Origin of the sequence: Psittacicella hinzii, from assembly GCF_003585935.1 — a bacterium.
In the GTDB taxonomy this organism is placed as follows: Bacteria; Pseudomonadota; Gammaproteobacteria; order Enterobacterales; family Psittacicellaceae; genus Psittacicella; species Psittacicella hinzii.
In genome coordinates this window covers 1-46,068 of the sequence record NZ_NRJG01000005.1, presented here as the reverse complement: position 1 = coordinate 46,068, position 46,068 = coordinate 1, and the positions used below count along the sequence as shown (strand labels likewise).

The window sequence follows — 46,068 nt, the reverse complement described above, 5'->3', positions numbered from 1 at the left end:
ACTGTAAGCACTTAAATATTGCTGTCTAGTTTCATACGCTGGCAATTTTGCTAATGCATTAATTAATGCTAATTCATACTTATGATAATAAGTACTATATTCTTCGACTATAGCTTGGGTTATAAGTTGCCAATCTAATCCTTCTGCTTTATAAACTTCTTGCTCTAAGTTTTTATTAATGTCTATTACTTCTTTAGCATTCTTGCTCTTTAACCAATTATTTAATGGTGTATTTTCTTGAAGATGATTTTGCTCATCGCTTATAGCATATGTACTGAAGTTCTGGTAGAAGCTTGATTTCGACTTTTTACTAACTTTAATAGCTTGTTGTTTAATTAAGTCGAGCATAAAGTCTCTAAAGTTTAACCATTGACTATATATGTTGTCTTGTTCTTGGTTATTAGAGCTTTCAGTTAGTTGGTAAGCAAGAGGAATATATTCACGTTCTTTAGCTAACTCTAAAATGGCATTACTAGTTAAGTAATTTTTCGGATTAGAACTTTGTAAAACAATATCAGCTTCTAAGCCATATTCTTTGGCTAATAATGCTAATTCATTATTAAATACAGTTGCTGATTTTTTCGCTAAAGGTAAAAAATCAACAAGTATTTGTCCTACTAATTTTAATTGCTTAATCGTGTTAAACACTAGAGGCAATGCTAAAAGATTAATTGCTAAACGATAATCCATATTACCGTTTATATATTTACAGATTTCTCGTTTAGAATTTTGCAAATTATATCTTTTATACAATTCATCTTCATTAATTGCATTTAAAAGATCTGATGTTTTAGCTTGTCCAGCATTAATATCTATAGTTACACCTAAATATACATAATCAAGGTCTAAATTAATTCCCCACTTTGAACTAATAGAAGTACCTAAAAATTTATAAGCCGCTTCTTTTTTCTCGAAGTTATTACCGCTGACAAGTAATGAGTCTTTAGTTTTAGTGCCAATACCACTTATAACAAACTTATCTTTTAAGCTCTTTAAACTAATTGGATTACCAGCAAAGTTAATTACTTTATCTAATACACCACTTTGCCATGTAGTCAATGGTGTAAGTAACTCTGCTTGGGCAACTGGAACATTACTCACATTTAAATTGCTTTGTGTTTGCCATAAGTAATAAGTATATGCAGCTTCACCTAATAGGTACTTAAACAAAAATTCTAGATCTAAATTACGACAAACATTAGTTATTTTGTCTAAATTTACAACCTGTTCATCTGAACTATTTTTATCCCAAAGATTATTATTTAAGAGTTCTAATTGGGCTAAGGGACTTTGAGCAAAGTCTTTAGGTTCGGCTAGTGTAACCCGTGCATATTTATCAGCATAGGCTAAAGATTTTAAGCGTACATTTAAATGTTGCTTATTACTAATAAGATCTTTTATAGATTTATACGCTTTTTTATTATTAGCATATGCTTCAAAACAATCACTTAGTTTTAAGATTGCAATTTGGTTAGCTTGAGCTACATTTTCTGCCAGTGCTCCTAGCTGCAATTTGACAAAAGCTAAATTATTTTCTAGATCTAAGTTAATTACTTGGGCTTTATAAATGCGATAAGGATCAAGAATAATCTTAGGTAATAAACTTGTTATCTCTAATTCTTGTTCGCTTTCAATACTACTTAGAAATAAGTTAGTATCCTTATCTCCTACATGCCATGCATAAAACTCTTTTATCCAAGTACTATCTATACCATGTTCCCAGAGTCTTGGTAATAGCGCATTTATATACTTCTCTCTTAAAAATTGTCTCGCTAGAGCTTTAGTCAATGCTTGCTGCTTTACTTCTCCTAGCACTTGTTGCTTAACTACCTCTTCAAGACTGGTTTTTACTTTATGCTCCCAAACATTAACTTGATGAGGCATAAGCACTTTAAATTTGGCATGAGGAATGCTCAGTTGTAAACCTAGGATTGATTTTTCCAGCACCACAAAGTAGTTAACATTTACTACTTGTTGTTTTTTTAGTGTATCTAGATTTTGATATACATGATATTGCCAAAATTTAGTTAGTAACTCAGCATTTAAATTTTTAACTAAATGTTCGTTACCAGCCACTTTAGTTTGTTCTAAAATTTGTTGCCAAAAATCATGATTTAATTGGAGATTAAGCATAAAATTTATTACCAAATTTAAACTTGCGGAAAGTATTTGTTAAGCATTTAATTAAGCATGAGTATTCATCTATATCCTATCTCATAGCCTAAATATAGGTTTGAGCTTTGCTCGTGTTATAATCTAGGAAATCTTCATTATCTTTTTAAAAAGACTGACCTTTATAATTTAGATAATGTTTAGACATTTTATTAAATCTTGCTTAGATATTATGCAAAAATATACAGGTTTTACCCATTTTATTAAAGCAGCTGGTTATTCTTGGAAAGGACTGAAAGCTGCATTTAAAAACGAGGCTGCTTTTCGTCAAGAAGTTGTTCTCTTAATTATTACCACACCTTTAGCTATTATTTTAGGTGATTCTTTTTTAGAAGTAGCTTTATTAATCGCTGCCGTACTTTTAATCATTATGGTTGAGCTAATTAATAGTGCAATTGAAGCCGTAGTAGATCGCTTTGGTGGAGAAATTCACGAATTATCTGGTCGCGCTAAAGATCTAGGTTCAGCAGCCGTATTAATAGCTGCTATTATTGCAGGTCTCATTTGGGCTAGTATTCTTTTACCGAAATTGTTTAGTTAGCAATTACCTAAAAGCTTAGTCCTAGACGAGCAATATTTATAGATCCACCTTTAAATTTAGATGTACTACTTATTTTTGATAAGCTATACATTAATATTTTTACATAATCCCTAAATGATAAATACCAATTCTCAATCCACCTAGCGAAAGCCTCAACTTTAGCTAGGTGGTTTCTTTTATTTGTACTTTTCACAATATGGTGTGTCGTATATAGCGTATCACTACATAGATGCAATATCGCTATATAGATAGATGGAATATCCCTATATAGAGAAATATGGTGAATCCATATTTAATATTTTAACTTTGTTACGTTGTCTAAAAGCCAAAAGTGTGATCTACTTGGCAAATCGCAAGATTTTTCACTTACGCAGAAAAATTTTTGGTTAAGATAATAAAAGACCCTCTATTGCGAGATCAATTTTTCCTTTGTGCAAATTGCTTTCGTAAAACTTTTTCGTCTGTCCCATAACCAAATAATAAGTTTATGCGTAAAATTACATCACAATTAGCAAGAGATCTTGGATTGTCGCTGCAACATCCCGAGGTGACAACTAATCCTGAATTAGATGCTCTGCTCAATAAAATAAAAAGCTTACAAGCTGAAGATCAACCTAAAAATCAAGCTGAAATAACCGCTATTGTAAATTTTTTACAAGCCTCTTTACCACTATATAAATATTGGCAAAAGCACTTTCCCTTTAGTGCGGATACTCCAAGTTATGCTCATGTATTAGGCTACCTTTTTACTTGGGCACAATTACAAGCTCATTATGATGCTAAGACCTTTATAAAAGGACTTAAACTTGAATATAAAGTCTTTTTTACTAAAGAACAGTTAAAAAAGTTAGACACTAAATTCATCAGCCTTACCAAACCTATCATTGAGCATTGGCAACTAATCTTCAAAAACGACTATAGTGTATTAACTACTCTACAAGCGTTATTTGAACCAATGGTGCTTGAATTGCATTATCAAGAAGTATATGCAGCTGAACAAGCCTATCCATTCTTATTGCAACAATTTTGCTATACCGCTCTCTCAAGCGCGCAAGAACATGTAGCTCAATTAAGACTGCTAAGTTGGCAAGCTAATTTAATTTGGCGTAAAGAGTTAACTGCTACTTTTCGTTTATACAATCTGTATAAACTTTTAGCTCTGCCCTTAGGTAATTACCTCTGGCAATGTGATCCTAGTTATTTTGCTATGGAATTTAGCACTATATGGGGTGAATATAACCCAGAAACTTCTTTATATACCATCAAAGATAGCAGTACTCTTGCCTTTGAACTGATTGAAGAAGAAGTGAAGCAATATACATTTAAAGAACGCACAAGCACCTTATATTCACAAGCTCATAAATACAAAGATGTAATGTCAGATATCTCATTATGGAGTAGGCTAAAGCAAGAAGAACTAAATCATAATAAGCAACATAAAGATTTATTCTTTACTCTTGCTAACATACTAATGATTTATCCTGAAATGACACAAGCAACAACTGCTGATTTTGGAGAAATTAATCAGGTCGCAACAGTGTTATCTATGTATAGTTTTCGTTCGAGTTATAAAATGACTGATTTACAAGCGCCTATATTTTGGCATTAATCTGCTAAATCTTGTCAGACAACAGACCAAATCTTTAATAAAACTCCTAAATTAAATAGTCCCCTTACTTAAGTTAGTCTGTAAGTCATTAAGTCGGTAAGTCTGTCAAAAAATTATAAACTTAATCCCCCCAAAAGATTATCTTATGCGATTATCTTTTAGGGGGATTATTGTAATTGGACGTAGAATTGAACGTAGCTTTGTACTATGCTCAAAACGATTTATCTTAGTTTAACTTAGCTGCTCAATATTTTGCAAGTGAGCTGTACCACAAAGATTGTTCAAGATAGACCTATCTTATCTAGCTTATCTAGATTATCTAGATTATCTATTTTTTCTAACTTATCTGTTAGCCTAGGTAACTTCTTATAAGCAAAGACTATCACTACTCAATAACTTCACCATCTTGAGTTTTATTGAGCATGGTTATGATCTTTTTTTGTCTTTTTGGCCAAGTTTTAAAATGTTCATGATAAGTACCTGCAGGAACATTTTCTTGTTGATCCATACGATCTAAAACTTCTTGGACTTTTTCTACCACTTGTAAGCTATTGATTTGTCTCATTAGCTTATCATCGCTATTATGTGGTTTTTTACGCCAATTTACTAAGTCTTGTTCGTATTGTTCTTGCGTAAACTCAATATCATGTCCATACATATTTTTATGGAATACGCTAATTACGTCTCCCACCCCTTGAATTGGACCCGAACGTAAAGGATTAATGTAAGCAAATAAACCAATGGTTGGGATACCAATACATGAAGCTAAATGCATAGGACCTGAATCAGGAGAAATCACTAAGTCAGCAAGACTCATAAATAAATAGAGCTCACTTAAATTAGTTTTACCAGCTAAATTAAAAAATACTTGTTTCCCTGCACGATCTAGACTTTTAGTTGTTAGATTATGATGTGAAGTATAAATTAAATCATCAATACGTTTAGCAACCGCATTAACTAAATTTAATTCTTGGGTATTCTTACCGCCGGTAACTACAACTCGGTGCCCAGCTTCAATTAGATAAATAATTAAATCTACGTACCCTTTTTCCGTCCAGTTTTTCTTCATTGCCGAAGAGGCTGGATTGACAAAAATTAAACGTCCATCACGTTGATTTTTGTCCGGAGCAGCATATTTACTTACACTAACTAGTAAACGATAAAGCGAAATATTATGTTTACTAATATTCTCAATTGCTTGTTCGGAATTAGGTTCACCTAAACCTAAATCAAAAAGCGGTTTTAAATGTTCTTGCGCTAGAAGTCTTTGCGGATAGTTTCCACTATAAAGTAAAGCCGTATCTGTTACTAAGTTCTCAAACTCTTGGATATCAGCTTGACTTAAATAAGGCTTAAATAAGTCAAAATAATCAACCATTACATGCATTGACGTTTGCTTAGGAATGCGATGATTTATAACTAATGAATGCCCTTCAAAACTTCTTTCCCAACTAAAGCCTACTTTTTCTTTGGCACGAATAAAAGAAGCTAAAACATTTGCACGCATTGAAGTTTGCGCGTGAATTAATAAATCAAACGGTGTTGCTTGAATATTGCGTAATAGTTTGAATGCTTGAAAATAAGAAGTTTTCTTCTTATTAAAGACAACAAATTTTAATTGGGGGTATCTATTACTTAAATGTTTAAAAAGATTATACTCGCCACTACCAATGATCCAAGTTACTTCTACATGTGGATAGTTCTTTAAAACTAATTCTAAACTTGGAATTAAATTTAAAATATCTCCAATGGCAGAAAGGCGAAATAAGCATAAGCTTTTTATTTGATTAAAACTCGTAAAATATTGCTTATTACTAAACATGTTTGCGTTAGAAGAGTTAAAGTTTGCAATAGTTAGCTTATTATACGCTTATGCATAAATTTATGCTAAGCAAAATCGACGTATAACCAAACTATAGCTATACAGAATTACCTACTTTTAATAGCATTCTTTACATATAAGAAAACCGAGAAGAAATTATCCTCTCGGTTTTAATTTTACTAATTTTTCTATATTAGTTATTTGCAGGAGCTGTTTGTGGTACTTGAGGTACTTGTGGCACTGTAGCTGGTTGGTTATTGTTTACCTGATTATTATTTGAGTTAACCGGATTACCATTGTTTGGAGCTACAGGAAGCATTAGGTACTGCAGGTGTAGCGTTTGGAGCTGCAGGTGTACCATTATTTGGTGCTACTGGAGCTTGAGAACCACGATTCACAAAAGCATTACCTTGGTTATTGCCATTGTTTTGCGTATTATTTGGCATATTTGGCGCAGGTTGTGCTGGAGCCTGTGCATTATCAGCACGGTTACCTTGGAATGGCATATGTTTAAAGTGAGGTTTAAACGTACGTACTGATTCTAAGAAACCTTCAACTTGAGCGATAGTTTGACGTGATTCTGGTTTATCACCAAAATAGTAATATACAGCAACTAGGTTGTAATCTTTATTGTAATCCATAGTTACAGCATGCACGTATTGATAAGCGTCACGAATGTTACCATTTTGTGAATAAACACGAGCGTCAAAACGAATTGATCCTTTACCATCAGCCATTACAACTTTAGTTTGACCATTAGCAAATTCATTATCTTGTGAAACAGCTAACTTCTCGGTAGTTGCATTTAATACTAAATTAGCTACCGCATTTTGTTGATCAACATTTAAAGTAGCTTGAGCTGGTTGTTGAGCATTAGCATCTTGTGGTAAACGATCTAATAATTTACCATTTAGCATACGACTAGGAGCTAAAGTTAAATCATTAGGACTTGGTTGACCATTCATCATGCCAAATTGCGGCATCATACTAGGTTGTTGACCCATACCAGGTTGTTGACCCATACTAGGTTGTTGACCCATACCAGGTTGTTGACCCATACTAGGTTGTTGATTCATACCTGGTTGTTGATTCATACCTGGTTGTTGATTCATACCTAGTTGTTGATTCATACCTAGTTGTTGATTCATACCTAGTTGTTGATTCATACTAGGTTGTTGATTCATACCAGGTTGTTGATTCATACCAGGTTGTTGGTTCATACCTGGTTGTTGATTTGCACCTGGCTGTTGGTTCGCTCCTGGCTGTTGGTTCACACCTGATTGTTGATTCATACCAGCTGGTTGACCCATTCCAGGTTGTTTAGCAAAACCATTATCATTATTTTGAGGTCTACCTTCAGCTTTCATGTCATCTCTAGCTTCACGACGTTCACCACCTTTCATACCTTTGTGATGATCGTGCATACGTTGCATACGAGATAATTCACCAACAGTTAAACCATATGGCGAAGAACCTTTAAATTGTTGACGATCTGGGTTACCACCTTGCTCTTGGTTAGGTTGTTTACCTTGAGGTGCAAACTGACCTTGTGGTTGATTAGGTTGTTGACCTTGTGGTGCAAATTGACCTTGAGCTTGATTAGGTTGTTGACCTTGTGGTGCAAATTGACCTTGAGCTTGGTTAGGTTGCTGACCTTGTGGTGCAAATTGACCTTGAGCTTGGTTAGGCTGCTGACCTTGCGGAGCGAACTGACCTTGAACTTGGCTAGGTTGTTGACCTTGAGGTGCTAACTGACCTTGTGGTTGATTAGGCTGTTGACCTTGAGGGGCAAATTGACCTTGTGGCTGATTAGGTTGCTGACCTTGAGGTGCGAACTGACCTTGTGGTTGATTCGGTTGTTGACCTTGTGCACCTTGTTGAGCCATATTACGTTGATAATTATTATCTACGTAGAATCTTTGTTGATTATTGTCCGCAGTTCTTTGTGACTGTAATAGTGAACTAAAGTCAGTAGATTGATTTTTTGGTACTAACATTACGTACACTTGTGCGTTAGTACCTACAGCACGTAATAAAGCGTTATCCGTAGGAGTCACCACAAAATTCGCAGGAGCTTTTACTGTTACCCCTTGTGGTAATCGTAGCTTAGCTAGAGAATTATCATTCCTAACATCAAGCTGCATCGGCTGTCCCTGCGGAGGATAAGGCATAGTATTGAACTGCTGAGGAGCTTGGTTGTTTTGATTGTTCGTTGGAACACCAGTAGCTAACGCTGTAGTAGTTACTAAACTTACGAGAGCTGCTACAGCAGCAGTTTTAACTAATTTTGGTGACATTGCCATAATTTTTATCCTTAGTGTGTTGTTTTAAATCTGTTTGTTTTAATCTTGTGTGTTTTGAATTTAGTATTGAGCTATGAGATCCATATGCATAACCATCATTACAACTTTTAAAGTTGGGTATTTGCATACTCCATAAGCTTGTTAAGAATCCTCTTATCAAGAGTTGCGGAGAATAATCATCAGGATCATCAGCTGCTTCTTACAACTAATTTATAGGTATGGATATTTTTTATTTCAACAAAAACACCACCAACAATCATCAATATATCAATAGGCTAAAACTATAGATAAATTTTATATTTTAACCCTAAATAGAGAATTCACCTTAAAACAAATATCCATTTATAGCGATGATAAGATAAACAAGTCCCGAAAAAAATTTGTAAATTTTTGCCTCTTCCTAGCTAGACTTATCCAAAATTAGCATTAAAAATATAAATTTTGCTTCTCTATAGATCTTTTTTTGCCTATATGGAAGCTATGTGCTGCCTCACTTTTTGAAAGTGTTTGTAGAGCTGTGTGCTATGCGGTTACCTTGCACAAAAAAAATCTCATGGGGTTACCATGAGATTTAAAATTATGCTTTGTTTACAAGTAATGACGCATTAGCTGCAATTTCTTTATCATAGTTACGTAGTAACACTACAAAACCATTAGTTCTACCTTTACCGTTATTTTCACGGTTTGGATAGAAAGCAGCTATACGTTCATACTGAATTAAGTAGTTAGGAAGACTTTGTTTAATAACGTCTTTCCCATGTCCTGTAATAAAACGCAGAACAAATTCATTATGTCTCCAACATTGTTTTACGATATTTGGCAGAATGTTTTTTAGTTCTTCTACCGTCACACCATGTAAATCAACTTCACGTTGGATAGGTAATAAATTATTCATAAACGCATGTAATACATCAGGATCTAAGTCTTCGGCCGCAAAACGCGCATGCTCATAATTATGAGCATTAAAACGCATGTGAATATCAGAGAAGACTACATCTGGTGTATTTTGTAAAGCATCATATTTTTCTTGTGCTAACTGTTGCTCGATAATTTCTTTACCAGATTTAATTCCTGCCCGTGCTTTACGTTCAAGTTCAGCTTGTCTTCTTTGTTGCTGTAAAGAAGTTGCACGAGTAGAGTTATTATCGTAAGGATTTATATCCGCAAAAGCTTGAGCAAAAGAATCATCTTTAGCTACAAACTTTGAAGTTTGTTTTTGCTGTGAATTTTTTGCTTCAAAGAGCTGAGCAAAACTATTGCTTTGATTGAAACGTTGTTGCTGTTCATTTGAACGATCTACTTCATAAGCAACTTCTTGAATTTCGCTATCAACTAGATCAGCAAATTTACCAGCTACAACTCTTTTAACAGCTTCTTCATGCTCGTGCGCTAAATCACGTCCATGACTAAAATTAGTTTTTTGTGGACGTAGATTAGATCCACTTCCTGGAGCAAACATTTTAGCTTTTTTGCGTTTCGAAGCTAAATTCTGACGTTCAAGTTGTTGATCCTTGTCATTAAATTGACTTGGATGACGATCTAGTAAACTTGCAAAGTCTTCTTTTTTACTTACAGGTGGTAAGCTATTTTTTACCGCCTGTTTATATTGTGCTAATTTTTCTCGATTTTGCGTATCCATAGTCGCATGCGGAGATTCGATTAGAGCATAGCTACTCACTGGCTGATAATGATCAATGATTTCAGCTTCATGTGCAAATGAAGGTTTAAAGTATTCTTCTTTTTCAAATAAAGCAGCAAACGAATCTTCATTAGCTGTTGATTTTGAGACTGGAGTTTGTTGCTCTTGTGGAGCTGGAGCAGCTAAAGCACGTGTTACTTGAGGAGTAGTTAAAGCTAGTTTAGAAACAGGCTCAACGTCTACATGCTCAACCACACTTGCATTCATATTGCTCGGAGCTCCAATTAGAGCTTGAGTGCTATGCTTAGTTGTTTTATGTTGGGTATTGGTTGTAACGGTTTCTTGTACATTACCATTGTCAAGTAGATTACGCTCAACATCTTCTGAAATATTTTTATCTTCAATAATCTGTTCAACACTACCATCAAGTTTATGGTATTGCGTAATTGTACGCGTATGTGAAGTACGTTGCACAAATGACTTAACAATACCTTGAGGGTTTTGTGCATACTCGGTTACACGAGTTTCTACGTCTGAACTTTCTTGCTGTTCTGTTTTTACATTACCAGGTAAATTACGCGCTTGTAAACTTGTACCATCTAGACGGTTTTGGTGTAATGCCATGAGACCATCATTAGAAGTAGCTCCACGATTAGTAAGCATCGCACGTGATTGTAGTTTACGAGGCGTTGAACCGAGAATTGCATCTGGATTATAGTCAGGAGCAGCTTGATTAGCTTGAGCTGCAAAACTTAAGTTGCCGATAACAGCTCCACGATGATCTTCGTAGTCTTGCTCGTTAAATTCTACGTTTTGATATACCGCAGGACTATCAAGCACTTGGAACTGTCCAGTATTGTAAATACTCTTACCTTTATTCGCTTCTAAATCTTTGCCCGAATCATCGAATAAACTATGTAAGGTTTGATCCATATCTCTTTGTCCGATATCTTCACGATGATCGTCAAAAATATTTTCCTGTAAACCTTTATCGATAACTTGTGACAGGCGTTCTTTTAATGCATCAAGTTCTGTGGTATTTGGTTCAGTTACTTCTGCAAAATCTGGGTCACCGGCTTTACGATTAATAAAAGCTCGAATTATTGCGTCTTTTATTCCCATCCTAACCTCCTGCAATTTTTACTTTAAAGCCTTTTTGCTCTAATAAAGCTTGGATTTGCGGACGTTTGTCACCCCCTTGGATTACTACATCCCAATCCTCAACACTACCACCAACTCCGAGTTTTTTCTTTAAAAAACTACAAAGTTCTTTTAAGCCGTCTTTATCAAGACCTGTACCTGTAACTAGTACTACTCCAGCCCCTTTACGACCTTTAGTTTCTTTATAAAGACGAACAATACCATCACCTTCAGGTGGTAATTCTTGTTCAGGTTCTTCTTTAATGCGACCTACATCAGTGCTATAAACTAATGCCATAATTCTTTCCTTGTTTAAATTTTTCTTAATTAGTTAAAGCAAGATAATAGTGTTCTTCAGACTTTATACAACTTATCTAAGACTTAGATAGTGATAAAACCTTTAACTTAATCTCTAACTATTAGCTTGCTTTAACTCTTAAAAAAGGGATTATTAACTAGACCTCTTCACTTTTATTATACCGGAGTTAGCGATTTTTACCAAATATCTGTAGTTTATGACTATCGCTAGTACCAGAATACAGCTCAACTGATAAGTAACAGAATGCAACGCAACTCATGAAACGAGAAATAAAAAAGAGTACGAAATTAATCGTACTCTTATCATGGATATATCTTAGACATTTATAACCATAAACTTAAGGAATATATCTTTCACTCTTTAAGTTATTGCGGTTAAATATCTCTAGTTAGCTTTTGAAACTTTACCCTTGGCAAATTTTAATTTACTTAAGGTAAAGGTTTCTAGTTTGTGACAAGATGGACAGCTCCAAAATAAATCTGGCTGTTGATAACCACAATTCTTACAAACGTAAGTAGCACTTAAAGCTTTTTTCTCATCTTGTTCTAACATGGCCGCTAGCTTTTGCATAAACAACTGCATTTGTTGCTGTTTAGGTGATAAAACTTGGTCTGAAGTTGCTTCTTCAACTTTACGCTTTTTACGCCCAAACCAAGTACTTACCAGACCTGCATTCTCACTAGTATGTTTAAGCTCTTCTTGATTGTTTTCTAAAAGAAGATTAGAAGTTAAATCAAAAATGCGTTGTAACAGTACATTATGTCCGTGCTCTTGATAAAGATGCATTAAATGTTCTAAACGTTGTTGCATTAGTTCAGCATCACTTAATTGTTCTTTATCTTCAGTTTGCACTAAACCAGCAATATTTTCTAAAATGCTGCCAGCTGTAGTTGATTTACGATAGAGTTTTTCCCGTTGGGCTAACTCTATTTCGAAATCTCGAGCATCAAGTGGACTATTACCTAAAACCAGATCTCTAAATACTTCGGCAGAACTTTTGGCTTTATCTTGAAACTCAAAACTATGCGCATAAGGTAAGAAATCATACTTACTTAAATATAAGTCGTAGTATAGATCTATTACATACTGATAGTTTGCTGGAACTTTTATACTTTGTAAATAAGTCCCTAAATCTTCACCAATCGGCTTAATCGAAGCATAGCAATAAGCAATGTTAGCAATTAAAGCTGGTAAGAGCATAAAGTTTTGCTTAATTGCTTGACGATAATCACTTAAGGCATTGTGATAATCACCTAAGGCAAAATGATAATTACCTCTGGTTACCAATGGTCGTACACTTGAAGCCGCTAGGGCAATAATGCGTTGGAACGAGAACATGGTACGACGGTGTCCGATATCTAGGTAACAATCAAGCAAGCGGAACAGATAAAAGTGACACAATTGATCTAGGTTGGCTTTAGTTTTATTTAAAGCATAGATCTCTTTAGCTACGGCTAGAGCTGGTTGCCAATCTTGATTTAATTGGTAGATATAGAGTAAAAGTTCAATTACTTCACTTTCATAACGCTCATCTCCAATTAAAGGTAAAAGATTTTCTAAAGCCCGTGAGAACATTCCCGCATTAAGATAGCAGCGAGCTAAATTTATTTGTGCCAGTTTATGTCCTTCTTGTTTCCAAGATGGAATAGCAATAATGTGACGGAAGATCTTAATCGCACGTAAATAATCACCTCTTTGCATGCAAAGAACACCACCGAGCATTTGTAATTCTAGTAAATGACCTACGTCACTAGCAATTACTCCGTACGGACGTTGTAAATCTTGTAAAGAACGGGCAGCAAGTAAATCCTGTTGACTTATATTTTGTGGATTAAGAGCAAAATCTAAACGTAAATTTGTCGTAGTCTGCTTAGTCTCTTTTGTACTAGCTTGGGCTTTTTTATCTTGTGCTGCTTGTAAATTAGCGGTAATACGCACAGCTTCATCGTTAGGATTACTAAATAAAGCTTGATCTAAATCATTTACCGCTAAAGAGCTATCCGCATTAAGGTGTTCATTAGCGCTTGGAGATTCACTAGCATTTTTTGAGTTGCTTGAGGCGGCTGCGGCAGAGGTTAAATCGTTTTCGTTACGAGCTAATACTTCATCACTTTTGCTATTTATTTCTGATTTGGCACTATTTTGGCTATTAGTGTTAACCCTATTTTGCAGCTCATCTTTAGTAATATCTGAATCTTGTTCTGAACTAGAATCAGAGCTCTGCATAAAATCTGAATTAGAAGCAGCTTCATTATTAAGAGTTTGTACTTGAGCTGTAGTAGTTGCTTCTTGAGCTTTTATCTTATCTTTTGTCGCTTGCGCCGATTTTTCTGCAACCGTCTGCGAATTTACACTATTTTCAACATGTGCAGTTGTTTCTTTATTCTGACCTGCACTTTGCATTTGTTGATAAAAATCATCTTGCGTTAAATTTATCGTCGGACGTGCAGCATAGTTTTGTTCAAGCTCTTTAGCTTGTTGTGCAAATTCTTGCGTTGATTTTTGTTTTGTTTTACTAATCGTTGTACTTTTAGGAGCTTTATCAAATGCCAAAGGTTTTTTCTCTTGTGGCATTTTATGTACTTGGGGTACTTCAGCAATCAAGTTACCGTCGACAATATATTCGACAGTACTAATTAAGCGTTCAACTACTTCATTAGCTTGGGGGTTATTATCTTTAATCACTATCGGAACTTCGTCGAGATACGAACTTTTAGTGCGACGTTTTAATAACCATGCTGAAAAGCTTCCTTTAAACAGGCATCCCAGTAAAAACGATAAAATCGCAATTAATGGAATAAAAAGAAATAACAATTCAAACATAAAAATTCTGGGAAGTAATAACCAAAAACTAAGTTCTTAGTTCTTAAATAATCGTTTTCTCTTATTATATACGCAATTTTAGCAAAACGCACAAAGCCTAAGACAAATGTCTTAGGCTTTGTAATAATTATTTAACTGGATATTGCGTCATGCTTTTATTTTCAGGCACATGAGTTACCTGTGTTGTTTTACGCTGTTTATTGCTATCGAGAGATTTTACTTCTAGAGCTACACGTAATTTTTTATTTTCGGCTTCTAAACGGCTAACTTTCATGCGTAATAAACCAGTCTTCGATTTATTTACTAACCATAGAAGTAAAAGGACAATTAGCGCACAAATAAAACCAAAAATAAAAGCTACACCTAAAATAAAAGATAAAGCTCCAGTAAATTCACCAGCAAAGTAATTCACTGTTACTTGTGTATCATTTGCAGAAGTAAATAGAAGTGTTACGACTGCAAGCACACAAAGAAATAGTACATAACAAAGATATTTAATAACTTTCATGCTCTAAACTTTCTTTTTGTAGAGCTGGGTCAGCTCTAGACCAATAAACATCTATAAAAATTCTGGCAAAGTATCTAAGATAAACTTAGAAAATGCTACTTTTTCTATAGTATAACACTATAAATCTGTTTTGTGTGGGCTTATGCCCGAATTTAAAGCCAAAAAAAGCAATGAAAACACTCTGTATTTTCATTGCCACAGTCTACTATTTTTGTCAAACGACTATATCCGAATTAATAAATACCCGAAAGCATCTATTAATCCCTCAATATTCATTTATTATGACAAGAAATTTTTCTAAAAGTTTCATTAAAATCCAGAAATTTGCCAAAAATTTTTATTTTTATCCTTAAGTTGTTAATAATTAAGGAATAATTTTTTAGGTTCATTTCCGAAAGTCATAAAAACTTTCACGAGCAAAATCTCATCCTAACAATAATATCTTAGCATTTTCTAGGGATAATTGCTAGCCTTTTTAGCAAGGATTTTGCTCGTGCTTCTAAATAAGTTCTGAATATTTTAAGAGATAACTACAAAATTATTTATCTGTAGTAGCATGACAACCGCAGCCACAACTTGGAGTATCAGCCCAGTTTTTATATTTAGAAAGTTTACCTACACCTGGATTAAATTGGTTAGTTGGATCTAATTCACGGTAGTGTTTTTCTAAAGCTGGTTTAGCGTGATATAAGTGACCTACGTTGTGCTCGGCTGGATATTCTGCTCCACGTGAAGCAAAGTAATCTAAAAGCTCTTGCTTAATTTTTTCTACGTCTTCACCTTTTTTCACTAGATAGTCTAAGTGGAAAACGTGACATAAGAAGTGACCACAAGAATTAATATGCGTACATTTTTCAGCAATGTGAGCTGGAATTGGATCTGCCCAATTGTCATCATTACGTCTTAAAGCTACGTCCAGAGCGATCATACCTGCAGTTTCATTTTTTAACACATGCATTGAACGCGCTAATGAACCACCAACTGAGAAACGTAAAAGTAATGCTTTTTTCGCTTCTTTTGGAGTTGCTGAGAAGTAAGCACCGGTTTTGCTTTCTTTAAAGTACTCTTCTAACCAAGCGTTTAATGGATTAATTAAATCATCAGCTGCGGTTAAGATTAACATGTGCTCAAAACGATCACGGAAATCAGTTATACGCGGTGGTAATAAGTTTGGTAGACAGTCAGCAAAGAATTGCATGAGTGTATCTGAACTTGGTAAATATTTACCTACTGTGCGATCGTATAAATCTTTTAAAGCGTAGAGTTTAGGTAATTTTTTGGTTCCAAAACGATCAAGGACAAAGAAAATATCTTTACCATATTTCACCGCATCATCAAAGCTCGAACGGCTCATATACTCACCTTGCATCGGTAAAGTAGGGAAAGCAGTTAAAGCTGCACGACGAATTTCATTTAAATCTTTTGGATCGTTAGTACCAATGAAGAATAATTGAGTGCGTTTTGGTTTAGCGAACGTATCAACACGTACGGCAAATACCGCTAAGTGACCAGCCGAACCAGAAGCTTCTTTTAAGCGCGATGGATCGGCGTTAAAACGTGATGGAGTATCTGCATCGACCTGTACTACTTTTTCTTTATAGTCACGTGAAGAAGCTAATTTGCCTTCAGGATCTTTAATATCATCTTTGCTATAGGCACTCGCTTCTAATTTAGCTAATTGTTGTTCAGGAGTACCATTTCCTAAATCGATGCCTAAATTATTTACAAACTCAAATTCACCTTGTTCATTTACGCGTGCATAACAAGCTAATTCGGTATATGCCGGACCGCGTTGTACAAGCGTACCACCCGAGTTGTTACAAACTCCACCTACTACCGAAGCACCAATACATGAAGAACCAATTACCGAGTGAGGTTCACGATTAATATCTTGTAATTTTTGTTCAAGATCATATAAGGTTGAACCTGCTAAACATACAGCTTGTGGTTCATCGGTATCAGTTTTAATTAGTTGGATACCATCAATACGTAAGGTATTAATAATTACAATCGGACGATCATAATCATTACCCCAAGGAGTAGAGCCACCAGTTACACCGGTATTTTGTGCTTGGTTTAAAACAATAATGTCGTTTTCTACACAAGTTTTTACTACTTTGTAGTATTCCACTAGTGAACCTGGACGTACTACTGCTAAAGCATCACCATTACCAAAAAAGAAACCTTTACGGTATCTTTGAGTTGCTGCAGGATCGGTTAATACATATTTCTCACCTACAATTTGTGTAAATGTGGCAATTAACTTTTTATATTGCTGTTGTAGGCTTTCTAAATCTGCCATGATAACTAAATCTCCGTATTCAGCTATAGGCAGATTTCTCGCTATAGCCGTTGCTAATAAATACAGGTAAAAGAAAAAATACAAATATTCTGGGATAGTCACTTACTAATCTTTAATCCCAAATCTCACACTACAACACTCGCTTCCATAGAAGAATCAAGAGTAGAGAGAATCAAGAGTATTGAGTATGTAAAAGAATTACCATTAGGTTGTGACTTACTTCTCTGTTATGGACTATTTTAAATAGCGCGAGCAAAGAAGTTGTACATTTTAGGCACTATTTATATGTGCTGATTAATTTAATTTTACTGTATTTAATTACTGATTGCTAGAGAAAAGGCAGCTTTTATGTAATTTATTTCGCTAATGCCATTTCTGCCTTACAGAGTTTTATCTTTAACTTAGAAAATATAGTAGAATTAAGTAATACCTCTTTACTAGTTGCTTAACTGCTAACTACATGTCTGTTGCTTAGCTTCTGTACTAGTTGCTTCATTGCTATTCTTCTTAGTTCTTAGTACTAGCCCAGCTTTTAATACTTTTATTCCCTAATTTATATGCAATTTTTCGCAATTAATCGTTTATCTTCACGTGTGAGCAAAAATAGCTTTCGTTTTTGGCTTGCTTCTCTTGGTGTTTTAAGCCTTTGTGGCATGAATCATGCCCAAGCTAATAATCCTCAAGCACAAACTAATGTTCAAACCCAAACTAATGCTCAAGCACAAACAAATACCCAAGCTCATAGCCTATCAGCAGCTTATTTACAACAGCTAATAGTTACACCTTTTCATCTGCGTCACAATCTAACGTTACTAAATCCCCAAGTGGATAAAGTTGCGCAAGTATTTAAATATAATTTACGTCGTTTTCCAGAATCTTTAGATCCGGCAATCGTCAATGATGTTTACTCGATTAAAGCTATTCGACCTTTATTAGATGGTCTATATCGTTTAGGTGCACATGGAGATTATGTGCCTCTGGCAGCACAATCTTATGAAGTAAGTGAAGATCAACTTACATGGACGTTTCATTTACGTCCAGACGCTAGTTGGTGGGATGACAAAAAAGTAACGGCCGAGGATTTTGTCTATGCATGGCAACGCTTAGTTGATCCGCAAACCTCATCACCTTATGCTGATTTCTTAGATCTGATGCACGTGGTTAATGCTCAAGGTATTCAAGAGGGAGTCTTATCTCCCTCAGAACTAGGAGTTAAAGCTCTTGATGCTTACACTCTTGAAATTAAATTGTATCAACCAACTCCATGGTTAATTCAAATGGTGTCGCATGCAGCTTTATCACCTGTGCGTCAAGATTTAATTGCTAAATATGGTAATAAGTGGACGCAACCTGAACATTTTATTGGCAACGGTTCGTACAAACTTGTAAGCTATAAGCCACAAGAGTTGATCCATTATGTTAAATGGCATGACTATTGGGATGCATTACATATTTCGATCACAGATATTAAGGCTGAATTTGTAGAAGAGAATATTGCCTACTACAAATATTTAACAGGAGAGTATCCGCTCACTCTTATTTACAATGGCATTAAGAAAGGGGTAATGCAAGAGCGTGCGCATGAAGTATTTTCAACACCGTTAAATGCTACCTACTATCTGAATTTACAGCAGAAGAAAGGACCATTTACAAATACCGAGGTACGCCTAGCGCTAAATTTACTAATCGATAACCACTACTTAGCTACTTATATAGTTCCAGCTGGGACTGCTACGAGTATTTTTGCCCCTACTTGGTTACAAGATGGACAAGCGCAAACTCCAGCGGCATATGAAAGCTTAAGTCGCAATGAGCGTAATCAACAAGCTATTACCCTGCTCAAAGCCGCCGGTTATAGTCAAGAAAAACCTTTAACTTTCACCTTAAGTTATTCCAATAGTCGTAATGAACGTGCTTTATTTGTTGCGTTGCAACAAATGTGGCAACGTAATTCTCAAGGCTTAATTCAAGTAACCGGAAAATTAAGTGAGTGGAAAACTTACATTAACGATGTACGCAATGGTAATTTTGAGGCTTCTCTTAATGGTTGGGGCGCTGATTTTAATCAAGTGTCTAATTTCTTAGCTTTACGTACTTGTAACTCGCCGAATAATTATTCGGGTTTTTGTGATCAAAACTACGATGCACTATTAGAACTAGCATCTTTAACCAAAGATCCTGAAATGCGAGCTAATATTTATGCCGACGCTAATAAGCTCTTACAAGAAAAAGCAGCGATCACTCCTTTATATTGGATTACAGCTCTGTATTTAAAATCACCATTCTTAGGGGGCTTTAATTCACAAAATGCTGAACCATATATTCGTGATTTTTATTTTTTACCGCAAGGTAAAAATTTACCAACTTCCTTAGATCCTTTACCTTAAGTCTTTTAATCGAAGTTATACGATTATATATATGAAATCTAGGACGAATGTTCTCTCATTGTCCGTGATTTTAGCTTAAGAATAAACTTTTTTCTTTTATTACTCATGAAAAAAGTGCAACTGGTGACACACTTTTATAAAAATAGTTGTTTTTGTTCTGCAAAATATACTAGAATTAAATTATAGGTGATAAATTTATTTTAAATTTACCTACCCCCTTTTTTTAATAGAAGCCTTAGGCTTCTCTCTGGTTAAGTTATAAAAATGCTCACGTAATTTATATGGATCTTATTTAACTTTAAGCTAAATATAGAACATAAAATTACATCTTGATTAAATATACGAGATTAGGATAGATACATGAAATTACGCAATTATTGCTTCACAGGTTTAACACTAGCAGCTGCCCTAGTATTGGGAGCATGTAATAAAGAATCAGACAACAACGCAAGCGCAGCTAATACTCCTGCTGCAGCTAGCGCTCCGGCTGAAAACACTGCTGTAAAAGAGCGTGACGGTAAAAAATTAGCCGCTGTACAAAAATTAACTATCAACTTAGGTTCGTTCCCTGATACAGTTGACCCTGGTAAATTCTCTGACGCTAGCTCTGGACAAATCGCTAAAGGTGTATTCGAAACTCTATACCGTCAAGGCGTAAGTGGTGAATATGTGCCCCAAGCTGCAGAAAGCTATAGCGTTTCTGAAGATGGTTTAACTTGGACTTTTAAATTACGTCCAAATGCTAAATGGCACGATGGTAAACCAGTTACGGCTCAAGACTTTGTGTACTCATGGCAACGTCTTTCAGATCCTAAAAACGGTTCATCATATGGTGACTACTTAGCAAACAATGCTAATGTAGTTAACGCGCAAGAAGTATATAGTGGTAAATTACCAACTTCAGAATTAGGCGTTAAAGCAGTTGACGATTACACTTTAGAAATTAAATTAACTCGTCCTACCCCTTGGTTAGTACAAGTATTATCTTACGGGGTATTAGCACCTGTACGTCAAGACGTAGTTGAAAAATTTGGTGATGCTTGGACACGTCCTGAAAATATCGTTGGTAATGGTCCATACCGTTTAACTAAATATATAGTTAATGATGAAATCGTGTTAGAGAAATTTAATGACTACTGGAATGCAGATAACATCGCTTTAACTGATGTGCGTTTTGTGTTCATTAAAGATCCGAATACAGCTTACTACAAATACTTAGCAGGTGAGTTAGCCTTTACAGCTATCCCACCTCAATTAAAAGAAAACATCTTAAAAGAGCGTACAGAAGAAGTACGTACTTCACCAGCACTCTTAACAGGTTATATGGATTTCCAACACAAATATGAACCATTCCAAAATCCAAAAGTACGTCGTGCTCTTGCTCTGTTAACCGATAATAAATTTATCGTGAAAAACATTTACGCAGCAGGTCAACCAACTTCGATCTTTACTCCTACTTATGTACAAGACGGTCAATTAGCTACTAAAGCTGATTACTGGGATAAAGATATGACTGAGCGCCGTAAAGAAGCGGTTGAATTATTAAAAGAAGCTGGCTATTCAGCACAAAACCCATTAAAAGTAGAGTTAAAATACTCATCAGGTAAAACTGTACAAAAAGTATTCGTGGCTTTACAACAACAATGGGGTAAAGAGTCTGGCGGCTTAATCCAATTAACTGGTTCTATGTCAGAATGGAAATCATTCCTTGACGAAATCAAGAATGGTAGCTACCAAATCCGTTTTGGTGGTTGGGGTGCTGACTACGACCAAGCTTCAACTTTCTATAACGTATACACTTGTGGTAATGCGGCTAACTACTCGAATTTCTGTGATAAAGAATACGATGATTTAATTAACCGCGCTAATAGTGAACAAGACGCTGAAAAACGTGCTGAACTATACGCGCAAGCTAATAAATTACTGCAAGATAAACAAGCGGTTATCCCATTCAACTGGGCAGAAGTTTTCGCTTTAGTATCACCAGCTTTAGGTGGTTATAATGAGAAAAACGATGAACGTTATTTCCAAGATTACTACTTAATTGATGGTTTAAGCGTGAAAAAATAAATAAGATCTATTAATAACGTAAAAGTTTTAAATTAATTTTTATTTTTAATTTTTAATTTTTAATTTTTGCGAGATTAAAGATTGTGAACGTGATTTTAATGAGCTCAATGTAATTTACATTGAGCTTTTTTATGCCCTAAAAACAACTAAATAGCTTTGATTATCAACATTTTAAAGCAAACACCTGTCTTTTTATAAAAAAGCCTAGCTATAAGATCGGATTTTTTTAGTAAAATATTGACAATTTGCATAGAGGATCTTAGTTCATGTCAAAATCGAAAATTAAATTAGGACAAAACCCTATTTATGACATTAAAGAATTGTCTATAGGTAAAAAATTCTTATTAGGCTTACAACATACTTTTGCCATGTTCGGGGCAACGGTATTAGTTCCAATTCTTACAGGTCTAGATGTTTCAACTACACTTTTAACTGCAGGTCTAGGAACTTTAGCTTTCCATTTAATTACTAAAGGTCAAGTACCTATTTTCTTAGGTTCTTCTTTTGCCTTTTTAGCCGGTTATGCGGCAGTAGCTCCTAATAAAGATCCAGAGCATCTATCTATGGCTCTCGGTGGAGTGTTTGTTGCGGGGATTGTTTATATGATCTTTGCAGCGCTAATTTATGTCTTTGGTGTTAAACGTATTATGCGTTTCTTCCCACCAATTGTTACTGGTCCAATTATTATTTGTATCGGTTTAACCTTAGCTCCATCAGCAATTAATATGGCTTCAAGTCATTGGGGATTAGCTTTACTTGCGATTGCAATTATTATCATCACAAATATTTGGGGTCGTGGCATGATGAAAATTGTGCCGTTATTATTCGGGATTTTTGGTTCATACATTGTAGCTTTATGTTTTGGTTTAGTTGATAAATCACATTTCCACAACTTAACCCTTGTGGCTATGCCATTAAAAACGGAATATTTTGCAACCTTTAATCTTTCGGCTATTATTACAATTGTTCCTATTGTACTAGCGACAACTATGGAGCACATTGGTGACGTATCGGCTGTATCAGCAACAACGCAACGTAACTTTATTGTGAAACCTGGTTTACACCGCACTCTGTTCGGTGATGGGGTTGCAACTATGTTAGGTTCATACTTAGGTGGTCCGGCTTGTACAACCTATGGAGAAAACACAGGTGTACTTGCTCTAACTAAAGTATATGATCCACGTGTAACGCGCTATGCAGCAATGTTCGCGATCTGTTTTGCTTTTGTGCCATTTGTTTCAGATGTAATTAACTCTATTCCAACCGCAATTATTGGTGGAGTATCATTAATTCTTTACGGCATGATTTCAGCTATCGGTATTCGTAACGTAGCAGAAAACCAAGTAGACTTAACTAAATCACGTAATTTAATTATCGGAGCGGTGATCTTAGTTACAGGTTTAGGTTTTGCAACTCGTCCTGTAGAATTTAGTCTGTTCGGAGCGCATGTATCACTTTCGGGCATTGCGATTGCGGCTATTTCAGGAATTGTTTTAAATGCAATTCTTCCTGGTAACGACTACCGCTTTAGTGTACAAGATCCACAAGAATACGGTAAAGCTCTTACTCTTTCGGCTACCGATTCAACATATGAAGGTTTACATCCTAAAGAGGCTACTGAAGATCAGGAAGATGACTTTGGTAATAAAAAAGCTTAAAGCTTGAAGATGTAAAAACATACACACGCAAAAAGCACCTCATTACGAGGTGCTTTTTGCATGTTTGGATTTTACAAGTTTAGTGCTAATACTTCTAAGACTAACAACTAATCTTCTTTTGCCTAAGCGTTGCAAACAATTAGTTTAATTCTTTAATGTTAATATTCGCATTAGCAGCAGCTTTACGACCATGTGGATCTGTAGTGTCTAAGCCGTCTTCTAAATAACGTAACACTAAAGCGTATTCTAGTTCCATTTCCGGATCTACTTCTAACCACACTTTGTGACCGTCACCTGGAGCAACATCTGTTGGTTCCATTTTACGGTTAAACATTTTCTCTAAACGGTAAGACTTATTACCTTTTGGTGTCATGATCTCGATAAAGTCACCAACTTTAAATTTGTTTTTCACCTCTACTAAAGCTAGGTTACCTTGACGCTCACCAGTAAATGCCCCTACAAATTGTTGGAAATCTGAAGTAGAGTTACCAGATACGTAGTGTTGGTATTGATCGTGAGTGTGACGTTGTAAGAAACCATCAGTATAACCACGGTGCGCTAGAGAATCTAGTTGACGAATTAATGACGGATCTAACTCTTTACCCGCAGCTGCGTCATCAATTGCTTGACGGTAGATTTGTGCAGTACGTGCACAGTAGAAGAATGATTTAGTACGACCTTCAATTTTTACTGAATGCACACCCATTTGCGTTAAACGTGGAATGTGTTGGATCGCACGTAAGTCACGGCTATTCATAATATATGTACCGTGTTCATCCTCAAAAGCCGTCATTTTTTCATCTGGGCGACGAGGCTCTGTGATTAAGAAGGTTTTATTGGTTGGTTGCCCAATGCCTAATGTCGGTTCAACATTATTCACGGCAATTTTTAGATCATCGGCACTAGAATTTAATAATTTAGCGTTTGGATCTTCTTCACGACCATCAACTGTTTCACCTGCTGCTACGCGCTCAACGATTTGTCCAAGTTCGTCTTCTTGACCTTCTTGTAAATCATATTGCCAACGACAAGCGTTCGTACAAGTACCTTGGTTCGGGTCACGTTTATTAATGTAACCAGATAATAAGCAACGACCAGAGTAAGCCATACATAAAGCACCATGTACGAATACTTCTAATTCTAACTCAGGTACATGTTGACGAATCTCTTCGATTTCGTCTAAGCTTAACTCACGTGATAAGATTACACGACTTACACCATAGTCGTACCAGAATTTACATGCCGCCCAGTTAACTGCATTTGCTTGTACTGATAAGTGAAGTACTGCTTCTGGGAAGTATTGGTGCATAAGCATAATTAAGCCTGGATCAGAAAGAATAAAAGCATCCGGCTTCATTGCTACTACACGTTCCATATCTTTAATAAACGTTTTTAACTTCGCATTGTGTGGAGCGATGTTAACTACGATATAGAATTTTTTCCCTAGCGCGTGAGCTTCGTTGATCCCTATTTCTAGGTTTTCCCAGTTAAATTCGTTATTACGCACACGTAATGAATAACGAGGTTGTCCTGCATATACAGCATCTGCACCATAAGCAAAAGCATAACGCATGTTCTTTAAAGAACCAGCTGGACTTAGTAATTCCGGTTTAGCAAAAGTTGTCATTGTTACCCCAAAAGATAGTTTAATTATTTGTCTAGCTTACCCTAGCAGTTTACAAGACTAAATTGGATCAAGATAGTAAGGTAGTTTTGCATCCAACCACAAATAATCCCAATTAGGTGTGTGATTACAAAATATAAATAAAAGATGATTTAACTTTACTAGCTTTTAAGCTAACCTTAGGTTAGCTTATCTACTAAAGTTGTTTAATTTTTAGACCTTGGATTTTTAATTCTTCTTTTTCTTGTCCATACTCTTTTTCAAGAGATTTAGCAAGAGCGTCGTAGTTTACACTACCAAACAGTTCTTCTTGCGCCATTTGGTCAAGCTCTTCGTCATTAACTAATAAATTAGCTTCATGCGCAACAGCTGCCGCATTTACAGCTTTGTTAGTAGTTGCTTGAGAACTTGCTTGTTGCGCTTGTACTTCTTGGCTCGTCGTTTTGGCGTTAGCTTCTTCAGTACGTGAAGCAAGTAAGTTTACAGGAGTACCTTGCGCATTATGATGCGGATTGAACTGCTGTTGACTTAAAGAACTTAAGGTTTTAAAATCGTATAAACCATGATCCAGCATATGCGAAGTAGAAATATCTTGCATTGCACGGAAAATAGTTTCAATACGACCTGGATATTGTTTATCCCATGTATTTAACATTTCTTTTACTGCTTTACGCTGTAAATTAGGTTGTGAACCACAAAGGTTACATGGAATAATTGGGAATTCTTTTAATTGTGCGTACTTAGCTAAGTCTTTTTCACGACAATAAGCTAAAGGACGAATCACTGTATGTAAGCCATTATCACTTACAAGTTTTGGTGGCATAGATTTCATTTTGCCGGCAAAGAACATGTTTAAAAATAGCGTTTCCACCATATCATCACGGTGGTGACCTAAAGCTATTTTGGTACATTTTTCTTCTTGCGCTACGCGATATAAAATACCACGACGTAAGCGCGAGCATAATGAACAAGTAGTTTTACCTTCTTCAATAATACGTTTTACCACACTGTAAGTATCTTCGTTGACAATGCGATAAGGTACACCAATCGATTCTAAATAGTTAGGTAATACTTCTTTAGGAAAGCCTGGTTGTTGTTGATCTAAATTTACTGCGAGTAACTCAAAGTTCACTGGTGCGTATTTTTGTAAAGATCTTAAAATATCGAGTAAAGCATAAGAGTCTTTACCACCAGATAAACACACCATAATCTTATCGCCTTCTTCAATCATATTAAAGTCGGCAATAGCTTTACCTACTTCACTACGAAGACGCTTAGCTAGTTTATTAAGGCGATGATCCTGTTTGGCGTCAGATAATAATTTCGTTTCTTGCATAATTTTGAGAAAAAAGAAAAACCATAGCTCGTTAGCTACGGTTTTTATAAATATTTCAAACCTTTGAAGTAACATTAGAGCTATGCTACTAGAGGTATTGCATGCGGCTGTAAACAGACGCTAATACTTGCCAAAAAGTTTGAGGTAATTCCTGTCCACTTTTCAGTTGAATTAAACTTAAAATTACTGAGTTTGTAGTTTGTTCTATCTTGAACGGAAAACGATACGACCTTTAGTAATATCATAAGGCGTAATTTCTACAGTAACTTTATCACCCGTTAAAATGCGGATATAGTTTTTACGCATTTTACCGCTAATGTGAGCGATAATTTTGTGACCGTTTTCTAATTCAACACGGAACATAGTATTAGGTAATGTTTCAATTACAGTACCTTGAAACTCAATTACAGCTTCTTTTGCCATGAGACCTCGTTTGTAATAAAAATAAATAACGCGGCATATTATAACACAAAGAACCAAAGCTAAAGACAATTTTCTTCTTAACTATCAAGCGGCTAGTTTTAATGTAAATTAGCGATATATTTATAACTATCTGTGCTTTAAATTAGACGTAAACCGCAGTTTTTACTTAGTTAGCGTAAACATTTAGGTACAGTTAGTTTCTCAAACTTAAGCGCAAAATTACCTTTAGATAGATAACCAAGCCTAAGTTAAATTTATCTGCTAGTTTTAACACGAAATTACTCGCTATATGCTAAAATGGTTAAACCATAAAGTGACTAAATTTAAGATTAAACCTTAGATCTTTAATCTTAAACTTATTCTCTTATTCTTTACCACTAAAAAATAGCTTAAACCTGTAGATTAATCCTCATTACAGATACTTGTTACGGCTTTTACTTTGTCTTTCTTGGTTTTGTAATTCCAAGTAGGCAAATATTAGTAGACAATTATAAGTAGGTAAATAGTAACTGTAAAAAATTACACTAAGCTTTAAGTTTTTAGTTGAGTTAGAGACTTGTTTAGCGTTAACTTAGCTCTAAAGAAGTCTGCTAACTTTTCCTCTATTCAATTATTATTAATAAATACTTATATTATTAGGAGTTTTGCAATGACAACCATTGCTTCTACCCAAGATATTCTAAGCGGTAAAGTTGCCGTTGGCAGTGAAGTTACCGTACGCGGCTGGGTACGTACACGTCGTGACTCAAAAGCCGGTTTTTCATTCTTAGCTGTATACGACGGTTCTGGCTTTAACGCTGTACAAGCAGTTGTGCCAAATACTTTAGCTAACTATGAAAACGAAGTATTAAGCTTAACAACAGGTAGTTCAGTTATTGTTACTGGTAAACTAGTAGCTTCTGCAGGTCAAGGTCAAGCGGTTGAAATCGCAGCTGAAAACGTAGAAGTTGTTGGTCTAGTAGAAAACCCAGATCAATACCCACTATCAAACAAGCGTGTTTCAATCGAAACTCTACGTGAAATCGCTCACTTACGTCCACGTACTAACCTAATTGGTGCTGTAGCTCGTGTACGTAACACTTTAGCTTTTGCTATTCATGAGTTCTTCCAATCACGTGGTTTCTACTGGGTGGCTACGCCATTAATTACAGCTTCAGACTGTGAAGGTGCTGGTGAAATGTTCCGCGTATCTACGTTAGATATGATGAACCCACCAAAAACCGCTGACGGTAAAATTGACTGGAAACAAGACTTCTTTGGTAAAGAAGCATTCTTAACCGTATCAGGTCAATTAAACGGTGAAACTTACGCAAGTGCTCTTTCTAAAGTGTATACTTTCGGTCCGACTTTCCGAGCGGAAAACTCTAACACCACCCGTCACCTTGCTGAATTCTGGATGGTTGAGCCTGAAGTTGCATTCTACGACTTAGAAGACAACGCAAAACTAGCCGAAGACATGTTACGTTACACTTTCAAAGCTGTGCTTGAAAAAAACCGTGACGATTTAGAGTTCTTTAACCAACACGTACAACCAGGTATTATTGAACGTCTAGAAAACCTAGCAAATTCAGACTTCGTACAAGTTGACTATACTGATGCTATTAAAATCCTTGAAAACTGTGGGAAAAAATTCGAATTCCCTGTTTACTGGGGTATTGACATGTCTTCAGAACACGAACGTTATTTAGCTGAAGAACACTTCAAAGCACCTGTAATCGTGAAAAACTACCCTAAAGAAATCAAAGCATTCTACATGCGTCAAAACCCAGATGGTAAAACTGTAGCTGCAATGGACGTATTAGCTCCAGGAATTGGTGAAATCATCGGTGGTTCACAACGTGAAGAGCGTTTAGATGTGTTAACTGCACGTATGAAAGAAGTTGGTTTAGATCCTGAAGCATACAGCTGGTACTTAGACTTACGTCGTTATGGTTCAGTACCACACTCAGGTTTTGGTTTAGGTTTTGAACGTCTAGTTACTTACGTAACAGGTATTTCAAACGTACGTGATGCAATCCCATTCCCACGTACTCCAAACAACGCCGCATTCTAAGCTTAAAGTAACAACCTAAACTTGTTACCTTGCTTAACCACCCTTAAAGTTTGTTAAGCAATTAACGAACTTTAAGGGTTAATTTTTAGCACTCATCAATTAGTTTTACAATAAACTTTAGGAAGCTCTTCATGGATTTTGCTAGTCCTAGTTTTATTATTGTAGCAGTGCTAGTGTTATTACGCTGTATTTATAACTATCGAGATCCACATTTTGAAGCCTTTGCGTTTAGTTTAACTTTTATTATTCTGCAATTAATCACTTCATTAATTTCACCTAAGTTTTTCTATTCGAGCTTTTTATATCTCGATCCTTATAAGCCTTTATTAGTAGTAACGCTATTTTTCTTGGCTTTTCTGCTCATCTATCGCTTTATTTGTAGCCAATTTTTACATACGCGGATTCGCCGAAATTATCACAACTTTACCATTTTGGCAACCATTTACAGCAAAGAAATCTTAATTTTTACTGAAGTAGTTGCTTCATTCTTAGCTTATATTTCTTTGGCTGATTTTCCGCAATTTAAATCTTGGCTCTTAACCTCAACCATGACGGTTAATTACGATTACTCTCGTACTTGTTTTGGGATAATCGCCGGTCTTATGGTTGTGCGTTTTATTTGGAATATTCTGCTAGGTAGCTATAAAACCCTGTGCTTCTGGTTAATTTTTAGTGCGCTTCTATTTGTGCTGTCAATTGTAGGTCATCGTGAGTACTTTGCTGCAAATATCTTCTTAAGTGTGTACATTATGATGTTTGCCTTCCGTTATGTTTGCACCGAAGAAAACTTTTACTTAATCTTTGCGCGTTCTAAATTATCAGAATCACGCTTTGCCATGTTAGTGCATGGAGCTACAGCCTTAGCCGAACTCATTGGTTCACTAATGGTTATCTGGGCGTTTGTTAACTCATACGCTGATCTAGCTGTCTTAAAATCGGTATTTTATTAGAGCATTAGCCCTAGCAAAATATCCTATATTTTTGACTAGGCAATAGCCTAGTCTTTTTCTTGTTATGTTAGATAATCTTTTACATTATTATCCAGCCACGCTTGCTTTTATTGCGGTTTTGCTTTGGCGTTTTATTAGCAATATTAAGCAAGATAGATATCGCTATGAGCCTTATATGGCAACCTTAACTACAGCACTAGCTTTAATTGGCTGCGGTTTAGCGATTAACGTGTTTCATATGGCTCATGATCCTCTAAGCTATCTCTTAGTAATTGTGGTAAGCGTTACCTTAGCTCATGCGGTTTATCTCTATACGATTAATAGCCAACGTCTAATCGACTACATGGCGAGTAATCAAATCCTAGCAAACAAACGCCAAGTTATTAGCACCGCCGCGCTCGAAGCAATTATTACGTTTTTTGCTTTTGCGACCTATATGAAAATGCCCACGGCAATTTATACCGGTCTCGAGCAATTAGCTAATACTTTTGTTGCAGGTAATGACTCAAGTATGACTTGGTGGATTATTCTAGCTTGTATTGCTGGACGTTTCTTCTCTATTTTTATTCGTGATTCTTATGCCTTAATTATTTTCTGGCTAAGTTTCTTGTTATATTTTGCAGTTTTTAGTGCTTTAACTGGCGGTCTGATTTATAGCTTACAAGAGCAAGTATTAGTTCAACCAACTAACAATACCTATGAAAGTCTAACTATCGCGAATATCGGGTTACCACACTGGTTATTTGCCGCTATACTTCCTTATATACCTGCAATAGCGCTTTTAAGTTTAACCTTAGCTCTCAAAATTAGTCGTAAGTTCTTCTATCGCAATCGTAGTAAAGAAATTAGTTTTAGTACCATTATTCCTTATGTACTACGTACTATTTCTGCGATTGTAGAACCTTTAATTCTTAGTGTGATTGCCGCTCTGATTTTGTTACACTTAGGTGGTCTCTTTCAGACTAACTAGTAACTAATTACAAAGAATCTATAGCGCAATAAAACTAAATCGCTAAAATTAACCAAGGTTAAACTGGGATTTTTGGGTATAATGATAAAACCTAAGGCTAAAACCCTAATAGCCTACAGTAATTTGTGAATAATATATTATGCTTCCTTTAATTGATATTTTCTTAGGCATTATGGCACTAGCTGTTTTTGCTCGCGGGGTATTCCGTGGCTTTATTGGTGCCTTGTTATCTCTTTTCTCAATTGTCGGATCAATTATTATTAGTATGTACTATACCCAAGATTTAGGTGGTCTTTTAAGTAAGATCCCATTTGTGGGTAGCTATCCTTTAATTGGTTTTGCGATTGTTATTATCGTTTCGTTTTTAATTCTTAACTTTGCCGCTGGCTTAATTGGCAGTGCGCTTTCATCTTTACCATTATTTAATAATATTCTTCTACGCCTTCTTGGGGGTGTCTTAATGGTAATGATCTTTGTAGTTGCGGTAACGGCTGTGTACTCGCTTCTTCAAGAGAACAATATTAATATTAGTGAATTAGTACCACGTTACGATGAATCGTACACTAAACAAGTAATCGATTACATAAACAATGGTTTACAATTCCACACTTATTTACATGAATTAGTAGAAAGCTTTAAACAACGAGCAGCTACTATGCAGTAATAGTTTTGCTAAATTTTAGCAACGCAAAAAGCCTTAACTTCTAGCGATCACTAGAAGTTAAGGCTTTTTTAGATGTCAGAAAAATTTAAAACCTAGCTTCTAGGCTAGGTCTGACATGGCGCGCTTGACAGGAGTCGAACCTGCGACCCGTTGCCCCGGAAACAACTGCTCTATCCAACTGAGCTACAAGCGCAAGATTCTTTAGATACAAAAAAATGGCGCACCCAACTGGATTCGAACCAGTGACCGTTCGCTTAGAAGGCGAATGCTCTATCCAACTGAGCTATGGGTGCACGCAAAAAAATCTTCTTAAAAAGAACGGCTATCATTATAGCCAATTTTTTCTTAAAATGCAAGATATTTGTAGCGACTTAACTTTAACCTTGTTAAAAATAATTATATTTTGTTTTACATACTCCCACTTCCCCTACTCCCACGACCATAACCACAACCGCACCAAGTAATACAATTGTAACGAACAATTTCTCCTAGAACTATCTAACCAACTTTACTAGAGCTGACACAATAAGATGTATCTGTTTTTAGATTTCTAGCTGTACTCAAAAATAATCTCCAAAATCCCCGTTCATCTTCACTAAATTTATTTAAATCTCCCCCTCAACTAGTTCAGCTAAACACTTGAATAATAACCACGAAATTTATTGAATAATAATCCCAAAATTTACACCTCGACATATCTCGTTATCTATATGGCAGTATATTGGAAACTTTTTATCTAAAAACGAGGTTTAGCGCTTGCAAAAATTTAAAAAAGCTATATATTAGAAGTGTAAAAAATTTAAAACAACAAACTTTCGCATTTTATATTTCTTTACCAGAATATCGAGCTTGTAAAGATCTAGGCAAATAGATAAGCAAGTTATGTAACTTTCGTTTATTACTTGTTATTGCAAAAGTTCTTTTAGGGAGCTCATTCGCAACTTAAGGTGCAAAGTTCAAGGTGATAAGTCTTTTTTATCGCCAATTAACTTCAACAATTAAGCTTCTTTTAAACTTTAGTTTTTCCTATCAAACGATAGCAAACTAGAGTTTTCATTTAATCAAGCTTTATGATATTCGCCTTAATAGCCTAATTAACCTAGATATTTACTACTTTTCTAAAATCAGCGCTAGCTGCTATTTTGAGACTATGGTAGAATATATCATGTGAAAATTTAACCCTTAACGACTAGTTTAACTTTAGCTCATGACAGCCTCATGAGTAAAGGAGTATAAGTGAAACCTTTTTTAAAAAAGAACGCTTTTTTAGTTTTAATGGTTATTCTAGCTTCAGTTAGTCTATTTAGCTATTTCTCGAGCAGTAGTAGCGATAGAAACAATCAAGCCTATTCGGCATTTGTAGCTGATATTGACCAAAACAAACTAAGTTCGGTACAAATTAATCAAACAGGGCAAATTCGTGTTACACGTACCGATGGTACGGTATATACGACAATTTTACCTCTGCGCGATGATAAACTACTAGATCAATTACTAAGCAAAAACGTAACTGTATACGGTAAATTACCAGAACGTCCAAACGCTTTAGTGGAAATCTTAATTAATATGATTCCACTTTTACTGTTTCTGGGATTATATCTCTGGGCAATGAGACGTATGACTGGTGGTATGGCTACGGCTATGGGTGGCGACAAACAAATCGGTCGCATCTATGAGCCTAAAGACATTCGCACTCGTTTAACAGACGTTGCTGGCTGTGAAGAAGCCAAACGTGAAGTTGCTGAAATCGTTGACTTCTTACGTGATCCACAAAAATTTACCGACATTGGTGCACGTATTCCTAAAGGTGTACTAATGGTAGGTCCTCCAGGTACAGGTAAAACTTTATTAGCGCGTGCTGTTGCTGGTGAAGCTGGTGTACCATTTATTACGATTGCCGGTTCTGATTTCGTAGAAATGTTTGCTGGTGTGGGTGCACAACGTGTACGTACATTATTCAATCAGGCGAAAAAACTAGGTAAAGCGATTATCTTTATCGACGAGATCGATGCTGTAGGTCGTAAACGTGGACAAGGTTTTGGTGGTGGTCACGACGAACGTGAACAAACGCTAAACCAGTTACTAGTTGAAATGGACGGTTTCGATGACAAAACAAGCATTATCGTAATCGCAGCTACTAACCGTGCTGATGTATTAGATAACGCCTTAATTCGTCCAGGTCGTTTTGACCGTCAAGTAACTTTAGATCTTCCAGATCTAAAAGGTCGTTTACAAATCTTAAACGTACACGCGAAAAAAGTACGCTTAGCGCGTGACGTAAACTTAAAAACAGTTGCTCGTGGTACTCCAGGTTTCTCTGGTGCTGAACTTGCTAACCTCATTAACGAAGCGGCACTTATGTCTGCACGTAATGGTAGCAAAGAAATTACCATGAAGTACTTTGAATTAGCTCAAGATAAAATTACTCTGGGTACTGAACGTCCTTCATTAACCATGAAAGAAGCTGATAAATTACGTACTGCTTACCATGAAGCAGGTCATGCAATTGTTGGTTACTTAGTTGAAGGTAATGATCCAGTACACAAAGTTACTATTATCCCACGCGGTCGTGCTTTAGGTGTAACTCACTTCTTACCTACAGAAGACCAAGTGTACTACAGCTATTCAATTTACGAAGCTAAACTACAAATGACTTACGGTGGTCGTTTAGCTGAAGAGTTAATCTTTGGTAAGGATTACATCTCTACAGGTGCTTCATCTGATATCCAAGTAGCTAGCCGCTATGCTCGTGCAATGGTGACTAACTATGGTTTCGATGATGATTTAGGTCCGATTGACTATGCACCTAATGCTAACGATCCATACGGTCGTCCACAAGCTTCAGATGCTTTTGCTGAACGTATCGATAAAGCCGTGCTTGAAATCATTAAACGTAACTACGATAAAGCTCGTTTAGTGTTACAACAAAACCGCGATATTCTTGAAGCAATGAAAGATGCTTTAATGGAATATGAAACTATCGATAAATGGCAAGTTGAACGTATTATGAATCGTCAACCAGCAGGTAAACCACGTGACTGGGACGATGATTCAGATGAACGTAACTTTGAGCATTTAAAAGAAGATAATAACTAATTTTTAGTTAAAATTTTTTAAGGGCAGTTAGAAATCTAACTGCCCTTTTCTTTGTCTTGCTTACTCACTTTATTCTTTGTCGTACTTACTTGTTTGCTTTATTCTTTGTCTTATCAGCTTGTTTGTTTTTTGTCTTACCTGCTTGCTTTATGATGATAATCATCATATTTTAACTGTACCTAAAATTTAGGAACTAGAGCAGATAAGCTTTTGTTGCTTTATAATAAGGTACAAATCATTAGCTATCTTTAGGAATCCTAATGTTTAAACGCAAATTTTCTGCCTATAGTTTGTCAGCTTTAACTCTTAAAGCAACTACCATTCTTTCTTTAGGTTTATGTAGCCTAATCGGACAAGCCCAAGAACCAAGCGAGGACAAAACAACTTTAGTTAGTCCTCCTTCTTACCAACATAATCACTTTATTGGCAATTACAATATCAATCAGCAAGCCGCCGCTTATTTTCGTGGAGATAACCTAGCTATTCAGTGGGCGGGTGTTGGTGATTATCAACAAGTAACACGAGCCCTGTTTATGATTGCTGATAATATGAATGACATGCGTTTAGTTAGTGAAAAAGCGCAAGCTTTTTTAGTAGTAAACACTATGTTTCATTTAATTTCTCGCATTTATCAGAACCGCAGTAAAAACAATCCGCAGTTTTTAAGTGACTTTAATATTGAGTTCGATCCAAGTAAAGCAAAACTCAGCGATATGCTGAAAAACATTAAAAGCGCTTGTGATAAACAACAGTTTTACTTAGAGCCTTATACAGTAGGTGAATTACTTGGTGGTGCATTAAATTATAACCAAACGCAAATTGCTAATGCCTTTAAACGCACTTATAACAATGTATGTGTACTGGCTTGGCAATATATAGGAATGATGCAAGACATAGAATTTCAGAAGTACGTAGATCTATTCCAACGTTATGCTAATCTGTTCTATCAAGTGTACCGCCAAACTGCTGCTAAGTATCCAAGTAGCTACGGCTTAACCTTAGAAACAGTTTTCAATCCTGAAATTAATCGTAAAGTACGTCAACTCTATATTGCACGTGATGCAGCAGGTTGGAAAATGCTTTCTGAATTTGCAACCTATGCTGCAACTACACGTTCGTTATATCAGAACTTAACGCGTCATTATAGTATTCCTAGTAGTGAGTAAACTACTATGCTTCTAGCACTCAAACTAGTACTAAAATTTCTTTTCTTTGCATGCGCTAGGGATTTTTACCTAGCGCTTTCTGTTATAATATAGAAACAATTCAGCTCTAAAAAGTTAGATTTGAAATTTATTAACCGCTTATTTTTCAGAAATAATGACTGTTAATTTTCCAACAATCTTTCCAGACCACCTTTATTAAGCCTCGGTGGCAAATAAAGCTGAATTTTCACTTTTTTGATCGACGAAAAAGCTTAATTATTGCTATAATAGTCCCGAACTTGAGTTAGGATTAACTAGCTCATGTAACCTGTAACAGAATTCCATGAATGTATCTAGAGCCCTATTATATTTTTGCGCTTGTCTAAGTATGGCTCTGGCGTTAGTTAGTTGTGGTAAGTCGACTGAAGAAAACGTCGCCCAAACTAACCCTTATATTGAAAATCTCGATTTACATCACCCCCTATATCCATCGGTGATTTTTAATAATAATTTTAATCAAGGCAATTATTACTTTAGTAATGACTTTAACATTAGTAAAGTAACTATTGAATCTTTATTACGTTTAGCTGCTGATCAACGTTATGGACATGTAAACCGCTTACCAAGCAGTATTCAACTCGATCCAATAACTACCTTATTCCAGCAAGCAGATAAAGGCGAGGATCTTCTAAACGATTCTAATGACCTTGATCCCAATTATGACGATTTTCTCGCCAGTTTACGCCGAGCATCTTATCTATCCCATTACACCCTAATCGGTTTAAGAGATGTCGAAAGCGTATTAATGCGCAACACATACAACTTTTTTCACGGAGATAATGCTCAACGTTTACGTATTTTCCGTGCAATAAATCTTTATTTTGACTATGTAATGGCAGAATATCGCTTTTTACAGTCAAATATAAATTACAATTGGCAAGGTCTTTTTGATCAAAATCGGGTAGAAATTAATTTTACCACTGCCAATTTTCCTGAATATCTTCAACAATATAATACTCTTTGTCAAGTTGGCGCGTTTAACCTTGATGTAGGCTTTGTACAACGTGGTGTTGGATCTTTAAATGACTACTACCAAGGTGAACTGGCTAAATTTAATACTAATTTACGCCAAACTTGCCAAATGGTAAACATTTTCTTACAATTAACGGCTTTAGATAATTATCCTGACTTTGCTAAAGCAGTTAATACCATTGCTACTGAATATGCAGCGCAAAGTATTGTCGAACAATTAAACCACTATCGCTTTGGCACGCAAGTAGAACAAGCTTTTGCTGGTGACAAATTAAATAGTGCTTTAATTAATGTAAGCATGAAAGAGGGAGCAAAAATCAATACGACATATAACGATTATGTGCGTAAAACTGCTACCTTACCAGCGGCTAAGTTAATCTTAACTTTCGAGCCGTATATTGCTCCATTAACTTTACCTGATTATTTAGATAGCACTCAAGGATTACACTTTTTTAAACCTAGTAAATAAGAGTAATCATCTTACTCTGACTAGGCTTTAAAAACTACAACCTATGATGTACTTACAACTAAGCTCCATAATGGAGCTTAGTTTATGCGTATTTACGTAGTACAAACTTAAGTTTTTATTTATGGCTACAAATCAAACTTTAGAGCAAATTCAAAAACGTCGTACCTTTGCGATTATCTCTCACCCGGACGCCGGTAAAACAACCATTACCGAAAAACTTCTCCTTGTAGGTAAAGTTATTCAATCTGCTGGTGCAGTTAAAGGTAAAGGCAACCAACAAAAAGCTAAATCTGACTGGATGGAAATCGAAAAACAACGTGGTATTTCGGTTACAACATCAGCTATGCAATTCCCATACAATGACTGTATGGTTAACCTCTTAGATACTCCTGGACACGAAGACTTCTCGGAAGATACTTATCGTACTTTAACCGCTGTAGACTCGGCACTAATGGTAATCGATGCTACTAAAGGGGTAGAGGAACGTACAATTAAATTAATGGAAGTTACACGTCTACGTAGCACACCAATTCTAACTTTTATGAACAAGTTAGACCGTGATATTCGTGATCCATTAAGTCTACTTGATGAAGTAGAAGATATTCTTAAAATCAAATGTGCTCCAATTACTTGGCCTATTGGTTCAGGCAAGTTCTTTAAAGGCGTTTATAACTTAGCTGGTGACTATACGATTATGTATAAATCTGGTCAAGGTAGTCGCATTCAAGAAGTTGTACGCATTGACGGTTTACATAGCCCAGAACTAATTGCAGCGATTGGTGAAGATACGCATGCAGCTTTTGTTGAAGAACTTGAATTAGTACAAGGTGCAAGTAACGAGTTTGATGCTGAAGAATTTTTAGCTGGGAAATTAACTCCGGTTTTCTTCGGGACAGCTTTAGGTAACTTCGGTGTGGATCATATGTTAGATTATCTAACCAAATATGCTCCTTCTCCATTACCACGTCCAACGCTGGATGGTGAAGTTGAAGCTACTGCTCCAGAATTTTCAGGCTTTATCTTCAAAATCCAAGCAAACATGGATCCTAAACACCGTGACCGTGTTGCTTTCATGCGCATTGTGTCTGGGAAATACGAAAAAGGTCTAAAAGTTAATCACCACCGTATTGGTAAAGAAGTTACTTTAAACGATGCTTTAACTTTTGAAGCAGGGGATCGTACTAATGCCGAAGAAGCTTATGCTGGTGATATTATCGGTATTCACAACCATGGAACAATCCAAATTGGTGATGCTTTCAGTACATTTAAAGAACCAGTTAAGTTTACGGGTATTCCTAACTTTGCTCCAGAACTCTTTAAACGTATTCGTTTAAAAGATCCTTTAAAACAAAAACAACTACTTAAAGGTCTAATCCAATTATCAGAAGAAGGTTCGGTACAAGTATTCCGTCCACTTACGAACAATGACTTAATTGTTGGTGCTATCGGGGTACTACAATTTGACGTAGTAGTGAACCGTCTACAAAACGAATATAACGTAGAAGCTATTTACGAATCAGTAAACGTTGCTACCGCTCGTTGGGTAGATTGCGCAGATCCGAAAAAATTCGACGAATTTAAACGTCGTTGTGAAGGTAACTTAGCTTTAGATGGTGCTGATAACTTAACTTACATTGCACCAAATATGGTTAATTTAAACCTAACGCAAGAAAAATACCCAGAAGTACGCTTCTTCTCTACTCGTGAGCACTAATAGTTTTAACTATTCTTAATTAGTTAGCACTTAAATTGCTAATTAGTAAATAACAAGATTGAAGTTAAGACTCTAATTGTGCTTACACGTTTAGAAAAACAGTAACATATTTTAAGCCCCTGAAAGGAAACCTTTCAGGGGCTTAATGCTAACTATAATTTAAATTAACGGTCACCGTTAAAAATAGAGTTCTTCACGATTACATAATCAACTTTACGTAAGGCACGTAAGTCCTTACCACCTGCGTACGAAATTGAACTTTGTAAGTCTTGTTCCATTTCGGTTAGGGTAGCAAAAAGGTCTCCTTTATATGGAGTAAGGATTTTCTTGCCCTCCACGTTTTTACGTTCACCTTTTTGGAACTCTGAAGCTGAACCAAAGTATTCTTTGTAAAGTTTACCGTCGATCTCAATTGTTTCACCTGGACTTTGTTCGTGTCCTGAGAATAACGAACCAATCATTACAAAAGTCGCACCAAAACGCATAGACTTAGCTACATCACCGTGATCACGAATACCACCATCAGCAATAATTGGTTTAGTTGCAGCTTTAGCACACCAACGTAAAGCAGCTAATTGCCAACCACCTGTACCAAAACCAGTTTTTAACTTAGTGATACATACTTTACCTGGACCAATACCTACTTTAGTAGCATCAGCTCCAGCATTTTCTAATTCACGTACTGCCTCTGGTGTACCTACGTTACCCGCAATCACAAAAGTTTCAGGTAAAATTTGTTTAATGAACTTAATCATTTCGATAACTTTTTCTGAATGACCATGGGCAATATCGATCGTAATATATTCTGGCACTAAATTTTGCGCAGCTAAATGACGCACAAAATCAAATTCATCAGCTTTTACCCCAATAGAAATTGAAGAGTATAAACCTTGCTCTTTCATATGGCGAATAAAAGCTTCACGCGTTTCTGGATTGAAACGGTGCATGATATAAAAGTAACCCCGACGTGCTAATTCTTCAGCTAAAGGTTCATCAATAATAGTTTGCATGTTTGAAGGTACTACCGGAATTTTAAACTCCATTTTACCTAAACGTGCATGAGTATTACATTCTGAACGACTTTCAACAATACATTTGTTAGGAATTAACTGAATATCTTCGTAGTCGAAGATTCTCATATCATTTATCATGGAAAATTTTCCTTTTTTTAAACAAAAAAACAACTGGGCATTTTTGCTGCCCAGTTTTATATATATTATCATAAACCTATTACGCTGCTAAGAAGTATTTAGTACGGTTTTTCTTAGAGTTAAAAACAACTTGTATAGAATAGGTAAAAAAATAACCAAGAATAGGTAAAAAAATAACCAAGGATTGTAATTTGTATCCAAAATTAAATGTGCTTTCTAAATAGAGATTAAAGCGCAACATAGAATTATCCGCAAGAGACGGCAATTTGGAGTAAAATAGAAGATTGCTTTTAGTCTTTGTTGCACTAATAGCAAAAGCTAATTATATTCACTATCGATAAGGAGTATGTTGCATGAGTTGCGACTTTACTTTTATTCAAGATTTCTCATATTCACAATGGGGTAAAAGCTTACAAGAGTTAAAAGCTTTTAATCCTCAAGATTTTCTCTATAATCCCCAAAAACAAACTCTAGCCCTAACTTTAACCTTACCTTTTGCTTTTACGCAAATACAAGATCTGCAACAAGAGTTACTGACCTTTGTGCAAAGTAAACAACCTGAGGTAACTATGCTTAACCTTAAGTTGCAATATAACATTAGCCAGCGTGCAGCAGCTAATGGACAAGAGACGGTTAAAGGAGTTAAAAATATTATTGCCGTATCTTCATGTAAAGGAGGTGTGGGTAAATCATCAGTAGCAGTTAACTTAGCCGCAGCTCTAGCTAATGGTGGAGCTAAAGTTGGTTTACTTGATGCCGATGTATATGGTCCATCTATTCCGCACATGCTTGGTGCTGGAGATCAACAACCTACATCAGATGATCAGAAAACCATGAACCCAGTGCAAGTAGGTAATCTTGTTGCTAATTCAATTGGTTTTTTAGTGGGAGAAACTGATGCAACTATTTGGCGCGGACCTGTTGCTTCTTCGATGCTTAAACAATTAATGGTAGAAACTAATTGGCCTAACTTAGACTATTTAGTGATTGATATGCCACCAGGTACTGGTGATATTCAACTAACAGTGGCGCAAAACCTTGCGGTAACTGCAGCCGTAATCGTCTCTACGCCGCAAGAGATTGCTCTTTTAGATGTATATAAGGGAGTTAACATGTTCCGTAAACTAACAATTCCGGTATTAGGGATTGTAGAAAATATGAGCATGTATACTTGTCCTAATTGTGGTTTCCAAGCGCATATCTTTGGTAAAGATGGCGTTAAAGAAATGTCACAAATTATGGAAACACCATTGCTTGCGAGCATTCCTTTAGATCCGCAAGTTGGACATGATCTTGATTTAGGGGTTATTACCACTGCTTCGCAACCAGAAAGCAGCATTGGACAAGTATTTAATCAACTAGCCGATCAAGTTGCATATCAGACTTATATGCGAATTAAGAGCGCAGCTCCAAGTATTAATATTACGCAACTCTAATAGGTTACCTCACTTAGACTCACCACTGATATTAAGACTAATTTCAAGAATAATCTTAAGACTAATTTCAACTAAGTTTAAGAATTATTTCAAGAAAGACAAATCAAGCAATAAGTCTCTATTAAGTGATGTATGGTGTAGCAGTATGTACTTTTTTACATACTCCCTCTAGAGTAAAATTTTTCCTATATTTTCTATGCAACAACCTAAAGTAGCATTCTTAAGTATTAATACCGGATCTTACGATACTTTCTTTAAAGCCGTATTTGCGCATAATCAACAAAACTTCTTACCTGATTGCCAAGTGCAATATTTTGTCTTTACTGATAGCGAAGATCTAGCCACTACCTATGCTAATACTGAGAATGTAACTCTAATTCCCCAAGAACACTTAGCATGGCCTGGAGCGACTTTACATCGTTTTAAAATGTTTAATCGTCCAGAAGTGCGTGAACTCTTAAGCGAATACGACTATGTGTTCTTTGCTAATGCTAACTGGTACGCTAAGAATCCCATACTCGGTAAAAACTTTCTGCAACCAGCAACCGGAGATGCATCTAAAGATTTATACTTGGTTTATCACTACGGGCAAAATGCTGTACCTGAAGCAGCTAAGTCCTACGAACGCAATCCTCAGTCTTTAGCCTATATTCCAGAGAATGCCACAACTACATATGTTGCAGGTGGTTTCTTTGGCGGCACTAGTGCAGCATTTATGCACATGATAGCCACACTTGAGCGAAATATTGATTTTGATTTAGCTAAAGGGATTATTGCTCTTTGGCATGATGAAAGTCATCTTAACCACTATTTATATACCACAGGTTATCAAGCACATATTATGCCCCCAATCTTTATGGTGCCTCAAGAATATCATCCGATTTCTTCGTATATTGGTGAACGTCCAGAGTGGTTAGGTGTTTGTCTGAATAAAAATCTACTTGTGCAAGATTTAAACGCACTGCGTAATAAGCAAGTTGGTTTTAGTTTAGAACAAATCCAACAATTACTCGAGCATGAAAAAGATCTGGATGCCATTTGGCGCGAACAACGCGCCGAGTTTGAACCTTATTGGCAACAAAATCTAGGCTTTGTTGGTCTGATTTATAATCAGGTTGAACAGTAGAGTAAATATTACACAAAACTCATAAACCTAAATCCCCGTGAAGCTTACTTCACGGGGATTTAAGTTTGAAAGGTTTAAAGTTTTAAGTTTTTAGCTCTCAAGTCTTAGATCTTAAATCTTAGGATAAGAAGCTGAAAATTGCTCGATCTTATAAAGCACCTAGGATTAGGACACTTAAGCTTAAAGCCGGTAACAAACCTTGTTTCCAGAGAATATGCTTATTTACTGTTAGAGCCCCATAGATAGCTACGGCGATCATTACACCTAAGCTTAAAACAGTAAACAATACACTCATTGACCAAACACTAATTATAAGAAATACCGCAAGGACTAAATTATAAACTCCTTGGTTCTTTAACAGGTTCTGCACTAAAGGTTGTGCTTGTAATTCTGGATCAAGATTAAATACTCTACGCGTCAAAGCACTACGTGGGATGACTGTTTCAATGACAAAGATAAAAACAAACTCCAACACCGTAGCCGTAAGCAAAATGATCACTAGCCAAAAGTACGTATGGGACAAAAACATAAAACTATTTACTTCCTGCAATTAAAACTTTACCATTTTTACCAGGAGCAAGGCTGGCTGCACAAGCTTGTGCAGCTTGCTCTAAAGGATAGATCCCAGCTACAGGTAAAACGATACGTTTAGCAATAATATGTTGCATTAATTCTTGCATTAATGCAGCACGCTTCTCGGCTGGCATTTCACGGATTTCGATTAAACCCCAGAATCCACGCACATTAATTTGTTTAAAAATTAAAGCACCCACTGAAACTTTTACTGGTTCTTGCTCTAAAGTACCAAAGCTTACTAAAGTTCCTTTATAAGCTAAGAGTTCAGCAAGATCATAACTAGCTTGACCACTAATTGAATCTACAGCTGCTTTAATTGGTTGATCTTTTACTATAGCACGAACTTGATCCATCCAATCGCTATTTTCTGTAAATACAACATAGTCTAAACCAAGAGCTTTTAATTCTTCAACAGCGGCATTACGACGCACTACATTAATAACATTAATGCCACGTGCTTTACCTAACATAGCCGTAGTTTTACCAATCATACCACTTGCAGCATTGAGGATAATCCAATCACCAGCTGTAACGTTTAATGAATCTAAAAGGGTAATACTACTAAATGGCATTGCAATTAGTTGCGCAGCATCTTCGTCCGACATTTGCTCTGGAATTGGTACACAACTAGCAGCCGGACCTGTAAAATACTCACCCCAAGTTCCATGCGTAGCCGCAATAGCAACACGTTGACCTACTTGTAGGTTTGTAACATCAGCACCTAATTTAGTAACAATTCCTACAGCTTCTGAACCACCTGCTTCAGGTAACTCTGGTTTATAACCATAAGTACCGCGAATAGTCCATAAATCGTGATTATGGATAGGTGAGTAAATCATTTTGATTTGTACTTCATCGGCTTTTGGTTCTGGGATTGCTAAGTTTACGGTTTCAATTACTTCAGCTGGCTCACCAAAACTACGGTGAATTGCTGCTTGCATCATTTGGTTGTTTGTCATAATTCTGTGTTTATTTGTTGTTAAAAGTAAAGATGTATTTAATTATAGTTTACGTAAGAATTTGCTTAAGTAAGCCTAAAGATATTCGAAGCGCTTAAGCAAATTGTTAAGTAAACATAATTCGTCGTAAGAAAATTGTCGTCGAAATAAAAATAAGAAAGTGGCAGAGCAAAACTAGGTTTTGCTCTGCAGTCTAGTGCTTATGAGCCTAAAGTGAGTTATCTATGATTTGCGTTAAAAACTGCCGTTGATTTTATTCCGCGATTGCTTCTACCGTAATTTGGATATTGTTACGTGTAGCATTTGAGTACGGACATACTTGGTGCGCACGTTCAACTAAAGCTTGCGCTTGTTCTTGAGTTAAACCTTGAGTATAAAGTTTAATTGCAACTTCAAGAGCAAAAGCACCACCTAGAACTTGACCAATACCTACATGCACATTAGTTTTAATACTTGTTACTGGTAATTCCATTTGTTGGGCTACTAAATTCGCAGCTGAATCAAAACATGCTGCATAACCCATAGCAAATAATTTTTCAGGGTTTACTCCTTCGTGACCTGAGTTAAAAGCAGTTAGTTCAAACTCTAATGAACCATCATCAGTTTTAACTACACCACTACGACCACCAACTGAAGTTGCAGATGTTTGATAGAATACTTTCATGTTGTTTTCCTTGTTTGTGTTTTAGTTTGTTAAAAAAATAGACCGGTCAATTAGTAACCATGTAAATAAAAAAGCCAGAGGCTTCTTTATTCTTTGTTCATTGTTACTTGCGCAAGTAACCATGAAGTTTGTTGCGTTGTCGCTTCAAGACAACTAGTAACTGGACGGTAGAGACGATAGGTTGTACATGCCCCTAACCATAAAAAATATAAATGTTGCGCAAAAGCATTCATATCTACTTCTGGTTTAAATTCACCAGCAGCTTGTGCTTGCGCTAAGCGATGAGCGACTAATTCTATTATCTCTTCACAGCCTTGATGTAAAGCTTGACGCATGTTTTCTGATAAATCAGCAACTTCAGCAGCAAGTTTTACTACCAGACATCCATTACCATCTTGTTCTTGTTTGCTCCAAGCTTGCCAAAACTCATACATGGCACGCGTGCCTGATTCTGGATAAGTTGCAAATAAGTCAGATAATTGCTGTTTATAATTGGTGATATATTGTTCGATAATTCTTTGTCCAAACTCTTCTTTAGAAGAAAAGTAGTGATAAAACGAACCTTTAGGTACTTGAGCTGTTTCCAAGATTTTAGTCAGCCCAACAGCCGTAAAACCTTTTTGGGATAAGAGAAAAAGTCCTGCATCTAATAATTTTTGTGCAGTGTCTTGTGTACTCTTCATATATCTATAATAGCATGACTAGACTGATAGGTCTAGACCTATCGGTCTAAATTTTACAAGTTTTAACCTTAGGTTTTGATAAACAGAAGAAAAAAGTTAAAAATTAAATGCAAGTATAAGACGACCAAATTGGTTTTGAGGTACACCTCAACTAAAATAGAACTTGTCTCTTAAATGCAATGTTTAATTTTATTCTCATTATGCTTAACTGAAATCAAGAGCTGTTTACCAAACATTAAGATATAGGAAAACCTCTGGAACAAAACCAGAGGTTATAAACTAATTAGTGTGAAAATTTCACACCTTCAGCAGTTAAGAATGCTACGAAGTTATCGCAACCACCAACGTGATTACCATTTACAAACACTTGTGGTACGGTACGTACTTCTTTACCAATACGTGCTGCGATATCTTCTTTAGTGATACCTTCAACGATCATATCGTGGTATACACCATCAGCAATGCCTGCTACTTTTAATTCTTCAAGAATGTTTTTTGCTCTTTGGCAGTAAGGACAACTTTCACGACCAAAAATTTCTACTTGATATTTAACCATTTCTTTCTCCTTGTCTAAGACCGGTTAAGCAATCTTTAAATTCTAGATATAAGCTGGTAGTTAAATACGTATATGAGTATTTAGCTATTTAATTTATAAGTACGAATTTAGAGATTCCAAGTTTTTAATTATTTTGGCACTATTATAC

33 protein-coding genes and 2 tRNA genes are annotated in these 46,068 nt (G+C 35.9%); 15 read left to right on the top strand and 20 right to left on the bottom strand.

From position 1 onward, the window contains the following. On the bottom strand, nt 1–2,133 hold a 2,133-nt coding region (locus CKF58_RS00465), incomplete at its 3' end, for a hypothetical protein (RefSeq protein ID WP_147397177.1). 211 nt (nt 2,134–2,344) lie between these two features. Between CKF58_RS00465 and CKF58_RS00460 the strand changes: the two genes are divergently transcribed. Together CKF58_RS00460 and CKF58_RS00455 are read left to right on the top strand one after the other, a co-directional pair. Continuing rightward, nucleotides 2,345–2,713, top strand: a complete 369-nt coding sequence (locus CKF58_RS00460; protein WP_119530029.1) for a diacylglycerol kinase — start codon at nt 2,345–2,347, stop codon at nt 2,711–2,713. Between the two features lie 487 nt (nt 2,714–3,200). Further along, nucleotides 3,201–4,322: a hypothetical protein gene (locus CKF58_RS00455; protein ID WP_119530026.1), complete on the top strand. Its 1,122-nt coding sequence runs from the start codon at nt 3,201–3,203 to the stop codon at nt 4,320–4,322. A 385-nt stretch (nt 4,323–4,707) separates the two neighbouring features. Here the strand turns inward: CKF58_RS00455 and CKF58_RS00450 are convergent, their stop codons facing one another. The 8 genes from CKF58_RS00450 to dld all read right to left on the bottom strand — a co-directional run bounded on the left by CKF58_RS00450 (nt 4,708) and on the right by dld (nt 17,178). Next, the gene (locus tag CKF58_RS00450; protein ID WP_119530025.1) at nt 4,708–6,144 is read right to left on the bottom strand and encodes a glycosyltransferase family 9 protein; all 1,437 of its coding nucleotides are present in this window, start codon (nt 6,142–6,144) and stop codon (nt 4,708–4,710) included. 193 nt (nt 6,145–6,337) lie between these two features. Beyond that, entirely contained in the window at nt 6,338–6,463 is a 126-nt protein-coding gene (locus CKF58_RS08615; RefSeq protein WP_281270658.1) for a hypothetical protein, read from the bottom strand. Beyond that, nucleotides 6,435–8,447, bottom strand: coding sequence for a hypothetical protein (locus CKF58_RS00445; RefSeq protein WP_119530024.1), 2,013 nt, complete (start codon nt 8,445–8,447; stop codon nt 6,435–6,437). Before CKF58_RS00445 ends, CKF58_RS08615 begins: the two co-directional genes overlap by 29 nt. 577 nt (nt 8,448–9,024) lie before the next feature. Then, on the bottom strand, nt 9,025–11,208 hold the full coding sequence (locus tag CKF58_RS00440) for a Smr/MutS family protein (protein ID WP_119530023.1): 2,184 nt from the start codon (nt 11,206–11,208) through the stop codon (nt 9,025–9,027). Between the two features lies 1 nt (nt 11,209). Continuing rightward, nucleotides 11,210–11,524, bottom strand: coding sequence for an SUI1 family translation initiation factor (locus CKF58_RS00435; protein WP_119530022.1), 315 nt, complete (start codon nt 11,522–11,524; stop codon nt 11,210–11,212). A 405-nt stretch (nt 11,525–11,929) separates the two neighbouring features. Continuing rightward, nucleotides 11,930–14,368, bottom strand: coding sequence for a hypothetical protein (locus tag CKF58_RS00430; RefSeq protein ID WP_119530021.1), 2,439 nt, complete (start codon nt 14,366–14,368; stop codon nt 11,930–11,932). 127 nt (nt 14,369–14,495) lie between these two features. Then, nucleotides 14,496–14,876 (bottom strand): lipopolysaccharide assembly protein LapA domain-containing protein, encoded by a 381-nt coding sequence (locus CKF58_RS00425; RefSeq protein ID WP_119530020.1) that lies wholly within the window; start codon nt 14,874–14,876, stop codon nt 14,496–14,498. A 538-nt stretch (nt 14,877–15,414) separates the two neighbouring features. Further along, entirely contained in the window at nt 15,415–17,178 is a 1,764-nt protein-coding gene (gene dld / locus CKF58_RS00420) for a D-lactate dehydrogenase (protein WP_119530019.1), read from the bottom strand. Nucleotides 17,179–17,735: 557 nt separating this feature from the next. On the opposite strand from dld, the gene CKF58_RS00415 reads away from it, so the two are divergent. From CKF58_RS00415 to CKF58_RS00405, 3 genes are all read left to right on the top strand, one after another. Next, nucleotides 17,736–19,565, top strand: coding sequence for a peptide ABC transporter substrate-binding protein (locus CKF58_RS00415; RefSeq protein ID WP_119530018.1), 1,830 nt, complete (start codon nt 17,736–17,738; stop codon nt 19,563–19,565). Between the two features lie 360 nt (nt 19,566–19,925). Then, nucleotides 19,926–21,635, top strand: coding sequence for a peptide ABC transporter substrate-binding protein (locus CKF58_RS00410; RefSeq protein WP_119530017.1), 1,710 nt, complete (start codon nt 19,926–19,928; stop codon nt 21,633–21,635). Nucleotides 21,636–21,901: 266 nt separating this feature from the next. Beyond that, on the top strand, nt 21,902–23,293 hold the full coding sequence (locus tag CKF58_RS00405; protein WP_119530016.1) for a uracil-xanthine permease family protein: 1,392 nt from the start codon (nt 21,902–21,904) through the stop codon (nt 23,291–23,293). 139 nt (nt 23,294–23,432) lie between these two features. Here the strand turns inward: CKF58_RS00405 and trhP are convergent, their stop codons facing one another. From trhP to infA, 3 genes are all read right to left on the bottom strand, one after another. Further along, nucleotides 23,433–24,920, bottom strand: a complete 1,488-nt coding sequence (gene trhP, locus CKF58_RS00400) for a prephenate-dependent tRNA uridine(34) hydroxylase TrhP (RefSeq protein ID WP_119530015.1) — start codon at nt 24,918–24,920, stop codon at nt 23,433–23,435. Nucleotides 24,921–25,113: 193 nt separating this feature from the next. Further along, nucleotides 25,114–26,253, bottom strand: a complete 1,140-nt coding sequence (gene ttcA, locus CKF58_RS00395) for a tRNA 2-thiocytidine(32) synthetase TtcA (RefSeq protein ID WP_119530014.1) — start codon at nt 26,251–26,253, stop codon at nt 25,114–25,116. 204 nt (nt 26,254–26,457) lie between these two features. Next, nucleotides 26,458–26,676: a translation initiation factor IF-1 gene (gene infA, locus CKF58_RS00390; protein ID WP_119530013.1), complete on the bottom strand. Its 219-nt coding sequence runs from the start codon at nt 26,674–26,676 to the stop codon at nt 26,458–26,460. Between the two features lie 649 nt (nt 26,677–27,325). On the opposite strand from infA, the gene asnS reads away from it, so the two are divergent. From asnS to CKF58_RS00370, 4 genes are all read left to right on the top strand, one after another. Continuing rightward, nucleotides 27,326–28,729: an asparagine--tRNA ligase gene (gene asnS / locus CKF58_RS00385; RefSeq protein ID WP_119530012.1), complete on the top strand. Its 1,404-nt coding sequence runs from the start codon at nt 27,326–27,328 to the stop codon at nt 28,727–28,729. Nucleotides 28,730–28,860: 131 nt separating this feature from the next. Beyond that, nucleotides 28,861–29,679 (top strand): hypothetical protein, encoded by an 819-nt coding sequence (locus tag CKF58_RS00380; RefSeq protein WP_119530011.1) that lies wholly within the window; start codon nt 28,861–28,863, stop codon nt 29,677–29,679. 64 nt (nt 29,680–29,743) lie between these two features. After that, nucleotides 29,744–30,649 (top strand): hypothetical protein, encoded by a 906-nt coding sequence (locus CKF58_RS00375; RefSeq protein WP_119530010.1) that lies wholly within the window; start codon nt 29,744–29,746, stop codon nt 30,647–30,649. A gap of 139 nt (nt 30,650–30,788) precedes the next feature. Then, entirely contained in the window at nt 30,789–31,313 is a 525-nt protein-coding gene (locus CKF58_RS00370; protein WP_119530009.1) for a CvpA family protein, read from the top strand. A gap of 116 nt (nt 31,314–31,429) precedes the next feature. Here CKF58_RS00370 and CKF58_RS00365 read toward each other — a convergent pair. Both CKF58_RS00365 and CKF58_RS00360 read right to left on the bottom strand, forming a co-directional pair. Further along, nucleotides 31,430–31,506 (bottom strand) — tRNA-Arg (locus CKF58_RS00365). A 23-nt stretch (nt 31,507–31,529) separates the two neighbouring features. Then, a tRNA-Arg gene (locus CKF58_RS00360) sits at nt 31,530–31,606 on the bottom strand. Nucleotides 31,607–32,588: 982 nt separating this feature from the next. Here CKF58_RS00360 and ftsH point away from each other — a divergent pair. From ftsH to prfC, 4 genes are all read left to right on the top strand, one after another. After that, nucleotides 32,589–34,409, top strand: coding sequence for an ATP-dependent zinc metalloprotease FtsH (gene ftsH / locus CKF58_RS00355; protein WP_119530028.1), 1,821 nt, complete (start codon nt 32,589–32,591; stop codon nt 34,407–34,409). 260 nt (nt 34,410–34,669) lie between these two features. Next, on the top strand, nt 34,670–35,575 hold the full coding sequence (locus CKF58_RS00350; RefSeq protein WP_119530008.1) for a hypothetical protein: 906 nt from the start codon (nt 34,670–34,672) through the stop codon (nt 35,573–35,575). Between the two features lie 367 nt (nt 35,576–35,942). Continuing rightward, nucleotides 35,943–37,055 carry a hypothetical protein gene (locus tag CKF58_RS00345; RefSeq protein ID WP_147397176.1) on the top strand — a complete coding sequence of 371 codons (1,113 nt, stop codon included), beginning with the start codon at nt 35,943–35,945 and terminating at the stop codon, nt 37,053–37,055. Nucleotides 37,056–37,176: 121 nt separating this feature from the next. Beyond that, the gene (gene prfC, locus CKF58_RS00340) at nt 37,177–38,769 is read left to right on the top strand and encodes a peptide chain release factor 3 (protein ID WP_119530006.1); all 1,593 of its coding nucleotides are present in this window, start codon (nt 37,177–37,179) and stop codon (nt 38,767–38,769) included. Nucleotides 38,770–38,933: 164 nt separating this feature from the next. Here prfC and guaC read toward each other — a convergent pair whose 3' ends face one another. Then, nucleotides 38,934–39,920: a GMP reductase gene (guaC, locus tag CKF58_RS00335; RefSeq protein ID WP_119530005.1), complete on the bottom strand. Its 987-nt coding sequence runs from the start codon at nt 39,918–39,920 to the stop codon at nt 38,934–38,936. A 353-nt stretch (nt 39,921–40,273) separates the two neighbouring features. Between guaC and apbC the strand changes: the two genes are divergently transcribed. Further along, nucleotides 40,274–41,356 carry an iron-sulfur cluster carrier protein ApbC gene (gene apbC / locus CKF58_RS00330; RefSeq protein WP_119530004.1) on the top strand — a complete coding sequence of 361 codons (1,083 nt, stop codon included), beginning with the start codon at nt 40,274–40,276 and terminating at the stop codon, nt 41,354–41,356. A 196-nt stretch (nt 41,357–41,552) separates the two neighbouring features. Continuing rightward, nucleotides 41,553–42,482: a hypothetical protein gene (locus CKF58_RS00325; RefSeq protein ID WP_119530003.1), complete on the top strand. Its 930-nt coding sequence runs from the start codon at nt 41,553–41,555 to the stop codon at nt 42,480–42,482. 148 nt (nt 42,483–42,630) lie between these two features. Here CKF58_RS00325 and CKF58_RS00320 read toward each other — a convergent pair whose 3' ends face one another. From CKF58_RS00320 to CKF58_RS00300, 5 genes are all read right to left on the bottom strand, one after another. Then, nucleotides 42,631–43,011 carry a DUF1304 domain-containing protein gene (locus CKF58_RS00320; protein WP_119530002.1) on the bottom strand — a complete coding sequence of 127 codons (381 nt, stop codon included), beginning with the start codon at nt 43,009–43,011 and terminating at the stop codon, nt 42,631–42,633. Between the two features lie 4 nt (nt 43,012–43,015). Further along, nucleotides 43,016–44,017, bottom strand: a complete 1,002-nt coding sequence (locus CKF58_RS00315) for a zinc-binding dehydrogenase (protein WP_222987622.1) — start codon at nt 44,015–44,017, stop codon at nt 43,016–43,018. A 253-nt stretch (nt 44,018–44,270) separates the two neighbouring features. Further along, entirely contained in the window at nt 44,271–44,681 is a 411-nt protein-coding gene (locus CKF58_RS00310) for an Ohr family peroxiredoxin (protein WP_119530001.1), read from the bottom strand. An 86-nt stretch (nt 44,682–44,767) separates the two neighbouring features. After that, complete coding sequence (locus tag CKF58_RS00305) at nt 44,768–45,364, bottom strand: TetR/AcrR family transcriptional regulator (RefSeq protein WP_119530000.1); 597 nt, start codon at nt 45,362–45,364, stop codon at nt 44,768–44,770. Between the two features lie 283 nt (nt 45,365–45,647). Continuing rightward, complete coding sequence (locus CKF58_RS00300) at nt 45,648–45,920, bottom strand: GrxA family glutaredoxin (RefSeq protein ID WP_119529999.1); 273 nt, start codon at nt 45,918–45,920, stop codon at nt 45,648–45,650. Between the last annotated feature and the right edge of the window lie 148 nt (nt 45,921–46,068).

Bases quoted from the DNA above. Each gene is read 5' to 3' on its own strand.
- CKF58_RS00405 (WP_119530016.1), top strand. From the start codon at position 21,902: ATGTCAAAATCGAAAATTAAATTAGGACAAAACCCTATTTATGACATT.
- CKF58_RS00410 (WP_119530017.1), top strand. From the start codon at position 19,926: ATGAAATTACGCAATTATTGCTTCACAGGTTTAACACTAGCAGCTGCC.
- CKF58_RS00315 (WP_222987622.1), bottom strand. From the start codon at position 44,017: ATGACAAACAACCAAATGATGCAAGCAGCAATTCACCGTAGTTTTGGT.
- CKF58_RS00350 (WP_119530008.1), top strand. From the start codon at position 34,670: ATGTTTAAACGCAAATTTTCTGCCTATAGTTTGTCAGCTTTAACTCTT.
- ftsH (WP_119530028.1), top strand. From the start codon at position 32,589: ATGGTTATTCTAGCTTCAGTTAGTCTATTTAGCTATTTCTCGAGCAGT.
- CKF58_RS00300 (WP_119529999.1), bottom strand. From the start codon at position 45,920: ATGGTTAAATATCAAGTAGAAATTTTTGGTCGTGAAAGTTGTCCTTAC.
- asnS (WP_119530012.1), top strand. From the start codon at position 27,326: ATGACAACCATTGCTTCTACCCAAGATATTCTAAGCGGTAAAGTTGCC.
- guaC (WP_119530005.1), bottom strand. From the start codon at position 39,920: ATGATAAATGATATGAGAATCTTCGACTACGAAGATATTCAGTTAATT.
- prfC (WP_119530006.1), top strand. From the start codon at position 37,177: ATGGCTACAAATCAAACTTTAGAGCAAATTCAAAAACGTCGTACCTTT.
- CKF58_RS00450 (WP_119530025.1), bottom strand. From the start codon at position 6,144: ATGTTTAGTAATAAGCAATATTTTACGAGTTTTAATCAAATAAAAAGC.
- infA (WP_119530013.1), bottom strand. From the start codon at position 26,676: ATGGCAAAAGAAGCTGTAATTGAGTTTCAAGGTACTGTAATTGAAACA.
- apbC (WP_119530004.1), top strand. From the start codon at position 40,274: ATGAGTTGCGACTTTACTTTTATTCAAGATTTCTCATATTCACAATGG.
- dld (WP_119530019.1), bottom strand. From the start codon at position 17,178: ATGGCAGATTTAGAAAGCCTACAACAGCAATATAAAAAGTTAATTGCC.
- CKF58_RS00460 (WP_119530029.1), top strand. From the start codon at position 2,345: ATGCAAAAATATACAGGTTTTACCCATTTTATTAAAGCAGCTGGTTAT.
- CKF58_RS00375 (WP_119530010.1), top strand. From the start codon at position 29,744: ATGTTAGATAATCTTTTACATTATTATCCAGCCACGCTTGCTTTTATT.
- CKF58_RS00380 (WP_119530011.1), top strand. From the start codon at position 28,861: ATGGATTTTGCTAGTCCTAGTTTTATTATTGTAGCAGTGCTAGTGTTA.
- CKF58_RS00370 (WP_119530009.1), top strand. From the start codon at position 30,789: ATGCTTCCTTTAATTGATATTTTCTTAGGCATTATGGCACTAGCTGTT.
- CKF58_RS00345 (WP_147397176.1), top strand. From the start codon at position 35,943: ATGGCTCTGGCGTTAGTTAGTTGTGGTAAGTCGACTGAAGAAAACGTC.
- CKF58_RS00325 (WP_119530003.1), top strand. From the start codon at position 41,553: ATGCAACAACCTAAAGTAGCATTCTTAAGTATTAATACCGGATCTTAC.
- CKF58_RS00440 (WP_119530023.1), bottom strand. From the start codon at position 11,208: ATGGGAATAAAAGACGCAATAATTCGAGCTTTTATTAATCGTAAAGCC.
- trhP (WP_119530015.1), bottom strand. From the start codon at position 24,920: ATGACAACTTTTGCTAAACCGGAATTACTAAGTCCAGCTGGTTCTTTA.
- CKF58_RS00455 (WP_119530026.1), top strand. From the start codon at position 3,201: ATGCGTAAAATTACATCACAATTAGCAAGAGATCTTGGATTGTCGCTG.
- CKF58_RS00310 (WP_119530001.1), bottom strand. From the start codon at position 44,681: ATGAAAGTATTCTATCAAACATCTGCAACTTCAGTTGGTGGTCGTAGT.
- CKF58_RS00430 (WP_119530021.1), bottom strand. From the start codon at position 14,368: ATGTTTGAATTGTTATTTCTTTTTATTCCATTAATTGCGATTTTATCG.
- CKF58_RS00445 (WP_119530024.1), bottom strand. From the start codon at position 8,447: ATGGCAATGTCACCAAAATTAGTTAAAACTGCTGCTGTAGCAGCTCTC.
- CKF58_RS00425 (WP_119530020.1), bottom strand. From the start codon at position 14,876: ATGAAAGTTATTAAATATCTTTGTTATGTACTATTTCTTTGTGTGCTT.
- CKF58_RS00435 (WP_119530022.1), bottom strand. From the start codon at position 11,524: ATGGCATTAGTTTATAGCACTGATGTAGGTCGCATTAAAGAAGAACCT.
- CKF58_RS08615 (WP_281270658.1), bottom strand. From the start codon at position 6,463: ATGCTTCCTGTAGCTCCAAACAATGGTAATCCGGTTAACTCAAATAAT.
- CKF58_RS00320 (WP_119530002.1), bottom strand. From the start codon at position 43,011: ATGTTTTTGTCCCATACGTACTTTTGGCTAGTGATCATTTTGCTTACG.
- CKF58_RS00305 (WP_119530000.1), bottom strand. From the start codon at position 45,364: ATGAAGAGTACACAAGACACTGCACAAAAATTATTAGATGCAGGACTT.
- CKF58_RS00415 (WP_119530018.1), top strand. From the start codon at position 17,736: ATGCAATTTTTCGCAATTAATCGTTTATCTTCACGTGTGAGCAAAAAT.
- ttcA (WP_119530014.1), bottom strand. From the start codon at position 26,253: ATGCAAGAAACGAAATTATTATCTGACGCCAAACAGGATCATCGCCTT.